The organism is Methylosinus sp. RM1 (genome assembly GCF_011378635.1).
Classification (GTDB): Bacteria; Pseudomonadota; Alphaproteobacteria; order Rhizobiales; family Beijerinckiaceae; genus Methylosinus; species Methylosinus sporium.
The window spans coordinates 55,180-109,395 of the sequence record NZ_WOVC01000005.1 but is presented as its reverse complement, the minus strand read 5'-3'; the positions used below and the strand labels follow the sequence as shown (position 1 = coordinate 109,395).

Annotated in this window: 58 protein-coding genes and 2 pseudogenes (2 of these 60 cut by a window edge); 40 read left to right on the top strand and 20 right to left on the bottom strand. The window is 65.6% G+C overall.

The features are described from left to right. A protein-coding gene (locus FMZ75_RS04925) for a Pls/PosA family non-ribosomal peptide synthetase (protein WP_207783289.1) crosses the window boundary here: on the top strand, positions 1-3,364 show its 3' portion. The gene continues 737 nt to the left of window position 1, outside the view; only the last 3,364 of its 4,101 coding nucleotides appear in the window; its start codon lies beyond the left edge, outside the window; it ends in the stop codon at positions 3,362-3,364. A 23-nt stretch (positions 3,365-3,387) separates the two neighbouring features. Here the strand turns inward: FMZ75_RS04925 and FMZ75_RS04920 are convergent, their stop codons facing one another. From FMZ75_RS04920 to FMZ75_RS04910, 3 genes are read right to left on the bottom strand one after another with little or no spacing between them, the layout of a single operon-like run. After that, positions 3,388-3,741 carry a cupin domain-containing protein gene (locus FMZ75_RS04920; RefSeq protein ID WP_207783288.1) on the bottom strand — a complete coding sequence of 118 codons (354 nt, stop codon included), beginning with the start codon at positions 3,739-3,741 and terminating at the stop codon, positions 3,388-3,390. 14 nt (positions 3,742-3,755) lie between these two features. Beyond that, complete coding sequence (locus FMZ75_RS04915) at positions 3,756-4,253, bottom strand: DinB family protein (RefSeq protein ID WP_166141539.1); 498 nt, start codon at positions 4,251-4,253, stop codon at positions 3,756-3,758. Positions 4,254-4,264: 11 nt separating this feature from the next. Beyond that, entirely contained in the window at positions 4,265-4,957 is a 693-nt protein-coding gene (locus tag FMZ75_RS04910) for an RraA family protein (protein WP_166141538.1), read from the bottom strand. Between the two features lie 164 nt (positions 4,958-5,121). Between FMZ75_RS04910 and aroC the strand changes: the two genes are divergently transcribed. From aroC to FMZ75_RS04895, 3 genes are all read left to right on the top strand, one after another. Continuing rightward, positions 5,122-6,210, top strand: a complete 1,089-nt coding sequence (gene aroC / locus FMZ75_RS04905) for a chorismate synthase (protein WP_166141537.1) — start codon at positions 5,122-5,124, stop codon at positions 6,208-6,210. A 3-nt stretch (positions 6,211-6,213) separates the two neighbouring features. After that, complete coding sequence (locus FMZ75_RS04900; protein WP_246728769.1) at positions 6,214-7,251, top strand: histone deacetylase family protein; 1,038 nt, start codon at positions 6,214-6,216, stop codon at positions 7,249-7,251. Between the two features lie 108 nt (positions 7,252-7,359). After that, on the top strand, positions 7,360-7,671 hold the full coding sequence (locus FMZ75_RS04895; RefSeq protein WP_064032854.1) for a hypothetical protein: 312 nt from the start codon (positions 7,360-7,362) through the stop codon (positions 7,669-7,671). A 10-nt stretch (positions 7,672-7,681) separates the two neighbouring features. On the opposite strand, the gene FMZ75_RS04890 is transcribed toward FMZ75_RS04895, so the two are convergent. The 3 genes from FMZ75_RS04890 to FMZ75_RS04880 are packed head-to-tail and all read right to left on the bottom strand — an operon-like array spanning position 7,682 to position 11,396. Then, the gene (locus tag FMZ75_RS04890; protein WP_166141536.1) at positions 7,682-8,434 is read right to left on the bottom strand and encodes a phosphodiester glycosidase family protein; all 753 of its coding nucleotides are present in this window, start codon (positions 8,432-8,434) and stop codon (positions 7,682-7,684) included. A 38-nt stretch (positions 8,435-8,472) separates the two neighbouring features. Further along, positions 8,473-9,042: a GNAT family N-acetyltransferase gene (locus tag FMZ75_RS04885; protein ID WP_161912867.1), complete on the bottom strand. Its 570-nt coding sequence runs from the start codon at positions 9,040-9,042 to the stop codon at positions 8,473-8,475. After that, the gene (locus tag FMZ75_RS04880) at positions 9,039-11,396 is read right to left on the bottom strand and encodes an Orn/Lys/Arg decarboxylase N-terminal domain-containing protein (RefSeq protein ID WP_166141535.1); all 2,358 of its coding nucleotides are present in this window, start codon (positions 11,394-11,396) and stop codon (positions 9,039-9,041) included. The genes FMZ75_RS04885 and FMZ75_RS04880 overlap by 4 nt, the downstream gene beginning before the upstream one ends. 185 nt (positions 11,397-11,581) lie before the next feature. Between FMZ75_RS04880 and FMZ75_RS04875 the strand changes: the two genes are divergently transcribed. Beyond that, on the top strand, positions 11,582-12,562 hold the full coding sequence (locus FMZ75_RS04875; RefSeq protein WP_166141534.1) for an LLM class flavin-dependent oxidoreductase: 981 nt from the start codon (positions 11,582-11,584) through the stop codon (positions 12,560-12,562). A gap of 6 nt (positions 12,563-12,568) precedes the next feature. On the opposite strand, the gene FMZ75_RS04870 is transcribed toward FMZ75_RS04875, so the two are convergent. Genes FMZ75_RS04870 through FMZ75_RS04860 form a run of 3 tightly spaced genes read right to left on the bottom strand, consistent with a single transcriptional unit; the run spans position 12,569 to position 18,392 of the window. Beyond that, a complete protein-coding gene (locus tag FMZ75_RS04870) occupies positions 12,569-14,155 on the bottom strand; it encodes a hybrid sensor histidine kinase/response regulator (protein WP_166141533.1) in 1,587 nt (528 codons plus the stop codon). After that, on the bottom strand, positions 14,152-14,982 hold the full coding sequence (locus FMZ75_RS04865; protein WP_166141532.1) for a protein-glutamate O-methyltransferase CheR: 831 nt from the start codon (positions 14,980-14,982) through the stop codon (positions 14,152-14,154). Before FMZ75_RS04865 ends, FMZ75_RS04870 begins: the two co-directional genes overlap by 4 nt. Then, the gene (locus FMZ75_RS04860; RefSeq protein ID WP_166141531.1) at positions 14,979-18,392 is read right to left on the bottom strand and encodes a response regulator; all 3,414 of its coding nucleotides are present in this window, start codon (positions 18,390-18,392) and stop codon (positions 14,979-14,981) included. The genes FMZ75_RS04865 and FMZ75_RS04860 overlap by 4 nt, the downstream gene beginning before the upstream one ends. A gap of 364 nt (positions 18,393-18,756) precedes the next feature. Here FMZ75_RS04860 and FMZ75_RS04855 point away from each other — a divergent pair, with 364 nt between their 5' ends. From FMZ75_RS04855 to FMZ75_RS04825, 7 genes are read left to right on the top strand one after another with little or no spacing between them, the layout of a single operon-like run. After that, entirely contained in the window at positions 18,757-19,749 is a 993-nt protein-coding gene (locus tag FMZ75_RS04855; protein WP_166141598.1) for a MoxR family ATPase, read from the top strand. Beyond that, complete coding sequence (locus tag FMZ75_RS04850; RefSeq protein ID WP_166141530.1) at positions 19,746-20,663, top strand: DUF58 domain-containing protein; 918 nt, start codon at positions 19,746-19,748, stop codon at positions 20,661-20,663. The genes FMZ75_RS04855 and FMZ75_RS04850 overlap by 4 nt, the downstream gene beginning before the upstream one ends. Further along, positions 20,647-21,096, top strand: coding sequence for a DUF4381 domain-containing protein (locus FMZ75_RS04845; protein ID WP_166141529.1), 450 nt, complete (start codon positions 20,647-20,649; stop codon positions 21,094-21,096). The genes FMZ75_RS04850 and FMZ75_RS04845 overlap by 17 nt, the downstream gene beginning before the upstream one ends. Next, the gene (locus tag FMZ75_RS04840) at positions 21,093-22,058 is read left to right on the top strand and encodes a VWA domain-containing protein (RefSeq protein ID WP_166141528.1); all 966 of its coding nucleotides are present in this window, start codon (positions 21,093-21,095) and stop codon (positions 22,056-22,058) included. The genes FMZ75_RS04845 and FMZ75_RS04840 overlap by 4 nt, the downstream gene beginning before the upstream one ends. Continuing rightward, the gene (locus FMZ75_RS04835) at positions 22,055-22,966 is read left to right on the top strand and encodes a VWA domain-containing protein (protein ID WP_166141527.1); all 912 of its coding nucleotides are present in this window, start codon (positions 22,055-22,057) and stop codon (positions 22,964-22,966) included. The genes FMZ75_RS04840 and FMZ75_RS04835 overlap by 4 nt, the downstream gene beginning before the upstream one ends. Then, positions 22,963-23,817, top strand: coding sequence for a tetratricopeptide repeat protein (locus tag FMZ75_RS04830; protein WP_166141526.1), 855 nt, complete (start codon positions 22,963-22,965; stop codon positions 23,815-23,817). The genes FMZ75_RS04835 and FMZ75_RS04830 overlap by 4 nt, the downstream gene beginning before the upstream one ends. Then, positions 23,817-25,118, top strand: coding sequence for a BatD family protein (locus FMZ75_RS04825; protein ID WP_166141525.1), 1,302 nt, complete (start codon positions 23,817-23,819; stop codon positions 25,116-25,118). The genes FMZ75_RS04830 and FMZ75_RS04825 overlap by 1 nt, the downstream gene beginning before the upstream one ends. Here the strand turns inward: FMZ75_RS04825 and FMZ75_RS04820 are convergent. The 4 genes from FMZ75_RS04820 to FMZ75_RS04805 all read right to left on the bottom strand — a co-directional run bounded on the left by FMZ75_RS04820 (position 25,072) and on the right by FMZ75_RS04805 (position 27,224). Continuing rightward, positions 25,072-25,554, bottom strand: coding sequence for a GNAT family N-acetyltransferase (locus FMZ75_RS04820; RefSeq protein ID WP_166141524.1), 483 nt, complete (start codon positions 25,552-25,554; stop codon positions 25,072-25,074). The two genes, FMZ75_RS04825 and FMZ75_RS04820, sit on opposite strands and share 47 nt — an antisense overlap. Positions 25,555-25,561: 7 nt before the next feature. Then, positions 25,562-26,365 carry a hypothetical protein gene (locus FMZ75_RS04815; RefSeq protein ID WP_166141523.1) on the bottom strand — a complete coding sequence of 268 codons (804 nt, stop codon included), beginning with the start codon at positions 26,363-26,365 and terminating at the stop codon, positions 25,562-25,564. 161 nt (positions 26,366-26,526) lie between these two features. Further along, on the bottom strand, positions 26,527-26,964 hold the full coding sequence (locus FMZ75_RS04810) for a hypothetical protein (RefSeq protein ID WP_166141522.1): 438 nt from the start codon (positions 26,962-26,964) through the stop codon (positions 26,527-26,529). Continuing rightward, complete coding sequence (locus FMZ75_RS04805) at positions 26,961-27,224, bottom strand: type II toxin-antitoxin system prevent-host-death family antitoxin (protein ID WP_142863499.1); 264 nt, start codon at positions 27,222-27,224, stop codon at positions 26,961-26,963. Before FMZ75_RS04805 ends, FMZ75_RS04810 begins: the two co-directional genes overlap by 4 nt. 303 nt (positions 27,225-27,527) lie before the next feature. Between FMZ75_RS04805 and FMZ75_RS04800 the strand changes: the two genes are divergently transcribed. The 6 genes from FMZ75_RS04800 (at position 27,528) to FMZ75_RS04775 (ending at position 34,545) form a co-directional block, all read left to right on the top strand. Beyond that, on the top strand, positions 27,528-27,917 hold the full coding sequence (locus FMZ75_RS04800) for a hypothetical protein (RefSeq protein ID WP_166141521.1): 390 nt from the start codon (positions 27,528-27,530) through the stop codon (positions 27,915-27,917). A 118-nt stretch (positions 27,918-28,035) separates the two neighbouring features. After that, the gene (locus FMZ75_RS04795; protein ID WP_166141520.1) at positions 28,036-28,536 is read left to right on the top strand and encodes an RNA polymerase sigma factor; all 501 of its coding nucleotides are present in this window, start codon (positions 28,036-28,038) and stop codon (positions 28,534-28,536) included. A 104-nt stretch (positions 28,537-28,640) separates the two neighbouring features. After that, positions 28,641-29,561 carry a FecR family protein gene (locus FMZ75_RS04790; protein WP_370464670.1) on the top strand — a complete coding sequence of 307 codons (921 nt, stop codon included), beginning with the start codon at positions 28,641-28,643 and terminating at the stop codon, positions 29,559-29,561. 381 nt (positions 29,562-29,942) lie between these two features. After that, positions 29,943-32,225, top strand: a complete 2,283-nt coding sequence (locus tag FMZ75_RS04785; protein ID WP_370464669.1) for a TonB-dependent siderophore receptor — start codon at positions 29,943-29,945, stop codon at positions 32,223-32,225. A gap of 158 nt (positions 32,226-32,383) precedes the next feature. Continuing rightward, a complete protein-coding gene (locus tag FMZ75_RS04780; protein ID WP_166141519.1) occupies positions 32,384-33,361 on the top strand; it encodes an MbnP family copper-binding protein in 978 nt (325 codons plus the stop codon). Next, on the top strand, positions 33,358-34,545 hold the full coding sequence (locus FMZ75_RS04775) for a methanobactin export MATE transporter MbnM (RefSeq protein ID WP_166141518.1): 1,188 nt from the start codon (positions 33,358-33,360) through the stop codon (positions 34,543-34,545). Before FMZ75_RS04780 ends, FMZ75_RS04775 begins: the two co-directional genes overlap by 4 nt. Positions 34,546-34,608: 63 nt before the next feature. On the opposite strand, the gene FMZ75_RS04770 is transcribed toward FMZ75_RS04775, so the two are convergent. From FMZ75_RS04770 to FMZ75_RS04760, 3 genes are read right to left on the bottom strand one after another with little or no spacing between them, the layout of a single operon-like run. After that, positions 34,609-34,860 (bottom strand): plastocyanin/azurin family copper-binding protein, encoded by a 252-nt coding sequence (locus tag FMZ75_RS04770; RefSeq protein ID WP_158271763.1) that lies wholly within the window; start codon positions 34,858-34,860, stop codon positions 34,609-34,611. A gap of 59 nt (positions 34,861-34,919) precedes the next feature. Beyond that, positions 34,920-35,630, bottom strand: a complete 711-nt coding sequence (locus FMZ75_RS04765) for a DUF1345 domain-containing protein (protein WP_166141517.1) — start codon at positions 35,628-35,630, stop codon at positions 34,920-34,922. An 8-nt stretch (positions 35,631-35,638) separates the two neighbouring features. Beyond that, entirely contained in the window at positions 35,639-36,562 is a 924-nt protein-coding gene (locus FMZ75_RS04760) for a polyprenyl synthetase family protein (RefSeq protein WP_246728768.1), read from the bottom strand. A 157-nt stretch (positions 36,563-36,719) separates the two neighbouring features. On the opposite strand from FMZ75_RS04760, the gene FMZ75_RS04755 reads away from it, so the two are divergent. Further along, positions 36,720-37,802: an alkene reductase gene (locus tag FMZ75_RS04755; RefSeq protein WP_166141515.1), complete on the top strand. Its 1,083-nt coding sequence runs from the start codon at positions 36,720-36,722 to the stop codon at positions 37,800-37,802. Positions 37,803-37,845: 43 nt separating this feature from the next. On the opposite strand, the gene FMZ75_RS21300 is transcribed toward FMZ75_RS04755, so the two are convergent. The 4 genes from FMZ75_RS21300 to FMZ75_RS04735 form a co-directional block, all read right to left on the bottom strand. After that, positions 37,846-38,160: a hypothetical protein gene (locus FMZ75_RS21300; RefSeq protein ID WP_207783287.1), complete on the bottom strand. Its 315-nt coding sequence runs from the start codon at positions 38,158-38,160 to the stop codon at positions 37,846-37,848. A gap of 132 nt (positions 38,161-38,292) precedes the next feature. Next, on the bottom strand, positions 38,293-38,886 hold the full coding sequence (locus tag FMZ75_RS04745; RefSeq protein ID WP_207783286.1) for a hypothetical protein: 594 nt from the start codon (positions 38,884-38,886) through the stop codon (positions 38,293-38,295). Beyond that, positions 38,883-39,455 (bottom strand): DUF1214 domain-containing protein, encoded by a 573-nt coding sequence (locus FMZ75_RS04740; protein WP_142863489.1) that lies wholly within the window; start codon positions 39,453-39,455, stop codon positions 38,883-38,885. Before FMZ75_RS04740 ends, FMZ75_RS04745 begins: the two co-directional genes overlap by 4 nt. A gap of 10 nt (positions 39,456-39,465) precedes the next feature. Then, a complete protein-coding gene (locus FMZ75_RS04735) occupies positions 39,466-41,658 on the bottom strand; it encodes a transglycosylase domain-containing protein (RefSeq protein WP_166141513.1) in 2,193 nt (730 codons plus the stop codon). Positions 41,659-41,810: 152 nt separating this feature from the next. On the opposite strand from FMZ75_RS04735, the gene FMZ75_RS04730 reads away from it, so the two are divergent. From FMZ75_RS04730 to FMZ75_RS04635, 21 genes and pseudogenes are all read left to right on the top strand, one after another. Continuing rightward, positions 41,811-42,308 carry a YcgN family cysteine cluster protein gene (locus tag FMZ75_RS04730; protein ID WP_142863487.1) on the top strand — a complete coding sequence of 166 codons (498 nt, stop codon included), beginning with the start codon at positions 41,811-41,813 and terminating at the stop codon, positions 42,306-42,308. 57 nt (positions 42,309-42,365) lie between these two features. Continuing rightward, positions 42,366-42,620, top strand: coding sequence for an addiction module antitoxin (locus FMZ75_RS04725; protein WP_166141512.1), 255 nt, complete (start codon positions 42,366-42,368; stop codon positions 42,618-42,620). A 4-nt stretch (positions 42,621-42,624) separates the two neighbouring features. Beyond that, positions 42,625-42,828 (top strand): type II toxin-antitoxin system RelE/ParE family toxin, encoded by a 204-nt coding sequence (locus tag FMZ75_RS21295; RefSeq protein WP_207783285.1) that lies wholly within the window; start codon positions 42,625-42,627, stop codon positions 42,826-42,828. A 342-nt stretch (positions 42,829-43,170) separates the two neighbouring features. Then, positions 43,171-43,716 carry a hypothetical protein gene (locus tag FMZ75_RS04715; protein ID WP_166141511.1) on the top strand — a complete coding sequence of 182 codons (546 nt, stop codon included), beginning with the start codon at positions 43,171-43,173 and terminating at the stop codon, positions 43,714-43,716. 1 nt (position 43,717) lies between these two features. Continuing rightward, complete coding sequence (locus FMZ75_RS04710) at positions 43,718-44,998, top strand: terminase large subunit domain-containing protein (protein ID WP_166141596.1); 1,281 nt, start codon at positions 43,718-43,720, stop codon at positions 44,996-44,998. Positions 44,999-45,167: 169 nt separating this feature from the next. After that, positions 45,168-45,395, top strand: coding sequence for a hypothetical protein (locus tag FMZ75_RS04705; protein WP_166141510.1), 228 nt, complete (start codon positions 45,168-45,170; stop codon positions 45,393-45,395). A gap of 4 nt (positions 45,396-45,399) precedes the next feature. Further along, a complete protein-coding gene (locus tag FMZ75_RS04700) occupies positions 45,400-46,611 on the top strand; it encodes a hypothetical protein (protein WP_166141509.1) in 1,212 nt (403 codons plus the stop codon). 174 nt (positions 46,612-46,785) lie between these two features. Continuing rightward, positions 46,786-47,958 (top strand): annotated as a pseudogene (locus FMZ75_RS04695) (phage portal protein); the annotation flags it as partial. After that, complete coding sequence (locus FMZ75_RS21500; protein WP_246728780.1) at positions 47,950-48,543, top strand: RNase A-like domain-containing protein; 594 nt, start codon at positions 47,950-47,952, stop codon at positions 48,541-48,543. The pseudogene FMZ75_RS04695 and the gene FMZ75_RS21500, both read left to right, overlap by 9 nt. Before the next feature lie 9 nt (positions 48,544-48,552). Further along, entirely contained in the window at positions 48,553-48,861 is a 309-nt protein-coding gene (locus FMZ75_RS04690) for a hypothetical protein (protein ID WP_142863481.1), read from the top strand. Between the two features lie 67 nt (positions 48,862-48,928). Continuing rightward, a complete protein-coding gene (locus FMZ75_RS04685) occupies positions 48,929-49,414 on the top strand; it encodes an RNase A-like domain-containing protein (protein WP_246659900.1) in 486 nt (161 codons plus the stop codon). 18 nt (positions 49,415-49,432) lie between these two features. Then, entirely contained in the window at positions 49,433-49,717 is a 285-nt protein-coding gene (locus FMZ75_RS04680; RefSeq protein ID WP_166141507.1) for a hypothetical protein, read from the top strand. 191 nt (positions 49,718-49,908) lie between these two features. After that, a pseudogene (locus FMZ75_RS04675) lies at positions 49,909-50,291 on the top strand (phage portal protein); the annotation flags it as partial. Between the two features lie 104 nt (positions 50,292-50,395). Further along, on the top strand, positions 50,396-50,581 hold the full coding sequence (locus FMZ75_RS04670) for a hypothetical protein (RefSeq protein WP_166141506.1): 186 nt from the start codon (positions 50,396-50,398) through the stop codon (positions 50,579-50,581). After that, positions 50,582-50,755, top strand: a complete 174-nt coding sequence (locus FMZ75_RS04665) for a hypothetical protein (RefSeq protein ID WP_158271766.1) — start codon at positions 50,582-50,584, stop codon at positions 50,753-50,755. Further along, positions 50,755-51,441 (top strand): HK97 family phage prohead protease, encoded by a 687-nt coding sequence (locus tag FMZ75_RS04660; RefSeq protein ID WP_246728766.1) that lies wholly within the window; start codon positions 50,755-50,757, stop codon positions 51,439-51,441. Before FMZ75_RS04665 ends, FMZ75_RS04660 begins: the two co-directional genes overlap by 1 nt. Positions 51,442-51,546: 105 nt before the next feature. After that, positions 51,547-52,776, top strand: coding sequence for a phage major capsid protein (locus FMZ75_RS04655; RefSeq protein WP_166141505.1), 1,230 nt, complete (start codon positions 51,547-51,549; stop codon positions 52,774-52,776). Positions 52,777-52,778: 2 nt separating this feature from the next. Beyond that, on the top strand, positions 52,779-53,441 hold the full coding sequence (locus FMZ75_RS04650) for a head-tail connector protein (protein WP_370464668.1): 663 nt from the start codon (positions 52,779-52,781) through the stop codon (positions 53,439-53,441). Beyond that, positions 53,438-53,764 (top strand): phage head closure protein, encoded by a 327-nt coding sequence (locus FMZ75_RS04645; RefSeq protein ID WP_166141504.1) that lies wholly within the window; start codon positions 53,438-53,440, stop codon positions 53,762-53,764. The genes FMZ75_RS04650 and FMZ75_RS04645 overlap by 4 nt, the downstream gene beginning before the upstream one ends. A 10-nt stretch (positions 53,765-53,774) precedes the next feature. Then, entirely contained in the window at positions 53,775-54,185 is a 411-nt protein-coding gene (locus FMZ75_RS04640; RefSeq protein ID WP_142863905.1) for a DUF3168 domain-containing protein, read from the top strand. 30 nt (positions 54,186-54,215) lie between these two features. Continuing rightward, on the top strand, position 54,216 holds a 1-nt sliver of the coding sequence (locus FMZ75_RS04635) for a phage major tail protein, TP901-1 family (RefSeq protein ID WP_142863904.1). 410 nt of this gene lie beyond the right edge of the window; only 1 of the gene's 411 nt is visible here; the start codon is cut by the window's right edge — 1 of its three bases falls inside, at position 54,216; its stop codon lies off the right edge, out of view.

Here is a 54,216-nt window from a genome sequence, read left to right as displayed (position 1 = left end):
GGAGATCTGGATTCCCTATCTCGCCGGCGCGTCGCTCTTCGTCGCCACGCCGCAGATCATCGGCGAGACCGAGGCGCTGCCCGATATTCTGGAGGAAGCCGGCGTCACCGTGCTCGACACTGTGCCGACGCTGCTCGCCGCCATGCCGCGCGACGTCGCGACGCTGAGGAAGATCGTGCTCGGCGGCGAGGCCTGCCCGCCTTCGGTGGCGGAACGCTGGGCGCGCGCCGGCCGCACCATTTTCAACAGCTACGGTCCCACCGAGGCGACGGTCGTCGCCACCGTCTCCGAGGTCTGGCCCAATGAGACGGTGACGATCGGCAAGCCGATCCCCAATTACAGCTGCTATGTCGTCGATGAAAATCTGGCGCTGCTGCCGCCGGGCGCGGAGGGCGAGCTGCTGATCGGCGGCCCGGGCGTCGCCCAAGGGTATCTGCGCCGCGACGAGCTGACCGCCGAGAAGTTCATTGCCAATCCTTTCCCCTCGGACGGCTCCGATCCGATCCTCTATCGCTCCGGCGACGCGGTGATTCTGGACGAGAGCGGCGATCTGCATTTTCGCGGCCGCATCGACGATCAGGTGAAGATCAGAGGCTTCCGCGTCGAGCTGGGCGAGATCGAATCCGCGCTCTCGCGCCTCGACCATATTCGTCAGGCGGCCGTGGTTCTGCGCAATGAGAATGGGCTGGACGAGCTCGTCGCCTTTCTCGTCGGCGCGACGGCCGTATCGCCGGACCCGCGCGACCTGCGCGCCAAGCTGCGCGAGTTTCTGCCCTCCTATATGGTTCCGGGCCGGTTCGAGGTGGTGACCTCGCTGCCGCGGCTCTCTTCCGGCAAGGTGGACCGCAAAGCGCTGAAACGGGCGCCGCTCACCGCCCCGCTGATCGACACGGAGGCGCAGGAGGAGCCGCGCACGAAGACGGAGGCCGCGCTGCTCGACGCCGCCAAGCGCGTGCTGCCGCCCGGCGCCATCCCCTTCGACGCCGATTTCTTCACCGATCTCGGCGGCCATTCGCTGCTCGCCGCGCGCTTTGTGTCGGTGGTGCGCGAGACGGCGCATCTTTCCTCGATCACGCTGCAGGACCTCTATTCGGAGCGCAATCTGCGCGCCCTCGCCGCCCATCTCGACGGCAAGGCGTCGCTCGCCGGGCCGCCGCGTGATCTCTCCTTCACGCCGCCGCCGCTGCTCCGGCGCTTCCTCTGCGGCCTCGCCCAGGCCGCCGCGCTGCCCTTCATCCTCGCTTTCGTCACCTCGCAGTGGCTCGGCGTTTTCGTCTCCTATCAGCTGCTCACCTCGCCCGACGCCAATATAATCGATGAAGTGGCGGCTCTGCTCGGCGTCTATATGTGCGTCAACATCGCCACTGTGGCGGTGTCGATCCTCGGCAAATGGCTGGTGATCGGCCGCACTAGGCCGGGGCGATACCCGCTGTGGGGCGTCTATTACTACCGCTGGTGGCTGGCGCAGCGCCTCATCGGCCTCACCCACGCCAAATGGTTCCAGTGCTCGCCCTTGATGCGCCTCTATCTCTCCGCGCTCGGCGCGAAGATCGGCGCGGACGCCATCATCGGCGAATTGGACGTCGGCGCGATTGATCTCGTCTGCATAGGCGATGGCGCGAGCCTCGGCTCCAAGCTGAAGCTCGCCAACGCCCGCGTCGTCGGCAATGAGCTGATCATCGGGACGATCGACATCGGCGCGGACGCCTATGTCGGGACCTCCTGTGTCATCGAGGAGAATGTCCTCATCGGCGAGGGCGCGGCGCTCGAGGATCTGACCTCGGTTCCCGCCGGCTCGCATATCGGGGCCTATGAGATCTGGGACGGCTCGCCGGCGCGCTACAAGGGCGAGGTCGACGCCCGCGCGCTCGATCCGCAATCGACCGCCTCGGCGCCGCAACGGCTCGCCATGGGCTTCATGTTCACCGCGCTGGTGCTGGCTCTGCCGCCGCTCGGCCTGCTGCCGATCTTCCCGGCCTTCTGGGTGTTCGACCGTTTCGACAATTGGCTCGGCATAACGGATGTCGATCACGCCCTCTATCTCGCCGCCATCCCGCTCTTCGCCTGGCCGACCGCCTTCGTGCTGGTGCTCGTCACCGTGGCCTTCATCGTGGCCTTCCGCTGGATCGTGCTGCCGCGCGTCTCGGAGGGGACCTATTCGGTGTGGTCGGGCTTCTATCTGCGCAAATGGGCGGTGGCGCTCGCCACCGAGGTGACGCTGGAGACGCTCTCCTCGCTGTTCGCCACGCTCTATATGCGCACCTGGTACCGGCTGATGGGCGCCAAGATCGGCAAGGATTCGGAGATTTCGACCAATCTCTCCGGCCGCTACGATCTCGTCGAGATCGGCGAGAAATGCTTCATCGCCGATGAGGTCGTGCTCGGCGACGAGGATATGCGCCGCGGCTGGATGTATTTGAAAAAGGTGAAGACCGGCGCGCGCGTCTTCGTCGGCAATGACGCCGTGGTGCCGCCGGGCTCCGAAATTCCCAATGGCGCGCTGATCGGCATCAAATCCAAGCCGCCGGCCAATAGCGAGCTCTCCGAGGGCGACACCTGGTTCGGCTCGCCGCCGATGAAGCTGCCGGTGCGCCAGACCTTCGACGGCGGCGGCGCCGCCTGGACCTATCAGCCGCCCTTCTGGAAAAAAGCGGCGCGCGCCGCCTATGAGGCGATCAACGTCTCGCTGCCGACCATGCTGTTCATCACTTTCGGCACATGGGCGGTGGAGAGCTTCGGCCAAAAGCTCATCGACGGCGATTATTTGTCGGTGTTCTGGCTGTTCGTGCTGTCATCGACGCTCATCTCGCTGGGCATGACGCTCGTCGTGGTGGCGGTGAAATGGCTGACCATGGGGCGCTACGAGCCGCAGGTGAAGCCCATGTGGTCCTTCTGGGCCATGCGCACCGAGGCCTGCGCCGTGCTCTATTGGGGCCTCGCCGGCAAAATCTTGCTCGAGCATTTGCGCGGCACGCCCTTCCTGCCCTGGATGCTGCGCCTGTTCGGCTCGAAATTCGGCAAGGGCGTGTTCATGGACATGACCGACATCACCGAATTCGACTGCGTGAGCGTCGGGGACTATGCCGCCCTCAATCAGGTGGCTGCGCTACAGACGCATCTCTATGAGGATCGCGTCATGAAAGTCGGCCGTGTCGAGATCGGCCGCGGCGTCACCGTCGGCGCCGGCTCCACCGTGCTCTACGACACCCATGTCGGCGATTTCGCGCGGCTCGGACCGCTGACCGTGGTGATGAAGGGCGAGAAGATTCCGGCGCATTCCGAATGGATCGGCGCGCCGGCCGAGCCGGCCGCGACGGCGCAAGTCGCGGTCGCGCCCGAGCGCGCGGCCAGCAAAGCGGCGTGAAGGTGGGGCGCGGCTCTCGCGCCTCAATCCTCGGCTTCGATCCTGTCGCCGCGCGTCGAGGGATGCGAGATCACCAGAAATTCCGCATCCTCGTCGCCGTCGTTGCGGACCCGATGCGCCGTTCCCGGCGCGATCTCGACGCCTTGTCCTGCCGTTATGACGCAGCAGACGCCGGCGATCTCGAAACTGAGGGCGCCGCGCAGAACAAAGAAGAATTGCCGCGCTTTTTCATGAATATGGCGCGTCTCGGCGCGGCCCGCCGGCATAAGCTCGAGAATGACGCCGAGATCGCGCCGATCGACGAAGCGCCAGCCTTCGCAATCGCCGCCCCACAGATAATGCTCGACGTCCTCCTTGCCGACGACGCTCATTTGCATTCGCCCTCCGCGCCTCACGACATGAAGATCAGATCGGTGTCCTGCGGGCGCGCGCCGGCCGCGGTCAGCATCGCATGGACCTGTCCGCGATGATGGGTCTGATGGTTGAAGAGATGAACGATGACGAGCTTGCGCGGCTTGACGATATCCATCTGCTTGGCGCCCGAATACCAGGAGAAATCGCCCTCGAGCGCCGCTTCGTCGAAGGCGTCCGCAAAGGCGATCAGCCGCGCGTCCATCGCCGCGCGCTCCGACTTCATGACCGCCCAATCGGCGCGAAAGGAGGCAGAGTCGGCGATCGATACATTCGGGTTCGGGTCGCCGGCGAGGCGGCTCATCCACATGGCGTCCGCCCAGAGCAGATGATTCAGCGTGCCGTGGATCGATTTGAAAAAGGCCCCGCGATCGGCGCGCCGCGCCTCATCCGAGAGCGTATCGGCCGCCGCAAAGAGGCTCTCGTTCTGCCAGGCGTTGTAGCGCGCCATTTTCGGCGCGAAGGCGGGGGTGATCATTTTTCGGGCTCCTATTCCTCGACAGCGCCGCCGACGGCGCGCAAATGCGCCCTGAAGCTGAAATCCGGCTCGGCCGCGCGACGGGCGAGATAACCCCGGAAGCCGACCTGCGCGCGAAAACTCTCGCCCTCCCGCATTCGAGCGGCCTGCCCGCGCTCACGATCTCTCACTTTTTCAGCGAGGAGGACAATATCCGTCATGCGATCGAGCGGAAGAAAGATGGCTCCGTCTTCGTCCGCGACGACGAGATCCATCGTCGTCGCCACGACGGAACCGATGCGCGCCGTGGTCATTGCATCGGCCGGGCGCGGGTCGAGGCGCCGCGGCCCTGCGGGGATCGCGCCGAGGGAGAAGAGCGGCAAGCCGATTTGCTCGAGATCGGCCGTGTCTCGATGCAGGCCCCAGATCAGCACGCCCGCGAAACCGGCCTGTTGCAGCTCCAATGCGACAATATCGCCGACGCAGGATTCATCGAGCCGGCCGCCATTGTCCACGACGAGCACATCGCCCGCGCAATTTTCCGAGATCGCTTCGAGAAATACATCGACGCTGCCGACATGGCGCACAGGTCGCGCGCGACCGGCGACGCGCATTCCCGAAACGAGCGGCCGCAATCCGCTCGGCGCGCAACGAACCTCGACGCCGAGGCGGATGCAGGCGTCGGCGAGATGCGCAGTGGTCAGGGTCGAAAGTCGCTCGAACATTCGGGTCGCTCTCTTTTCGAATGCAGACGGAGAGATGATAGGCGATCACGAGAGCGGCGTCATTTGACCCGGCCTGGAGAGGCGCCTACAAACTCGCTTCCGACCGGATGGAGCTGCGCGTCAGCGCCGCTTGCGCCGCCATACCCCGATCCTCGGCTGTCCCAATGTCCCACAACAGTTTCGGCCATCTCTTCCGCATCACCACTTTCGGCGAGAGCCATGGGCCGGCGCTCGGCGTCGTCGTCGACGGCTGCCCGCCGGGGCTGGAACTGACCGAGGCCGAGATTCAGTCCTTTCTCGACAAGCGCAAGCCCGGCCAGTCGCGCTTCACCACGCAGCGGCAGGAGGCCGATGCGGTGAAGATTCTCTCCGGCGTCTTCGCCGATTCCGCCGGCCGCCAAGTGACGACCGGGACGCCGATCGCGTTGCTGATCGAGAACACCGACCAGCGCTCCAAGGATTATAGCGAGATCGCCGAGAAATACCGCCCCGGCCACGCCGATTACGCCTATGACGCGAAATATGGCATTCGTGATTATCGCGGCGGCGGGCGCTCCTCGGCGCGCGAGACGGCTGCCCGCGTCGCCGCCGGCGCCGTGGCGCGCAAAGTGCTCGCCGGCGTCACCATACGCGGCGCCCTGGTGCAGATCGGCCCGCATAAAATCGACCGTGTCCGCTTCGATTGGGCGGAGGTGGAGAAGAACCAGCTGTTTTGCCCCGATGCGGAGACCGCGAAGTTCTGGGCCGATTATCTCGACGGCGTGCGCAAATCCGGCTCGTCCATCGGCGCGGTGATCGAGGTGGTGGCGGAGGGCGTTCCCGCCGGCTGGGGCGCGCCCATCTATGGCAAGCTCGACTCCGATCTCGCCAGCGCCTTCATGTCGATCAATGCGGTGAAGGGCGTCGAGATCGGCGCGGGCTTCGCCGCGGCCGAGCTCTCCGGCGAAGCCAATGCCGATGAGATGCGCGCGGGGCCGGACGGCGAGCCCCAGTTTCTCTCCAATCAGGCCGGCGGCGTGCTCGGCGGAATTTCCACGGGCCAGCCGATCGTCGCGCGTTTTGCGGTCAAGCCGACCTCATCCATTCTGACGCCGCGCCGCACCATCGACCGCAACGGCCAGGAGACGGAGATCGTCACCAAGGGCCGCCACGACCCCTGCGTCGGCATTCGCGCGGTGCCGGTGGGCGAGGCGATGATGGCCATTGTGCTGGCCGACCATTTCCTGCGGCACAGGGGGCAGGTGGGCTCGTAGCCGATGGTCGGACGAGCGCCGGCGTCATCTACTTTCACCCGCAGGCAGACGCTCGCGCTAGCGGCGGGGCTGGCGCTTTCCGCCGATTTCGTTGCGGCGGGCGGCGCCGAGCCGACGACCGTCTTCATCACCCACGCTTCTGGCCTCGCGCATGAGGTCGGCGCAGGCCGTCCCGACCAGCCCGAGCGGCTGCGCGTCATCGCCGCCGCTCTCGAGGGCGACGCCTTCGCCGCGCTGCGCCGCGCCGAGGCGCCGGCCGCCTCGCTCGAGGCGATCCTCTCCGTTCACGCGCCCTCTCTGCTCGAGCGTCTCGAGAAAGCCGCGCCGCAAAGCGGGCTCGCGACGCTCGGTCCCGATATCGTCATGAGCCCGGGCTCGTTCGAGGCCGCGCTGCGCGCCGCCGGCGGCGCGACCTTTGCCGTCGACGCGGTGATGCGCAAGGTCGCCCGCAACGCTTTCGTCGCCATGCGCCCGCCCGGCCATCATGCGATGCGCGAGAGCGCCATGGGCTTCTGCTTCTTCAACAATGCCGCAATCGCGGCGCGTCACGCCGTCGCCGCCCATGGCGCCGAGCGTGTCGCCATCGTCGATTTCGATGTGCATCACGGCAATGGATTGCAGGAGATATTCTGGTCGGACCGAAAGGTCCTCTATTGCTCCTCGCATCAATCGCCGCACTATCCCTTCACCGGCGCCGCGAGTGAGCGCGGCGCGCATGACAACATCGTCAACGTCCCGCTCGCCAAAGGCTCCGCTGGCGCGGAATTCGCGCAGGCTTGGACGCAGGCGATTCTCCCGCGCCTCGACGATTTTGCGCCGGACATCCTCCTCATTTGCGCCGGTTTCGACGGGCATTTGCACGATCCTCTCGGCGGTCTGCGCCTGCAAAGACAGGACTTCGCCGAGCTTACGCTGCGCCTCGCAGAGATCGCCGCGCGCCGCTGTGACGGGCGCGTCGTCTCGATGCTCGAGGGCGGCTATCGGCCGGACGATCTCGCCGCCTGCGTCGCCGCTCATGTCGGCGCGCTGATGGGGGCGTGAGAATTCCGTCCTCGCCCGGCGCGTGCGCGGACGCACATCAACGACGATCTCGATCATGGCATCTCTACATCAGAGACGTCGTGCAACGATTGGTGATGGGAGAAAACAATGGAACTCGGCAGGAGCGAATGGATCCAGGCTCGCGCGCAAATGATCGGCAAGCGCGCGCTCATCGGTCTCACCCGCGTGACGCCCCATGGCAAGGTGCTGCGCCAGATGTTCGGCACCATCGCCGCCATCGACGGAACCGGCGTCGATATCGAGCTCGAAGGCAAGGACGCCGGCCGCAAGGTCCGCCTGCCGCCGGACCTCGGCCGTTTTCGCATCGCCGGCCCCGGCGATTATCTGCTGTGGGAGACGGGCGAGATTCTCGCGGACCCCGATTTCGTCGGCGCCTTCACCGTCAACGAAGCGGCGTGAGCGGCGCGCGTCATCGCGCGCGCTCGACGACGCCGACGATCGGCCCCATGGGGCGGAAGCGATCGTGACGCGCGAGCGAAGGCGCATAGAGCGCCGAGATCGAGCCATCGAGGAAGAGCGCGTCGGGACATTTCAAACGCTCGCGAAAGAGAGTCGCGAAAGCGTGGAATGTCACCGGCTGATTGGCGATGGCGAAGGCGACGATATGGCCGTCGCGCACGCCGACGCCATTGCGGATCTTCATCGACGTTCCAGTGTCGTGGATGCGCGGATTGATGCGTCCGCCGATGACGAGCATCGGCCCCGATTGCGTCGCATAGGCGGGATGCAGCCGCTCTTTGAGAAAACGCGTCGTCTCGGTGACGCCGGCGCGCGCGCCCTCCACCCAGAAAATCCCATTGGGCTTCATGTGGAAATTGCCGGCGCCCGAATGGGTGTTGGCGCTCTTCTCCATGTGGCCGCCTTCGACATAGAGCCCGATCGGCCGGCGCCGCTCGTCATACATTCCGGCGTTCATCGCGAAGAGGAGCTTTTCGCCCTTTTGCGCGAGCTCGGCGTCGAGCCCCGAGAAGGAGCCATAGACCTCGTCTTTCGCATCGGCGAGGAAGAGCCGGATGGAATCATTGCGCGTGTCGAAGACGCAGATGGTGTAGCTTGCGCCCGCATCCTCTATATCCTGGCAAGGATTGCGCGGCGCGGCGGCTGCGGGCGCGGCGAAGAAGAGCATGAGGGCGAACGGCAGGAGGCGGCGAAGCGGAATCATGCGCGGATCATAGCATGACCGCCGCCCCGCCCGCAGCGTCAGCTGCGCGCATCGGGCGGCGTCGCCGCGCCGGGGCCGAGCGAGCGCTGCAAGATCACCGAATCCGTCCAGCTGCCGAACTTATATCCGACGCCGGAAAGATATCCGGCCTGCCGAAAGCCGATCGCCTCATGCAGCTTCAGCGACGCCTCATTGGCGGCGTCGACATAGCCGATCATCTGCCGAAAGCCCGCCGCCGCGCAGGAATCGACGAGCGCCTGCAGCAGCAGCCGGCCGACGCCGCGATGCAGATGGCGCGGATCGACATAGATCGAATGCTTGACGACGTAGCGATAGGCCGGCCGTTTGCGAAACGGCACGACATAGGCGTAGCCGAGGACGGCGCGCTCATGCTCGGCGACGAGATGCGGCAGTCGATGATTGCCCATATTCTTGCGCCGGCGCTTCAAATCCTCCTTCTGCGGCGGCTCGTAGAGCGGCGCATCGGCGGGATCGAGCCCTTTGCGCACATGCTGCAGATAGATCGCCAGCATGGCGTCGACATCCTCGTCGCGCGAGGGGCGCACGAGGATGGCCGCGCGTTCGGCGCTCGCGTCGATCATGCTCATTCCTGCACCACATAAGTGTAGAGCCGCATTTTCGCCTCGCCGTTCCACTGCTTGTAGAGGCCCTGTATCTCATAATCGAAGCCGGGGAAGAGATTGGCGCTGCGCTCGAACATGCGCAGATAGTCGAGCATGGGCCGCGCCTGCGCGCCCAATCGCTCGCCCGGAACGATCGTCGCAATGCCCGGCGGATAGATGACGAAGAGCGTCGTCGCTATGCGGCCCTCTATCTCGTCGATCGGCAGAAAATCCACATCATTGCGCACGAGGCGCAGATAGGCCTCGCGCGGCGTCATCGCCATTTCGGGAAGATGCTCCTGCCGGAACTGCGCCTGCTGCAGAGCGCTGGCGTTCGCCTCCTTGAAGAAGCGATGCATATCGGCGCACAAATCGCGCAGCCGCACGCCTTTGTAGCGCGCGGCGCGGCGCGTGACGAATTCGGGAATGACGTCCTGCAGCAGCGCATTGTCGTCATGCAGGCGCTTGAAGGCGACGAGCGAGGAGACCAGCGTTCCCGCCTTGCTCGATTCGACGCCCGGCGTCAGCAAAAATAGGAGGGAGTTGAGATCGTTCTTCTCCGGCACGATGCGATTCTCACGCAAATATTGCGCGACGATCGGCGCCGGGATTCCATGATCGGCATAGGCGCCGGTCTCGCGGTCGAAGCCCGGCGTCAGCAGAGTGAGCTTGGCCGGATCGGTGATGGCGAATCCCGGCGCCATATTGGAGAAGCCGTGCCAGCGCGCGTCCGGCGCCAGCGCCCAGAAGTCGGGATTGCGCGCGAGCTGATCGGTGGACACGCTCTCCCAGGGAACGCGATGCGCGCCCGATTCACGCGCGGCGTCTGGAATGGAGACCCAATCGGGCGCGAAAGGATCGAAGAACCAGCGCCGCGCCGGGTCCTGCTCCTTGGCCTCGAATTCGCGCCGCACGGCGCGCAGCTTCTTGCGCAGCTCTATGCCGAGCCGAATGGTGTCGTCCCACAAAAGCTCGCCGGAGCGGCCCTTCATCATCTGCGCGCCGACATCCAATGAGGCGAACAGCGGATAGAAGGGCGAGGTGGAGGCGTGCTGCATGAAGCCTTCGTTGAAGCGGCGATGTTCCACGCGCCGCCGCTGGCCCTTTATATGGCGATCGCGCACATGGATTTGTGAAGCCTGCGAGAAGCTGGCGAGCTGCTTATGCGTCGATTGCGTCGCGACGATTCCGGGCGACGCCTCGGTGAGATTCTTCAGTCCCATCGCATAGCGTCGCTCATAGAGCGGATGAAACTTCATGAAGCCGGCCCAGGCTTCGTCGAAGAGAATGTAATCGCACAAATGGCCGATTTTGCCGACGATCCATTCGGCGTTATGGATGGTGCCGTCATAGGTGCATTGCTCGATGACCGCGGCGCGGAACGGCCTCTCCTTGCGCCAGGCGTCCTTGTCCTTCACCAGCGGATTGGCGCGAATGCGCTCGCGCAATTTCTCCTCGTCGAAGGCCTCGTGATCGATCGGCCCGATGAGGCCATGGGCGTTGCGCGTCGTCGGCAGAAAGATCGGCACGCCGCCGCCGAGCAGCAAGGCGCCATGATGCGCGGCCTTGTGATTATTGCGGTCGAACAGCACGAGATCGCCCTCGGCGACGAGATTGGTGAGCACGACCTTATTGGAGGAGGATGTGCCGTTGAGCACAAAGTAAGTCTTCTCGGCGCCGAAGATTTCCGCCGCCGCCTTTTGCGCGGCGAGCGCCGGCCCTTCATGCGTCAAGAGATCGCCGAGCTCGACGACGGAATTGTCGAGATCGTCGCGGAACACGGCCTCGCCCAAATGCTCCATGAAGATGCGGCCGATCGGGCTGCGGCTGTAGAAAATGCCGCCATTATGGCCCGGGCAGGTCCAGAGCTGATTGCCTTCCTCTGCGTAATCGACCAGCGCGCCGAAGAAGGGCGTCTTCAGCGTCTCGGCGTATTGCTTGAGGCGCGAGACGAGATTTTTGGCGATGAATTCCGGCGTCTCCTCGGCGAGGAAGACATAGCCGTCGATGAAGTCCAGCACCTCGACCGGAATATCCTCGAAGCGCTTGCGGCGAATGAGCAGCACGATCGGCATTTCGAGGCCGCGCTTGCGCATGAGATCGATGAGCGAGGCGGTCTTGCCCTCGAGGCCTTTCTTGCCCCAATCGACGACGAGACAGCCGATGGCGGCGTCGGTCTGCACGACGATCTCGGCGTCCTCCACGCGGCGTGCGCGCACGACCTGAAAGCCCATGCTCTCGATCGCCGCGATGATCTGATTGACGCGCAGCCCCTCGAGGTCATCGGCCTCGAAATTGGGAGCGGAGAAGAGGAATGTGAAGCGACGGGAGAAGTCCATTCGAATCGGCCTGTGGCGCTGGCGGAGGAGAGGAGGCGTCGCGCACACACAGCCTTGTTAGATGACACAATCGTGACAACGCTTCCTCGCTCGAAATTTGCGCAATCGGCCGCTTGCCGAAGGCGAGACCGCGGCCTAAGCTATGTAGCTGCCCTACATAGCGTGGTGAGGAGGTCCCGATCGCCATGCGCATCGGCGTGTTCTGCACCTATGAGAACCCTGTCCGCGACTATAAGGCCTGCTTCGACGCGCAGACGAGTCTCGTGCGCCGCGCGGAGGAGGTCGGCTTCGAGGACGCCTGGGTCGCCGAGCATCATTTCGACGATGACGCCGTCAGCCCATCGATCTTGACGCTGCTCTCATATCTCGCAGGCGTCACCTCGCGCGTGCGGCTCGGCTCGGCGGCGGTGCTGCTCGCTTTCCGCAATCCGATTCAGGTGGCGGAGGATGTCGCGACCATCGACGTTCTCTCCAATGGCCGTTTCGATTTCGGCGTCGCCAGGGGCGGGCCCTTTCCGGCGCAGAACAAGCATTTTCACGCCGCCAAGGACGAGACGCGCGACATGACTCTCGAGGCGCTCGAGCTGATCGAGCGTCTGCTCTATGAGGATCGCGTCACTTTCTCGGGCGCGCATTTTCAGGTCGACGATCTCGCGCTCTGCCCCAAGCCGCTGCAAGAGCCGATTCCGACCTGGATCGCCACATCGACGCCGTCAGCGATCGAATATGCGGCGCGCAAAGGCTTTGGCATTATGGCGGCCTCGCCCGCGCCGATCGCCAAGATCGAGCAGGCGGTCGCCGCCTATCGCGCGACGGGACCGGACGCCGATCCGCGTCTCGCTCTGGCGCGCTTCTATTACGCCGCGGAGACGCGCGAGCGCGCGCTCGACGAGGCTTTGCCTTTCATCGTCCGCTTCGCGGATCGTATGCGCGGGATCTTTCTCGCGCAGAACGCTCCGGCCTCATTCGATCCGGCGGAGATCGTCGAGCGTTCGCTGATCGGCGGATATGAGGAGATCGCCGAGAAGATCGTCGACATTCATCGGCGCCTCGGCGTTCGCTCGCTGCTGCTGAAGCCGGCGACCGCGAATGAGCCGCGCGCGCTGGCGAGTCTCGACGATTTCGCCGCGAAGATTCGCCCGCGGCTCGTCGCCGCCGGCGTTTGACGGCCCTCATGATCGCTCGGCGGCCTGCGCGAGAAATTTCTGTATGGTCTCGATCAGCCGCTCGACGTCCGCGGGCTTGCCGAGATGCGCGCTGTTCTGCAGCGGGATGCGGTCGGCGTCCGCAGGCCCGCCGCTCAGCACCAGCGCGGGCAGATCGTGATTGAGCAATTCGCGCAGACGGCGCACCACATGGGGGCCGTGAACGCCGTCGGGCAGATGATAATCGATGATCACCATGTCCGGCCGCGCGCGTCCATCGACGACGATCCGCGTCGCCGCATCGCCGTCGGCCGCGGCCAGCACGTCATGGCCCTCTGTCGTCAGCAGCAGCTCGAGCGAATCGCGCACATCGGGATCATCATCGACGATGAGGATGATTCCATTGCGGCGCTGCGGCGGGCGCGCCACTGCGCGGGCGTCGTCGAGGATGTCGATGGCGGGGCGGTGCTCGCTCGTGCAGTGGCGTGGCAACAGAATGTGAAAGCGCGTGCCTTGCGCATCGTCCGATTCGAATTCGATCGCTCCGCCATGCGCCAGCACGATCTGTCGGCAGATATACAGTCCGAGCCCGAGCCCGCGCAGGCGGTCGCCGCTGGCGAATGGCTCGAACAGCGCGTCGCGAAGCGCGCTCGGCACGCCGGGTCCTTCATTGCAGACGTCGATCGCCAGCCAGCCGGCCGAGACGCCGTCGATCCGCAGCGACACCGCCGCGCCCGCCGGGCTGTGCTCGACGGCGTTGCCGACGAGATTGGACAGGAGCTGAAGAATGCGGTCGATGTCCCAGGCACCCTGCATGTCGCCGTCGAATTGGAGGCGAAACAGGCTCTCGCGTCCGGCGAATTCATCGGCGATCTGCTCGACGATGCGCCGAAAATCGGCTGGAGCGGGGCGTATGGCGAGGCCGCCGCCCATTCTGATGCGGGTGAGGTCGAGAATCTGCTCGATCATCCGCGCCATGCGGCCGCCGCTCTGGCGAATGATGTGCAGCGCCTTGCGGTGGTCGTCGTCTTCGGCCTTGGTCAGCGAACGCTCGGCGGAGGTCAGAATGCTCTGCAGCGGATTGCGCAGATCATGCCCCAGAATGCCGACGAACATGTCGCGCATCCGCTCGATCTGCAACAGCTGCTGGCGCTGGCGCTCCAGCGTGACGAAGACGTCGACCTTGCTGCGCAACACCTGCTCGTCGATCGGCTTGAACAGATAATCGACGGCGCCGACCTCATAGCCTTTGAACATGCGCGAGACGTCGGGCGAATGCGCCGTCACGAAGACGATCGGCACATAGCGCGTCTTCTCGACGCCGCGCATCAGAGTCGCCAGCTCGAATCCGTCCATCTCCGGCATATGCACGTCGATGATGGCGAGCGCGACGCTCTTTTCGAGCAGAATGTCGAGCGCGGCGCGGCCCGATTGCGCGGTGACGATCTCGAATTCGCCGCAGCGCAGCATCGCCGCCATAGCGATCAGATTCTCGGGGAAATCATCGACGATGAGCACGACTGGAAGCTTGCCTGCGCCGCCGGCGTCGAAATCGGCGGCCGCCGGGCGCCTGCGGCCGGACGGGTTCGAGGAGTTTTCGATCGCTCTCATCATTTCACCCGATAGATTTGCTCGTCGGTCGAAAGGTGTTCGAAAAAAGACGCATGACGTGAAAAGGCGAGCGACTCGTTCGACCCGAGGCCGATGAAGCCGCGCGGGCAGAGCGATTCGCGAAACAATCCGATCGCGCGATCCTGCAAGGTCCTATCGAAATAGATGAGCACGTTTCTGCAGGAGATGAGGTGCATTTCCGCAAAGGCGGCGTCGGTCGCGAGGCTGTGGTCGCAAAACAAAATGCGCTGCTCGAGGAAGGGGGCGACGCTCGCGCAGGCGCCGCGGGCGATGAAATAATCGGAGAGCGACGCGCGTCCGCCGGACCGGCGATAATTTTCGGCGAAGCCGCTCATGCGGAAGAGCTCATAGGCGCCGGCCTGCGCGATCGCCATGCTCTCTTTGTCTATGTCGGTCGCATAGATCAGCGCGCGCTCGAGCAGCCCCTCCTCATGCAGGAGAATGGCGATGGAATAGGCCTCCTCGCCGGTTCCGCAACCCGCCACCCAAATGCGCAGCGACGGATAGGTCGCGAGATGCGGCGCGACGGTCTCGCGCATATGCCGATAGTGGCCGGGATCGCGAAAGAGATCGCTCACCTGAATCGTCAGATAGCGGAGCGCCTCCGCGAAAGCGCCGGGATCGTGGACGATGCGGTCCAGAAGATCGGTGATGGTCGCGCAGCGCAGCGCGATCTGCGCCCGCGCCACGCTCCGGCGCAGCGAGGAGCGCGCATAGCCGCGAAAATCGTGCTGATAGAGCCGGTAGATGGCCTCCAGCAGGAGGTCGAGCTCGATCTCGGCTTTCTCGTCGGAATCGAGTGCGATCATTTCGGTATCCAGACGCGAATCAGCGACAAGAGCTTTTCGATATCGATCGGCTTCGAGATATAATCATTGGCGCCGGCCGAGAGACATTGCGCTCTGTCGTCGGGCATGGCCTTGGCGGTCAGAGCGATGATCGGCAGCGCGGCCTTGTCCTCGCGTTCGCGGATCGCGCGCATCGCCGCCAGCCCGTCCATCTCCGGCATCATCAGATCCATCAGCACGAGGTCGATGGCCGGATCGCGATCGATGCGCTCCAGCGCTTCTCTGCCGTTGCGGGCGATCTGCACCGCCACGCCTTCGCGCTCGAGCACGGCCGTCAGCGAGAATATATTGCGGACGTCGTCCTCGACCAGCAGAAGGCGGCGGCCGTCGAGCACGCTGTCGCGGCGGCGCGCGATCTCGAGCATATGCTGCTGCGCGGGAGACAGCTCGGATTCCGCCTGATGCAGGAACAGCGTCGTCTCTTCGATGAGGCGTTCCGGCGAGCGCGCGCCTTTGACGATGACGGATTTCGACAGTCGCCGCAGCTTCTGCTCCTCGTCGATGCTGAGCGAGCGCGCCGTATAGACGATCACCGGCGGCGCCGAGAGCGTCTCGTCGCGGCTCATGCGCTCCAGAAATTCGAAGCCGCTGACGCCCGGCAGCATCAGATCCAGAACGACGCAGTCGAAGGCGCGCGCCGCGATCTCGCGCAGAGCCTCCTCCGCCGTCGCGACGGCGACGAGCTCCACATCGGCGGAGGACAGAAGATCGATCAGCGCGGCGCGCTGAACGCCTTCGTCCTCGACGATCAAGATCGATCTCTTCTCGCGCTGCATCCGGTCTTCCAACAGGCGAAAAGCCGAGACGAGCTGTTCGCGCTTGGCCGGCTTCAATATGTAGCCGACAGCGCCCATCTCCAGCGCGACCTTCTGATAATCATGCACCGAAACCACATGGATCGGCGTATGGCGGATCGCCGAGTCGCGCTTCAAAAGCTCGAGCACGGCGAGGCCGGATTGATCTGGAAGCCCGATGTCGAGCACCACCGCCTCCGGCCGGAATTGCCGAGCCAGCAGCAGCGCATCGCCGGCCGCGCCCGCGACGATGCATTTGAAGCCGAGCTCGCGCGCGAGATCGCGGAGGATTTCCGCAAAGGCGGGATCGTCCTCGACGATCAGCGCGATGCGGCGCGAATCGGCGATGGCGTCGCGGTCGTCGGCGATCGGCGCCGGCGCGCGTTCCGCGACGGGCGGCGGCGCTTCTTCGCGCCGCGCGACGGGCCGGATCGGCCCGCCATCGGCGTGCAGCGGCAGCAGCAGAGTGAATGTGCTGCCGCGTCCCGGCGCGCTGCGCACCGCGAGCCAGCCGCCCAGCAGCTCGGTGAATTCACGCGAGATGGAGAGGCCGAGGCCGGCGCCGCCGAATTGGCGGTTGATCGCGCCATTGGCTTGGCGAAAGACCTGGAAGATCGCCTCTTGCTGATCCTCGGCTATGCCGATGCCGGTGTCTTCCACGATGAAGGCGAGGCGCTGCGAATCCTCTCGCCGCACGGTGAGGCGCACGCCGCCGCGCTCGGTGAACTTCACGGCGTTGGCGAGCAGATTGGAGAGAATCTGCTGCAGGCGTTGGCGGTCGGTGTCGAATGTCTCGGGCGCGCCGGGCTCTATCACGACGGAGAATTGCAGCCGTCGCTCCGCCGCCAGCGGCTCGAAACGGCGTTCGAGATCGGCGAGCAGCGGCGCGATCGCCGTCGGCTCTATATCGAGCTCGATCTTGCCGGCCTCGATCTTGGAGAGATCGAGAATGTCGTTGATGAGCACGAGAAGATCATTGCCGGCCGAATAGATGCTCTGCGCATATTTGATCTGCTCGGGCGCGAGATTGCCGTCGCGATTGTCGACGAGCAGCTTGGCCAGAATGAGCGAGCTGTTGAGCGGCGTGCGCAGCTCATGCGACATATTGGCGAGAAATTCCGATTTGTAGCGGCTCGTGCGCTCGAGCTCCTCGGCCTTTTGCCGCAGCGCCGCTTCGGTCGCCAGAAGATTTTCCTTCTGCAATTCGAGCGCCCGCGTATGCTCCTCCAGCGTGTCGTTGACCTGGCGCAGCTCCTCCTGCTGCGCCGTGAGCTCTTCGCCTTGCGTGCGCGATTCCTCCAGCAATTGCCCTATGCGCGCCCGCGCCTCGGCGGAGCCGATCGCCTGTCCGACGCCGGTCGAAACGAAGTCGAGAAATTCGAGACGCTTTTCGCAAAAGGGCTTGATCGCGCCGAGCTCGATGACGCCGCGCGTCTCGCCCTCGTGCAGCAGCGGAAAGATCACGAGATGGCGAGGCGGCGTTTCGCCGAGGCCCCAATGGATGGCGAAGCCGTCCTCGGGAATGTCGCTCACCATCAGACGCCGTTTCTCCAGAGCGACCTGACCCACCAGCCCCTCGCCGAGCCGCCATCGCTCGCGCATTCCAGAGGCGGCGGCGTAGGTTCCGGCGAGCCGCAGCGTCGCGCCGCCGTCCTCGACCACATATTGCGCGCCGACCTGCGCATTCAGCGCCCGGCACAGCAGCGAGAGCACGCGATGCGCCAGCTCGCGCATCGTCGGATTGCCGCTCATCGCCTGGCCGAGCGCGGTCTCGTTCTCGGCGAGCCACATCTGGCGCTCGTTGCGCTCCGCGGCCTCGCGTAGCGCCCGAGTCATCGCCTGCAGCGATTTCCCGAGCTGATCCTTCTCGCTGCGCGGCGCCGGCTGCGCGGAATAATCGCCGCCCGCGATGGCCTCCATCTCGCGAGCGACGCCGCGCAGGCTGTCGACGAGCTCATTGAGCGAAAGCCCCAGAATATCGCCGGGGCCGGCGAGCTCTATATGGCGTTCGAGATCGCCTTCCGTCACCGCCCGCATCACGCTGGCGACATGGTGCAGGCGCTCGCGGTGATCCTCGAGGTTCTGCGCCGTCAGCGCGCCGTAAGTGTCGACGACGACCGCCGAGTCGAAGGCGATCAGCTTGCTCACCGACAGAACGGCGGTCCGGTTCTCGCGCAATCGCTCGTCCATCTCGATCGCGCGGCGCAGCCAGGCCGAGACATATTCCATGGCGAGCAGATAGATGAGCAGGCCGAGCTCGATGCGGGCATGGGTGCGTCCGATGATGCGGCGGCGCTCCACATAGGCCTCGTCGACCTCTGCGGCGAGAAAATCCGTCCAATAGCTCTGCTGCTGCGCCTTTACGCGCTGCAAGACGCGCGGGTCCGAGAAAAAGCGCGCGAAATCGGAGAAGCCGCGCAGCCAAGCGTAGAAATCCTCGATCATTTCCGGCACGCGCGGAGACAGCGCCGCGCCGACGAAGCGCACATCGGCGAAGGTCGCTTCGTCGAGCCCATGAGACGCGCGGAGTGAAGTGTGGTCCACCAGAAAGGCGCCGCTCGTCTCGCCAGGGGACATTATGTTTCTCCGTGCGAAAGGGCGCCGTTTCGGGCGCGTCTGAAAGGTCCGGAATCGTCGCGCGCCATTGGGGGCGGGACGCGTTGATAAAGCATTACGGCCGCGAAAACAGTCCGAACGGACGTCGAAACGACCGTTCGTCTCGCATGGTATAAATATTGGAATTGTCGCGTCAATAGGCCGCGCTCTCGCCGCCGCGCCTGAAGGCCGGACCGGCAGAGGCTTCGACCTGGACGGAATTCTACGAATAAGCGGGAAAAATGCCCATATGATTTAGATAATTGTCCCTCGACAGCGCGCGCCGCAGAGGCGAAAGTCTTTCGCCACCGCGTCACAGAGTCCGATGGACAAACGCATGAATCCAATGGAACCGCTTCGCTTTTCCTCTCGAGGCCGGGTCGGCGAGCCCTGCGCCCGGCTCGCGGAGATCAGGACATATCTGCGATCCCGCCTCATCGGCGCGGATGCGCTGGTCGAGCGCCTACTGATCGGCCTCGTCGCCGACGGCCATGTGTTGCTCGAGGGCGCGCCGGGATTGGCCAAGACGCGCGCCGTCAAGCTGCTCGCGCGCGCTTGCGATCTTACTTTCGCGCGCATTCAATGCACGCCCGATCTGATGCCCGCCGACATCACCGGCACGTCGATCTGGCGACAGGACAGAAGCGTCTTCGAATTTTCGGCGGGGCCGATTTTTCATTCGCTGCTGCTCGTCGACGAGATCAATCGCGCGGCGCCCAAAGTGCAATCGGCGCTGCTCGAGGCCATGGCCGAGCGTCAGGCGACCATCGCCGGCGCGACGCATATGCTGCCCGATCCTTTCATGACCGTCGCGACGCAAAATCCGATAGAGCACGAGGGCACGTTTCCGCTGCCGGAGGCGCAGCTCGATCGCTTCATGCTTCATGTCGAGCTCGCTCTGCCCGATGTCGCGACGGAGCGCCGCATTCTCGATCTCGTCGAGCGCGAGGATCAGGGCGAGGCCGTCGCGCCGCCTGCGGCGTTGGAGGCGGAGGAGATCGCCGCCGCGCGCCATGCGGCGCGATCGGTTCATCTCTCCGCGGCGGTGAAGGATTATATCGTGCGCCTCGTCGCCGCGCCGCGCGATGCGGGCGTCGCGCCGGAGCTCGCGGCGAAGATCGCGCATCCGTCCTCGCCGCGCGGCACTCTGGCGCTCGCCGCCGCCGCCAAGGCGCGCGCCTTTCTGGATGGGCGCGATTATGTCGCGCCGCAGGATGTGAGCGCGCTCGCCGTCGACGTTCTCTCGCACCGCACCATTCTCGGCTGGCGCGCGCTGGCCGAGGGCGAGACGCCGCGCGACGTCATTCGCGCCTATCTCGAAATGGTTTCGCCTGCATGAGCGCGGCGGAGGAGCGCGTCGTCGGCGTCGATCTCGACGTCGAAGCCTTGATGCGTCTGCGGCTGCTCTTTGCGCGCAGCGGCGCGCGCCGCGCGGCCGCGGCGGCGCCTTTCGGCGGTCTGGCGCAGCGTCGGCGCGGTCGCGGCGCGGAGACCTATGATGTTCGGCCCTGGTCGGACGGCGACGATATTCGAAACCTCGATCGCAACGTCACCGCCCGCACCGGCGCGCCGCATGTGCGCAGCTTTCACGACGAGCGCGAGCGCTCCGTGCTTTTTCTCGTCGATTTTCGGGCGCCCATGTTGTTCGGCACGCGCCGCGCCTTTCGCTCCGTCGCGGCGGCGGAAGCCGCCGTCGCCGCGGCCTGGCGCGTGATCGAGCAGCGCGGCCGTGTCGGCCTCGGCGCGATCGGCGCCGAGGGCGCGCGCCGTTTCGGTTGGGCGGCCGGCGCGCGCGGCCTTCCGCCGCTCATCGTCGCGCTCGTCGAGGCGCATCGCGCGGCGCTCTCGGACAATGGCGAAGCGGTCGGGCCGTCGCTGGCCGCGGCGCTCGAGCAAATGGAGAGCGTCGGCGGATCATCGGCCGTCAGTCTCGCCAGCGCGCTGGATTTTCCGGGCGAGGCTTTCGACGCCATAGCCGCGCGTCTCGCGCGGCGGCGCGATCTCTCCGTGCTGCTGATCGCCGATCGTTTCGAGCTGGCGCCGGCGCCCGGCCTCTATCCGTTTCGCACGGGCGAGGAAGAGGGAACGCTGCGCATTGCGCAGGGCGCGGCGCCGGCGCCCGACCAGCGGCCGGCGCGTCTGCGCCGGCTCGGCGCACGCGCGCTCGAGGTCGACGCCGGCCTCGAGGCCGAGGCGGTCGCCCGTCTTCTCGAGCGTTTCGATATGGAGCGTTTCGATGGCCGATCCGTCTGATCTGCTCCAGCAATTGCGGCCCCTGCGCGCGCCGCCGCCGGATGGAGCGGCGGAGATTCTGCTCATGGCGCTCGTCGGCTCCCTCGCCGGCGCCATGCTGGCGCTCGCCTTGCGATTCTGGCGCGCGCATCGCCGGCCTCTGCGTCGCGCGGCGCTCGCTTCTCTCGCCGATACGCGCGCGCTGCCGGCCCCGGAGCGACTCGCGGCGCAAGCGAAAATGCTGCGCGATCTCGTCGGCGCGCTCGATGGCGGCGCCGCGCGTCTCCATGGCGACGCTTGGCTCGCGCGGCTCGATAGGTTCTTCGCGACGACCCTGTTCAGCGAAGGGGAGGGCCGCGCCTTCGGCGATGCGCTCTATCGTCCGCGCGCCGACGATCCGAGCGAGACGCTGGATCGCGCCTTGCAAAAACTCTTGTCGAGGCTCGATCGATGAGCGGGCTCGAGCTGGCGACGCCTCTCGCTCTCATTCTCTTGCCGGCGCCCTGGCTGCTGCGCCTTCTGCTCGGCGGCGACGCGGCGCCGGGCGGCGGATTGCCATTGCCGGCGACGATGCGCGAGCGGCTCGGCGCCGGCGCTTCGACGAGCCGATCGCGTCTCTCTCGGCGCGCGATCATCCGAGCGCTCGCCTGGATCGGACTCGTGCTCGCGCTGTCGGGACCACGGATCGCGGGCGCCGTCGCCGCTCTGCCGGCCGCTGGTCGCGACATCATGCTCGCGCTCGATCTCTCCGGCAGCATGACGAAAACCGATTTCGAATTGAACGGCGCCGCCGCGAGCCGACTCGCCGTGCTGAAACATTTCGGCGCGGAGCTGATACGCCGTCGCGCCGGCGATCGCATCGGCCTCGTCGTTTTCGCCGAGACCGCTTTCGCTGCGGCGCCGCTGAGCTTCGATCTTCGCGCGGTGAGCGCCGCGCTCGAGGAAATGGAGATCGGCCTCGTCGGCCGCTCCACAGCGATCGGCGAAGGGCTCGGTCTCGCGCTGAAGCGTCTTTCCGATTCGACGGCGCCGTCGCGCATCGTGATTCTCCTATCGGACGGCGCCAATAACGCCGGCTCCAGCGAGCCCGTCGCCGTTGCCGAACTGGCGCGCTCGATGGGCGTAGACATTTTCACCATCGGCCTCGGCGTGAACGACACAGCCGCCGATCCGGGCGATACGGACGCGGTCGATTTCGTCGCTCTGCAACATATCGCCGAGATCGGCGGCGGCGCCGCCTTTCGTGCGCGCACAGGCGCGGAGCTCGACGCCGCGACGCGCGCCATAGAGGCGCTGCTCGCCGGTCCCGCGCCGGCGCCGCCGACGATCATCTACCGCGAGCTGTGGATCTATCCGGGCGCGCTCGCTTTCCTCGCGGCGACGGCGCTCGCGCTCGCGACGAGGGAGCGGCGATGATCGATTTCGGCGATTACGCTCTGCTGCGCCCGCTCTGGCTGCTCGCTCTGCCGGCGCTGGCTCTGCTTCTCGTCGCGACGCGACGTCGCGATGCGCTCGGCGATTGGCGCCGCGTCATCGATCCGGCGCTCCTCGCCGTCATTTCGCGTCGTCACAAAATCGCCGGCGCGACGCGGCGCGACGGCCCGCTTTTTGTCGGCGTCGCGCTCATCGCGCTCGCGCTCTGCGGGCCCGCGATGAAAACTCCGGGCGCCGAACAATTTCGCAATCTCGACGCCACTTTGATCCTGCTCGACGTGTCGCGCGCCGAGCGCTTGCCGCAGGGTGTGGCGGCGGCGCAATATCTCATCGAGCGTTCCGGCGCGCGCCGGCTCGGCCTCGTGCTCTATGCCGGCGACGCCTATCTCGCGAGCCCGCTCACCGACGATGCGAAATCGCTCCAATCCCTGCTCTTCGCAATAGACGATCGGACCGTTCCAGACGGCGGAGCCGAGCCCGACCGCGCGCTCGCCTTCGCCCGCCATCTGCTGCGCGAGACGCAGATTTTGACGGCCGATGTCGCGCTGATCTGCGACGGCGAGGGGTTAGATGCGCGCGCCGAACGTCTCGCGGCCGCGCTCGCGCGCGAAGGACACAGAGTGCACAGCCTCTTTGTTTCCGCCCGCTCCGGCGCCGATGCGCGCGATTCCTCGCGCCGCGCCGCGATGACATCGCTCGCCGCGGCCGGAGGCGGGCGCGCCGATGACGCGGCGCATCCGCAGGAGATCGCGCGCGCGATAGAGGCGCGCGGCGTCGCCCATATCGGCAGCGGCGAATTGCGCGCGCTCGCGTGGCGGGACTATGGGCGCTTCGTCCTTCTGCTCGCGGCGGCGCCGCTGCTGCTCGCTCTGCGCGGGAGGGGCGATTGAGCGCGCATCGTCACAGGAGTGAGGCGCCGCGCCTCGGACCGAGAGCCTTCGGGCTCGCCCTGTTTTTCCTCATTCTATCGCTTCTCGTCGCTGGCTGCAGCTTCGGCCGACAGCTCGGCGGTCGCGCGCTTCTCGCCTCGGGGCTCGCCTCCGCCGCGGCGAATGTCTTCGCCGATCCGGCCTGGAAAGGCGCGGCCTTCTATTCCGCCGGGCGCTTCGAGGAGGCGGCCGCCGCCTTCGCGCGCGATGCCGACAGCGCCTATGATCTCGGCAATGCGCTGGCGCTCGCCGGACATTACAAGGAGGCCGTCGCCGCCTATGATCGCGCGCTGCGCGCCGATCCCGACGATGACGACGCCTCCTACAACAAATCGTTGCTGCTCGGCCTGATCGAGCGCGAGAGCGGCGGCGGCGACGCCAGGGCCAATTCGCCGGCCATGGGCCGGCAGCGCGCGCTCGGCAGTCTCGACGACGACAAGGGTGGAGGCGGGGAGGGCGCCGCGGGCGAGCGCGAGACGAGTTCGCGGCCAGCCGATCGCGGCGGCGCCAAAGCCTCGAAGCTCGGCAAGGGCCAGGAGGAGTCGGCGGAGAGCGGCGCCGGCGCGACGGGCGCTGTCGGAGCCTCGGAGGGCGCCGGCCGCACCGGCGGGCAGAGGATCGACGTCGCCGCTCTGCTGCACGAGCGCGACCGCCGCGTGCGCCGCCGGCTGGAGGCGCGCTCGGTGCGGCCGAGCGCCGACTGGCTGCAAAATCTCGACGACGATCCCGGCCGCTTTCTGAAGCTGCGCATCGCCGCCGAAAAGGCGCGGCGGCTGCGCGCCGGCGGCGGCCCGCTGGAGGAGGACGATTGATGGCGACGCGTCTCGTCCTGCTGTTTTGCCTGCTGCTTCTCCCCTTCTCGCGCGCCGCCGCGCAGGAGGAGCCGCCCTTCGGCCGCGTCGAGCTGCGCGTCGAGACGCAAGCCGAAATCCCCACTGAGACGCCCTATGTCGGCGAGCCGCTGCGGCTGGTGATCCGCTCCGCCATACGCGGCCATGTGCTGCTCGATCACATCATCCAGCCCTCGCTCGTCGATTTCGATTGGCAGCAATTCGGCGTCGACGCCTCCAGCGAGGAGATGATCGACGGTTTCTGGACGCCGGTGGTCGAGCGCGTGCTGATGATCTATCCGTTGCGCGCCGGACGGCTGACCATCCCGCCCTTCAAGCGCCGCATCGCCTATCGCATAGAGGAGAGCGGCAAGGTCGAGGCCGAATATGTCTCCGCGCCTCTCCAAATCGAGGTGCGCGCGCGTGACGCTCTCGTTCCGCCGAGCGAGAATTTCTTGCCGGCGAAGAGCCTGCGCATGACCGACGCCTGGGAGCCGGCGCCCGATAAAATCCCCTTCGGCGAGACGGCGCGGCGCACGCTGACTGTGGAGGCCGAGGGCGTCACCGCCGACCGGCTGCCGGCGCTGCCCAATTTCCGCGCGCCGGGACTCATCACTTTCGCCGCGCCGGTGGAGCGGCGGACCATCGTGACAGACAAAGGGCCGATCGCCCATGCCGTCTATCGCTGGAGCGTGCGCCCGGTGTCGGCGGTCCCGGCTTTCGCGCCGGCGATCCGCATCGCCTGGTTCGACGTTGCGACGCGGCGGATGCGCGAGGCGCTGGCGCCGGAGCGGCGCGTCGCCTTCGCCGAGGCGGGGCGCGAGCGGGTCGCCGCGCGGCTGCGCGAGAGCCCCGGCCTCACCGCGCCGCAGCCGCTCATCGCCGCTCTGGCGAGCTTCGTCGGCGCGGTGGCTCTCGTCCTGCTGCTCGGCTCTCTCCCGGCGCGACTTCTCGCACGCCGTCCGAGGGAGCTCGGAGCCTTGCGCCGCGCCGCCCGCGCGAAAGACGCCGCCGCCTTCCGCCATGCGGCCGCCCGCTTGGCGCAGGCCGATCCCGAACGCTGGCGCAAGATCGCCGCGCGCGCGGACATAGGTCCGGCGCTCGCGGCGCTCGATTGCGCGCTCTACGGGCGCGAGCCTCCCGAACCGGCGCCGCTCGCCCCCCTCGCGCGGGCGATCGCGGGCGCTTGGGCGGGAAAGGGCGGAGGCTTCGAGGTTCTCGAAGGCTGCGCCTCGGCTATAGGAGCCGATACATCAAGAACGCGTCGACGTAACCGCGGGTAGGATGGTGAAAAGCGAGCGGCAGCCGACCGACGATCTGAAAGCCCAGCGATCGCCACAGGCGCACGGCGCGTTCGTTCGCGCTGACGACGAAGTTGAATTGCATGGCCCTATAGCCTCGGCTTCGCGCGTGCTCCAGAGAGTGCTCGCACATTCTGCGCGCGACGCCTCGGCCGGCTGCCGAGCCGCGCGTCATAAATCCGCAATTGCAGACGTGGCGTCCAGCGCCCGCTTGGTTGGGGCGCATGTAATAGGTTCCGAGGATCGCGCCGTTCTCCTCGGCCACAAAGGTTTCTTTGTCCGCGCCGAGCCAGTAGGCGAGCGCGTCATCCTCGCTCATTTCTCGGTCGAGCGTATAGGTTTCGCCGGCCCGGATCACCGGCTCGACGATCGACCAGATCTCTGCGCGATCTTCTGCGGAAGCAGGGCGGATGAGCATCGAGCATCTATAGGCGTTCTCGTGGATCTTCTGAAGCGGTCGACTTGCACGCGGACGGCGCCGGCGGGCCGAACATCATCGACGCGATCCCTCGAGCGAGAATCGGGACGCCGGCGCCGACAGCGAATGCGGCGAGCCAGAGCTCGAAAGTGGCTCCCGTGAGCGCGACTGAAAAGTAGAAGCTCGCCAATGCGGCCGACGCCGACAATAAGACAAGAAGGCCGAGGGCGAGCGCGCGCACGATCACGAGCGCCTGTCGAAGCGGCCGGCGCTCCGTTCGCCAAAGGAGAATGGTCGATCCTGGGACGAATCCGGCGATGAGAGTGAAGACGACGCTGTACGAGAGGCGCATCGCCAGCGCGATCGTTCCGAGAAATTGCTCGAATAGATCAGCTGGCCGCGTTCGCCATCCCCATCCTTCGTCGCTGTGCGAGCCGAAGAGTTCCCAATTCTTGCTCCGCTGTTCATCGTCGACGGCGGGGACCACGGGGCCTTTTCGAAAGGTGTCCGGGTCGAGCTCGAGAACAATGTCACGCGCGAGGTCGAGCACGCGGCAGCTCGCATTTGCGCAGGAGAACGCCATGCTCGGCGAGGCGTCGCTGCGGGCGATCATCCTACCGGCGTTGTCGATGGCAATCACGCGAATGGGGGCCGCCCAGAATATTCCGTCGCCATGAAGGAGCCGCAGCTCGCCGCGCTCGCCATCTGGCAATGTGATCGTTTCCGCAGCCGAGAAATAGGGCGAATGCGCTTCGGCGGCTCGAGCGGCGCACGATAGGAAAATCGAAAGCAGCATGAACGATCGCGGCATGAGGCCGATCTTTCGCGAGCGCAGGTCTTTCGCGAGCGCAGGTCGAAGCGGAATATTCGGCGCAGAATGTTCCGCGATTGTGTCCGCTATAGGGTCCCGCTTTCCGGCTATCCGCTCCGGCCGCTGGGACAATTCGGGCCGAATTGCGCCGGGCGCGGCCGTCATTCCGTCCGCCCGACGAGCCGAACGGGTCCTGCCCGCCACCGCGCGATCAGCCGCGCGCGCAGCGCCGTCATGAATCCGGGCGGCAACATGCCGTAGGCGACGCTGGACGGATCGCCGCTGACGGCCGGGCGCAGGTCCGGCCCCGGCCAGATGAAATCATTGGCCTCCGTCAACACCACCCAAGAGCGGTCCGAATCCAGCCCGAGGCGTCGCTTGGTGGCGAGCGGAATTTCGAATCCGTCGGCCGGATCGGCCGGCGCGGCGTGGGTGATCGGTAGGACGCGCACGATCGGCGCGTCATTCTCGCGAAGCAGCGCGAGGATGATCGCGCAGGGGCGATCCTTCACCCCTTCTTCTTGACCCTCGCGGGCCTCTCTCTCCCACAGATACGAATAGCGGATCACCAGACCCGGCTGCGGAGCTGGCCAATTCACGGCCGCCAGTCTTTCAGCTCCTCATCGAGGCGCTCATGACCGGGCGGGACCTCCGCCTGGGCGATGAGGGCGATCTCTTCCGCCGTGAACTCCTCCAGCTTGACCACGCGCCGATCGCGGCGTTTGAGCCGCGAATATTCCTCGGCGGAAATCATCACCAGCCTGTCGCGGCCGTTCTTGGTGATGGTGACCGGCTCCGAGAGGGCCTTGTCCGCCAGCGTGCCGTAGTTCTTGATGAATTCGGCGGTCGAGACTTTCATTTGATGCATGACTCGAATGTTGCGTATCAGTCGTATTATGGGAGTGATCACGGAGAAGGCAAGTTTTTCCTGGCAGCGTTTCTTCGGGGCGCGACCAATCGAACCCGCCGATGAAATTGCTCCGGCCTCGCCTGGCGCAGCAGGCCGACAGACGGGTTAAACGCCTCTCCGGGCGTCGCTTCTCGCTCACCCGACCCGAACCCTCGCCCGTTGACTTGCCGTAACGCCGCGTTCTAGGAATCCCTCGCACGCGGTTTTTCGTCGGCCCTCGCCGATCGATCGCGCGGCGCCGGATCGTTCCCTATGGCGGGTTTGCGCGGCAGAGGTTTTTCGTGGCGAGCGACGATCGTTCCGATCGCCGTTCTCGCGGCCTTGCTGCAAGCGCTTCTGCTCTTCGCCGCGATCGGCCCCGCCCATGCGCATCACGCCCCGCCGGGCCTCGCGCTCGCCTCCGCCGATTGCGGCGGCGCTGCGCATTCGGGCGAGGCGCCGGGGCCGCATTGCCCGCTGCATCCGCAATGCTGCGCGCTCGGAACGGCGAGCCTCGCGCCGCTGATCGGCGCCGTCCTCTCCATGCTGCTTCCCGTCGCTCCCGGCGAGACGATGACGCTCGGCGTCGCGGCCGAGCGCGGCGCGCATGGTCCCGCGCCGGCTCGTCCCTGGTCGTCGCGAGCGCCGCCCTTTCTCGGCTGATCCGGCGCAAGGCGCCGCCCGTCTCGCCATCATCCGCGCCTTCGCCCGCGCGGCCTCGCCAATTTCTCGCCGATGCGCGACCGTTCCCGGGCGCGTCGGCCCTCGCCGGACATAGTCGATGTCGGATGAGAAATCGCGATTCTTCGATCGTTTGTTTCTGCGCAGCCGGCGCGAGCTCATCGGCTATTTCGCGCGCCGCATAGGGCGCGAGGACGCCTCCGATCTGCTGCAGGAGACTTTTGTGCGCGCATTGCGGAGCGAGCGTTTCGATCTGGCGGCCGATCCGCCCTCGCTGCTGCAGCGCATCGCCGTCAATCTGGCGCGCGATCACGCCCGCCGCCGCCGCACCGAGGCCAGATATGTCGATTTCGACGCCGACGCCGAAATGGCCGTCGCGACCGGCGCCATGCCCGACGCCCGCCTCGAGGCCGAGGAGAAATGGCGCCTGCTGCGCGAGGCCGTCGACGCCCTGCCGCCGCGCTGCCGCGACGTTTTTCTCCTCTATATGCGCGAGGGGCTCGGCCTCGGCGAGATCGCCGAGCGGCTGGGCGTTTCGCGCAATATGGCGCAAAAGCACATGCGGCTCGCCATGGCGCGCTGCTGGGCGGCGCTGGAGTAGATTTTTGCGCGCGAGACCTCCTTTTTCGCCGCATCGCGCGTGGTGTTCGGGGCAGGCCGTGGCTCGCTCGCCTCGGGCGTCGGCGCGGCTCTGCGGCGGGTGAGATGATGTCCGAAACGAAATCCGCCATTCGCGAGGCGGCGATCGACTGGTGGCTGCGGCGCAACGAGGCGACGTTCTCGCGCAAGGAGCAGGCCGCCTTCGAGGCCTGGCTCGCCGCGGACGACGCCCATCGCGCCGCCTATGAGACGCTCGCCGCGCTCGGCGATTTCATGGCTCCGCGCTGGCCGGGCGCAGGGCCCCAGCGCAAGACGAAGCGCCGGCGGCGCAAGGCGGGCGCGGCGGCGGGTCTCGCTCTTCTGGTGCTGTTCTTCGCCGATGAGATCGCGCTGCGGCTCACGGCGGATGTCCTCACCGGCGCGGGCGAGACGCGGCAGGCGACGCTCGCCGACGGCTCCCGCATGGAACTCGATTCGCTCAGCGCCGTGGCTCTTCACTTTACCCAGAGCGAGCGGCGGGTGACGCTGATCGCGGGCGAGGCCTGGTTCGATGTCGCGCCCGATCCGGCGCGGCCTTTCGTCGTCGAGGCGGCGGGCGGAACCGCGACCGCGTTGGGCACGGCTTTCGACGTCGCCATAGAGAACGGCCGCGCGCGCGTGACTGTGACCAGCCATAGCGTGCGCGTCGCCGGCGGCGGCGGCGCGGTCACGGTCGAAGAGGGGCGGCAGAGCGCCTATGGGCCGGGCGAGGCGGCCGCGGCGCCCGAGCCCGTCGATCTCGCGCGCGCCACCGCCTGGCGGCGCGGCAAGCTCATGTTCGAAAATCGGCCGCTCGGCGAGGTGGTGCGCGCGCTCGGCCGCTATCACCGCGGCTTCGTCTTTTTTGCCGATCCAGCCTTGAAGGCGCGGCGCGTGACCGGCGTGTTCAACGCCCAGGACCCGATCGCCGCGCTCGACGAGATCGAGACCTCGCTCGGCCTCCATGCGACCCATGTCACCAAATATCTGACGATCGTGCGCGAATAGCCGCGGCGCGAGAAATATTTTTTCGCGCCGACCTCCTTTTTCGCCGTCTGCCGCGTGGAGGCCCGACACAGGGGGACGAAAACCGTCCCCGGCACGGAAGAGGCGGCGAGATGGCGGGTCGGGAAAAGCGCGAGGGTTTCGGAGCGGGCGAAGCAAAGATGGGTTCGACGCTGGCGATCGCCGCAATCGGCGCTCTGACGCTGGGTTCGGGAGTTTCGGACTCGCCGGCGCAGGCGGCTATTTCGCCGCAGGAGCGCTCCGGCCTCGTGCAGAACTATCGCATCCCTTCCGGCCCGCTGCCGGGCGCGTTGAACGCCTTCGCCGATCTCAACGGCTTGCAGATTCTCTATGACGCCGACGTCACCGGGCGATTGAAGACCGGTGGGGCTCGACGGCGATTTCGCGGTGGACGAAGGGCTCGACCGTCTGCTGTCGGGAACGGGATTGTCGTGGCGCTTCGCCGCCAAGGGCAAGACCGTGTCGATCATTTTGGCGCAGAACGATCGTGGCGTGATGAATGACGCGAGCGGCGCGGAGTCGCTGCCGCCGATCGATGTGGGGGCGGAGGGCAAGCCGAAGCCCGGCGCGCGCGGCGTCGGCGGCGCGCCGCTAGGGCCGGGCGACAGATATACCGGCTACACGGCGGAGAGCGCGACGAGCGCCATGAAGATGGACCTGCCGCTGTTGAAGACGCCGGTCGCCGTGCAAGTGGTGACGCGCCAGACGATGGACGATCAGCAGGCGATCAGCGTCGCCGACGCCATCGTCGCCAATGTCAGCGGCGTGCAGACGACGCCGAATTTCTACGAATCGTTCAAGGTTCGCGGCTTCAGCAATCTCGGCAGCACCTATAAGAACGGATTGATCGAATACAGGATGCGCAATCTCGTCACCGCCAATCTTCAGTCGATCGAGGTGCTGAAGGGGCCCGCGGCGATCCTCTATGGCCGTGTCGAGCCCGGCGGCCTCATCGATCTCGTCGTCAAGCGGCCGTTGGAGACGCCCTATTATTCCATCCAGCAGCAGAACGGCTCCTACGGACTGACTCGCACGACTCTCGACGCAACTGGGCCTCTGACGACGGACAAGTCGATCCTGTACAGATTCAACGGCGAATTCTACCATTCCTATTCCTATCGCGATTTTCTCGAGGACCAGAATGTGTTCCTCGCGCCGACCGTCGGCTTTCGTCCGGTCGAGCAGTTCCGGGCCAATGTCGACTTCGAGTATCAGCATCGGACCTGGGTCGACGATTATCCGCATCTACCTGCCGTCGGCGCCTATCCGGCTTCGATCCCGATCTCCCGATATCTCTCGGCTCCCCTTTTGACGACGACCTCGCCGCATCAATACGACAAGCGGCGCATCGCCTACGACTGGACCTATGACTTCGACAAAAGTTGGAGCCTGACCAACAGGCTGAGCTATTCGACCTTCGACGACAATCAGATGAATACTTTTCCTCTGAGCTTCAATCAGGCGACCGGCGTGCTCACGCGCTCCTTGACCAACAACGCCACCAAGGGCGGCTATCACGAGCATGATTTCGCGACCAATGTCGATCTGAAAGGGAAGTTCGAAACCGGCCCCTTCTCGCATTCGGCATTGGTCGGATTCGACCATCTCGCCACGCGTATGTCTTGGTTTTTCGGCAACACCGGCTTGTTGGCCTCGATCAATATCTACGCGCCGTACTATTGGACGCTCGACAATACTATCCAGAACACGAATTATAACGCCCAGCATCAGAAATGGACGGGCGTCTACGCCCAGGACATGATCTCCTTCCTGGACGACCGCGTCCATATTCTGGTCGGCGGCCGCTATGATTGGGCGGAATACGGCAACAACAAGAGTCAAACATCCTATCTGAACGCGCTATCCACCTACACGACCAACTACGCCAAGGCCTTCAGCCCGCGCGTCGGCGTCGTCTACCAGCCACTGCCCTGGCTGTCGATCTATGGCAATTTCACGCGTTCGTTCTCGTTGAACAGCCAGGCGACGATCTTGGGGCTTCCGCTCGACCCGCAGAAGGGCGAGCAGCTCGAGGGCGGCGTCAAGGCGGAACTGCTCGACAAGCGCATCATCGCGACGCTCGCCTATTACGATATTTTCAAGACCAATGTCCCCTACACGGACCCGACCAATGCGAATAACTCGCTCCTGATCGGAAAAGCGCGCAGCCAGGGCTTCGAATTCGATCTCACCGGCCGTATCGACGACAATTGGAGCGTGATCGCCAATTACACGCATGACGACGTGCGCACGGTGGTGGGGGCGCCGTCCTACAATCCTTTGACGCTGGTCACGACCCAGCTCGCGATCTCGGGCTCCAAGCTTCCCGCGAGCCCGCGCAACTATGGGAATCTCTGGGTCAAATACGAGGCCGACGGCATGTTCCGGGGCCTCAGCCTCGGCGCCGGCGTCACCGCCGTCGAGAGCTCGCTCGGCGACAACGCCAATTCCTTCATTCTGCCGGGCTATACGCTGCTCAACGGCATGGTCTCCTATACGACGCAGATCGAGGGATTCACCGTCACCGCGCAAGTGAACGTCAAGAACATCACCGATGTGACCTATTATCCGACCTCGACGGGTCGCACGGCGATCCAGACCGGGACGCCGCGCACCGTCCTCGGATCGTTGCGGGTGGAGTTCTGATCAATGCGCCACGGGACGGGAGATTCATGCTCGCTGCAAAAAAAATCTTTCGTCCCGAGGTTCCTTTTCGCCTATTCGCACGTCTTATAAGATAGGCGGCGCCCTCGAAAATTTTTGCGGACGGCGGAACGCCCGGCCGAAGAGCGGAGGAAGTCGAGATGCGGAAATTGCGATATATCGGATTTGCGGCCGCGGCGGCCGGCTATTTTTGCGTTGTTTCCGGGTCGGCTCTCGCCGCCTCCGGCGAGGCGAAGCCGGTTTCCATCTCTTTCGCGCTGGTGAACGACGGCAAGGAGGTCGGCTGCGGCGCTCCGCTCGCCAATCTCGGGACCGGCCATCTTTCCGCCAAGCTCCACGAAGCGCGCCTTTATGTCTACGGCTTCAAGCTGATCGACGCCAAGGGCAAGCGCACGCCGGTGGCTCTGGATCAGAGCGAATGGCAATATGGCGATGTCGCTCTGCTCGACTTCAAGGACGCGCGCGGCGGCAATAGTCCCTGCACGCAGGGCAATCCGGCCAAGAATACGACCATCGTCGGCAAAGCGCCGGCGGGCTCTTATGTCGGCCTCGAATTCTCGGTCGGCGCGCCGGTGGAGACGATCGTCGACGGCAAGCCGGTCTCGATCAATCATTCCAATGTCGAGACTGCGGCGCCGCCGCTCGATGTGGTCGGCATGGCGTGGAACTGGCAGGCCGGCCGCCGCTTCGTCACTTTCGAGGTCGATCCGGCGACGCCCGTCATCAAGGCGGACGGCTCCAAGACGCGGAGCTGGATGGTGCATATCGGCTCCACCGCCTGCAAGGGCAATCCGGCGACCGGCGAAATCGTCGCTTGCGCGCATGAGAATCGCTTCACCGTCGCGCTCGATCGTTTCGATCCCAAGACGCAGCGCGTCGAATTCGATCTCTCCAAGCTCCTCGAGAATTCCGACATCGTCGCCGACAAGGGCGGCGCGGTCGGCTGCATGAGCGCGCTCGACGATCCCGAATGTCCGGCTGTTTTCTCTGCGCTCGGCCTCAATCTCGGCGACAGCGCCGCGGGCGCCGGCGACGCCGGCAAGCAGACCAAGCCCGGCGTGTCGCCGATTTTCAAAGTCGGCGCGACGGCGGCCAAAGTCGTGGGCGCGAAGCAATGAGGGGGGCGCCGTTCTTCGGACTGACGCTCGCCGTCGCGGCGGCCTTCGCCGCCTCGGCCGAGCCGGCCAAACAGGCGGCCGACAAGCGGACAGCGGCCGAGCAGACGGAATGGAAATGGGAGCTTCCCAAATATATTCCGCCGCCGCGCGTCCCCGCCGACAATCCCATGTCGGAGGAGAAGTTTCAGCTCGGACGGCGCTTGTTCTTCGACAAGCGCGTCTCCGGCAATGCGACGATCTCCTGCTCCTCCTGCCATTTGCAGGAGCGCGCCTTCACCGACGGGCGCGTCGTCAGCGTCGGCTCCACCGGCGACAAGACGCCGCGCAATGCGCCGTCCATCGTCAATTCGGGCTGGCGCGCGACGCTCACCTGGGCCAATCCGGCGCTGGTGACGCTGGAGCGCCAGATGGAGAATCCGCTCTATGGCGAGCGGCCCATCGAGATGGGCGTCAATGACGCCAATAAGGCGGAAATCGTCGCGCGCTTCCGCAATGATGCGGATTATGTGAAATGGTTCGCCGCCGCTTTTCCGGAAAAGAAGCCGGCCGAGCAAATCTCTTTCGAGACGATCATCAAGGCGATCTCGGCGTTTCAGCGCGGCGTCGTCTCCTTCGACAGCCGCTACGACCAATATCTGCAAGGCAAGATCAAGCTCACGGAGGCGGAGCAGCGCGGGCACGATCTTTATTTCGGCGAGAAGGCGGAGTGTCATCACTGCCATGGCAGCGTCGATCTCGACGATCAATTCGTGCACGCCAAGACGCGCGAGGCGGAAACGCCTTTCCACAATACGGGCCTCTACGACATAGACGGCAAAGGCGCCTATCCAGAGCCCAATCGCGGCCTCTATGACGTGACGCAGGACCCGGACGATATGGGCAAGTTCCGCGCGCCGAGCCTGCGCAACATAGCGATGACCGCGCCCTATATGCATGACGGGACGGTGGCGACGCTCGAAGAGGTCATCGATATCTACGCACGCGGCGGACGCAAGATCGAGACGGGGCCGCCCAAGGGCGACGGCGCGCTCAATCCGCTCAAGAGTCCGCTGATCGTCAAGATCGATCTTTCGCCACAGGAGAAGGCCGATCTGCTCGCCTTTTTGAAGGCGCTGACCGACGAGAGCTTGCTGACCTCTCCGCGTTTCTCCGATCCGTGGAAGGCGCAGGCGGCGAAGAAATAATTTCCGCGAGTCGCCATCGGCGACTCGCGTTTTCGTTTCGATGGCGCGCGAAGGGAACGGGTCTCAGGGAATGACGGAGATCGTTCCGCTCATATGAGAATGCAGCCCGCAGCGAAAGGATACTTCGCCGGGGCGCGGCAGCGTGACGCGGAAGCTCTCGTCCTCGTCCATTTGCTCGGGCGAATGGAAGATTTCTTCCTTGCCCATTGCGCCGATGATCGAATGGGGCGCTTGATCGCGATTGACGAAGACGATCGTATCGCCGGCTTTGACGGTGAGATGCGCGGGCGTGAATGCGAAATTTTCGATCCGCACCTCGGCCGCGACGGACGGGCCGAACGAGAGAGCCAAAGCGGCGAGAAGAGCGCGCGTTCTCACACGAAGCCCGCAGCGATATTGACGGTGAGCGCCAGAACGGCCGTATTGAAGAAAAAGGCCAATACGCCGTGAACGAGCGCCACGGCGCGCATCGTCGCGGAAGAGATCGAGACGTCCGCCGTCTGCGAGGCGACGCCGATCACATAAGCGAAATAGAGAAAATCCATATAGCCGGGCTGCTGCGCGCCCGGAAAGATCAGCCCGCCGCGCAGTTCGGACGGTCGGTCCGGCGCGCTGGCGCGCTCGAAATAATATTCATGCGCATAATGGAGCGCGAAGGTCAGATGCACGAACAGCCAGGAGAGCACGACGGTCAGCACGGCGAGGGAAATATGCGCGTGCTTTGAAAATCCCTCGAGACTTTTGACCGGGCCGAGCTCGGCGACGATCGCGCCTATGGAGGCGCAGGCGGTGGCGATGGTCATCACCAGAATGACCAGCCGGCCCTCGTCCTGCAATTGCGCGCGGCGACGCATGGAGATCGGCGTCGAGCGCGCCATCAGCTCGGCCGAGAGCAGCAGATAGAGAGTGACGAAGACGTCCCAGCCGACGAGCGCGCGGGTGACTTCCCGCCAGCTCCCCGGCAATAGGAGACCGACGGCGGTTCCCGCGAGAACGCAGAAAAAAAGCCGGGCGCGCGCTTTGGCGACGCGCCACAGCAACGGGCGGCGGCGGCGAGGACCGTTCGTCTCGCCGGAGAGGTTCATCGCGCCGCTCAATTGCTGCGCAACGCGACGAAGCGGGCGGCCTCCGCGAGCACGCCGGTCGCTGCGCCGAGCCCGGTCTCGCCGAGCGCTTCTATGGCGGCTTCCACCAGAGCGTCGCGCCGCTCGCGCGCCTTGTCGAGGCCGAGCAGGCCGATCAGCGTCGCCTTGTTGCGCTCGGCGTCCTTGCCGGCGCGCTTGCCGAGCGCGGCCTCGTCGCCCTCGGCGTCCAAAATATCGTCGGCGATCTGAAAGGCGGCGCCGAGCGCGTCGCCATAGCGGCCGAGCGCCGCGGCCACGGGCGCCGAGGCGCCGCCCAGAATGGCGCCGAAATCCACCGAGATCCGCAAGAGCGCGCCGGTCTTCATCGCTTGCAGGCGGAGCGTCTCCTCCTGCGAGAGCGGGCTCGAGGCTTTTTCGGCTTCGAGGTCCAGCGCCTGGCCGCCGACCATGCCGCCGAGCCCGGAGGCGCGCGCCAGCGCCAGGACGAGGCGGGCGCGGATTTGCGCATCGGCGTGGGTCGCCGGATCGGCGAGGACGTCGAAGGCGTAAGTCAGCAGGCCGTCGCCGGCGAGAATGGCGGTCGCCTCGTCGAAGGCCTTGTGCGCGGTCGGGCGGCCGCGGCGCAGATCGTCGTCGTCCATGGCGGGGAGATCGTCATGGGCGAGCGAATAGCAATGGATCATCTCGATCGCCGCCGCCGCGCGGCGCGCGCTCTCGCCCTCGACTCCGAAGAGCCGGGCGGATTCGAGCGCCAAAAAGGGCCGCAGCCGCTTGCCGCCGCCGAGCGCGACATAGCGCATCGCCTCGAGCAGCCGCGCCGGCCGGGCGATTTCGCCGGGAAGCGGCTCTGCGCCGAGCAGCGTGGCGAGCGTGGACTCGGTCGCGCTGGCGGCCTCGTCGAGGCGGCGGCGGAAGTCTGCGTCTTCGGTCATTGCTGCTTCGCCGATCATGGGGCCCTTTCCCGAGAAAATCATTCCATCTGGTCCCGACCTAACAAATTTGCGATCAATCCCCAAGTGGGGGAGCGCTAGGGGGAACGGCCGGGGAACGGCCGGCGCAGGGGCGAGAGACCACGAGGATACGGCAGATATGAGCGTTTCTTTATTCGAACCTTTTCGTCTCGGCGATCTTTCGCTGGCCAATCGCATCGTCATGGCGCCGCTGACGCGCCGTCGCGCCACACATGGGACCAACGCCGCCAATGCGCTGATGGCCGAGCATTACCGCCAGCGCGCCTCGGCCGGCCTCATCATCGCCGAGGCCTCGCAGATTTCCCAGCAGGGGCAGGGCTACGCCTTCACCCCGGGAATCTATTCGCCCGAGCAGATCGCCGGCTGGCGCGAGGTGACGGACGCCGTTCATGGGGCCGGCGGCCATATCGTGCTGCAATTGTGGCATGTCGGGCGCGTGTCGCATGTCTCGTTGCAGCCCGGCGGCGGCGCGCCGGTCGCGCCCTCCGCCATCGCCACGACGAAGCAGGTGGCGATCGAGACCGGCTTTGTCGATTGCTCCGCGCCGCGGGCGCTGGGGCTGGACGAAATCCCCAGGATCGTCGACGATTATCGCAAAGCCGCGCGCAATGCGAAGGAGGCGGGTTTCGACGGCGTCGAGATTCATTGCGCCAATGGCTATCTGATCGACGAATTCTTGCGCGACGGCTCCAATGAGCGGACCGACGCCTATGGCGGCGCGCCCCAAAATCGCGCCCGCTCCGGCCTCGAGGTCGCGGACGCCGTGCTGGAGGCTTGGGAGCCGTCCCGCGTCGGAGCGCGCATCTCGCCGGTGAGCCCGGTGCACGACATGGCGGACAGCGATCCGCAGACGGTCTTCGGCTATTTCGTGGGGAAGCTGGCGGAGAAGAAGCTCGGCTTCCTTCACGTTATCGAAGGCGCGACGCAAGGGCCGCGCGATGTCGCGCCTTTCGATTATCTCGCTCTGCGCAAGAGCTTTCCCGGCGCCTATATCGCCAATAACGCCTATACGCTGGAGCTCGCCGAGGAGACGCTCGCGAGCGGGCGCGCCGATCTCATCGCTTTCGGCCGGCCGTTCATCGCCAATCCCGATCTCGTCGAGCGCCTGCGCCGCCGCTCGCCGCTCGCGGAGGTCGATCGCGAGACGATCTATGCGGCGGGCGCAAGGGGATATACGGATTATCCGACGCTGACCGCGTGAGCGGCAGGGCTCGTTTCTCCTCATGGGGAAACGAGCCCTGCCGCTATTGGGCCTTCTCCTGGCCGCCGCCATGATCCGGGCCATGATCGGCGCCATGACCGTCTGCGCCATGACCGCCGTCGCCATGATCTGCGCCATGGCCCTGATGCATCCGATGCATGGATTTCATGTGGTCCATCATCATCTGCTCATGCATCTGACGCATCTCATGCATCATCTTGCAGCAGCCCTCATGGCCGCCGCCGCCCTGCTGCTCGGGAGCGACGGGCTTGGTCTCCACTGTGGTTTCGGCGAGCGCCGGCGCGATCGTCGTCGCGGTCAGCAGCGCCGCCGCCAATAGGGGAATGATCTTTCGCATGGCGTCGCCCTCGCTATCGTCGGCCTCCCTTTACGAAGTGGTCGTTCCCGCGAGAATCTCAATGCGGCGCTTCGTCCTATTCCCCTACGAGCTTTCCGCAGGCCCGCGAGCAAATCGGCTCTCACGAGCGAGTCAGCTCTCCGGCGCGGCGACGGTTTCACAGGAAACGGAACGCAGACGCTGCTCGGCGCGATCACGATCGCTCGCGCGCTTGGCCAGCGAGCGCATGAGCACGAAGCCGCGCATCGAAGGCGCCGTCACATGCACTTGGCTCGGCGGCGCTTCCTCGTCTTCTCCTTCCACCGCTTCGATCTGGCGCGCGTCGCCGACCAGCACGTCGATCTTGCCTTTGATCGCGGAGCGATCGGTCGCGGAATGAAAAACGCGGCCGGTGCGCGCATGAAAGGAGAGAGCGATCAATTCCTCGGGATCGGCGTCGGCGCGCACGCGCATCATCCCTTTGGAGAGATCGAAGAGACAGACGCCGTCGACGAAAGCGGAATCTTCGAAAGGCATGACTTCCGCGCCCGGCGCGGCGCGCGGCAACAGAGCGACGCCATTGGGCGTCGTCTCGGCGCTCTGCGCCGCCGCGGCGAGGCGCGCATAGGCGTTGCGCGGCGCGAGCTCCGGCATCAGCAGCACGGAGACGATGTGAACGGAGCCCGCGACGCAGACGGTCGCGAGCGCCCAGGGCAGCCAGTCGAGATAGGTGCGAGATATTTTCATGCGCAATGCAGCTTCACGATCTTCGGAAATGTCGCAGGGTCGGGCGCCGCTTCGATGTCGAGCGGCGTGTCATAGAGGCGCAGCACCAGCGTGAAAGGTTCTTTCGCTACGGGCAGCCAATTGCCCGGACGCGCCTGCGGGCCGATCTCGATCGCGAAGGCGCCGCCCTCGCGACGCAAAATTTCGCTCGAGGTGAAGGCGTGGCGACCGGCGGGATTGTCGATGAGCCGCCCCGCGGCGCTGGTCGCGCCGAGCGTCCAGAAGCGCGCCGTCGGCGTCGAGTCGGAGAGGCGGTAATCGCAACGTCCATCGAGCGGCGCGCCGTTCGAATCCGTATCGGCGAAAAAGGCGAGGCCTTGACCATGGCCGAGCGGCGCCTCGCCCGAGCGCGCCAGCACGGCGCGCGCATAAGGATCGATATCGGAGCCGCCGTGGCGTGGCCAAGCGGTCCAGGGCCCGACATGCACCGCGCCGAAGCCGCGGCCGAGCCCGAGCGAAACGGCGGTGATCGCAAAGCCGAGCAGAAGACCCGCGATCATCACGGCGAAGGCCCGCACATAATTGATCATGCGAAATCCGTCAGCGCCGATCGGCGCGCTTGTCGGTGGGGGACGTCTGCGACGACGAGCCGGGGACGGAACGCTTCGGATCGTCGAGTTTCATCTTGGACTCGATCTGGCCGAGCGCCTCCAGCGCGCCGCGCGACAGCGCCGCGGGACGCGCCGGCGCGCCGAGCTCCACCGTCTTGGGCTGAGCGGCCGCCGCCGCCGCGAGCGTCGCCGGCGAAGCGAGGCCGCGGATCGGCTTGATGGCTATGCCTTGATGCGCATAGGCCATGATGTCGCGCCATGTCTTCGCCGGCAATGTGCCGCCGGTCATATTCGCCATACCCTCATTGTCGTCGTTTCCATACCACACGCAGCCGCCCAAATTGCCGGTAAAGCCGCAGAACCAGGCGTCTTTATAGCCGTTGGTGGTGCCGGTCTTGCCGATCACGTCGACGCCCGGGCCGAGATTGGCGCGCCCGCCCGTGCCTTCGTCGATCACGCGCTTCATCATCGTGTCGAGCTCGGCGACTTTCTCGAAAGGCACGACCTGCTCCTGCGGCGGCGCGTCGCGATCATGCTGATAGAGAATCTCGCCGCGACTGTTGCGCGCCTCCACGGTGGCGTAGGGCGTCGTCTTCTTGCCGCCATTGGCGAAAGCGGCGTAGCCGGCGGCATGTTCGAGCAGGATCACATCGCTCTGCCCGACGGGCAGAGAGGGCGTATCCTCGAGCGGCGTGGTGATGCCGAGCTTGCGGCATGTGTCGATGATCTTGGCGCGGCCGGCGCGCGAATCGCCATTGCCGATCGCGATCGACAATTGAATGGCGATGGTGTTGAGCGATTTGGCGAGCGCCAATGACAGCGGCAGCGAGCCGGCGTAACCGCCGCTGTAATTGTGGACGCAATAATTGCCGATGCAGGTCGGGCGGTCGGTGACGACCGTCGTCGGCTTGAATTTATTGCTCATCAGCGCGGTGAGATAGACATAGGGCTTGAAGGAGGAGCCGGGCTGGCGCGCCGCCTCCGTCGCGCGATTGAACTGGCTCGCGCCATAGTCGCGCCCGCCGACGATGGCGCGCACGGCGCCGTCGAGCTCCATGAAGGCGGAGGCGCTCTGCTTGGCGCGATAGGCGCGGCCGCTCTCGCGCAGATTCTCCTCCACCACTTCGTCGGCGCGCTTCTGCACATTGGGATCGAGCGCGGTGCGGATCGTCAGCACGCGATCATCGCCGAACTTGCCGGCCTCGGCGAGGCGCTGCGCCTCCTTGAAGGCGAAGTCGAGATACCAATCCGGGCTCTGGTCGCGCTTGCGCTCGATGGGCGTCGCCGGATTGCGCTGCGCGGCGACGATCTGGCTCTGCGTCATGAAGCCGGCGTCGACGAGATTGTCGAGCACGTCATTGGCGCGCGCGCGCGCCGCGGGAAGATTTACGTGCGGCGCGTATTTGGTCGGCGCCTTGAAGAGGCCCGCGAGCATGGCGGCCTCCGACAGCGACACGTCGCGCACCGATTTGCCGAAATAGAATTCCGCCGCCGCCTGAATGCCGAAGGCGCCGCCGCCCATATAGACGCGGTCGAGATAGAGCTTCAAAATCTCCTGCTTGGCGAGGCGCTGCTCGAGCCAGAGCGCGAGAAAGGCCTCGTTGATCTTGCGGGTGATGGTGCGCTCATTGGAGAGGAACACGTTTTTGGCGAGCTGCTGCGTGATGGAGGAGCCGCCCTGCACCACGCCCGAGGAGCGCGCATTCACGGTGAGCGCGCGTCCCGTGCCGATGATGTCTATGCCGAAATGCTCATAGAAGCGGCGATCTTCGGTCGCCAGCACCGCCTTGATCACATAGTCTGGATATTGATCGAGCGGCACGGCGTCGTCATGCTTGATGCCGCGCTGTCCGGCGACCGCGCCATAGCGATCGAGAAAAGTGATCGAGAGGTCCTGCTTCTTGAGCCAATCGTCGCTGGTCATGCGCATGGCGGAGATCGACAGCGCCAGCGCGACAATGCCGCCGCCGAGCGCGAGCGTCAGCGACTCGCAGCCCAATTCCACCGCCGCCCGGCGCAGGCCGCGCACCTGGAAGCGGTTCATGAAGGCGGAAAAATTCTCATAGGCCTCGCGCGCGCCGCGGCTCGAATCGAAGAGGCTCGAGTCGATATAGGCGTCGAGCGCCAGCAGCAGCCTTGCGGCCCGCTTGTATAAGCGCGAGGATCGAATAGTCTCGAGCAATTGCGCCGCTCCTTTGGGCCCTCCGGGCGTCATGCGAACCGGGGGCGGATGATAGCACTCCTCGAGCCGCCTTGACGATGGCCGGCCCGCAGGATCGCCGGCAGGATGAATAGAGCGCGCGCTGCGCCGCAGACGAGGGTCGAAGACAGAGTATGGCGACGAAGACCGAAAAAGAGGCGGGCGAACCGTTCTGGATGAGGCCCTTGGACGAATTGACGCGGCCGCAATGGGAGAAGCTCTGCGACGGGTGCGGGCGCTGCTGCCTGGTCAAGCTCGAGGATGAAGATAGTGGGGAAATCTATCATACGAGCGTCGGCTGCGACCTGTTGGACGGCGACACCGGACGTTGCCGCGACTACGCCGGCCGCCAGACCAAAGTGCCCGATTGCGTGCGCCTCACCCTGAAGGCGCTCGCCGGGATCGCCTGGCTGCCGCCGACCTGCGCCTATCGCCTGCGCGCCGAAGGCAAGCCGCTCCCCGAATGGCACCCGCTCTTGACCGGCGATCCGGCCAGCGTCCACGCTGCCGGCGTCTCCGTGCGCGGCCGCGTGGCGGCCCGCGAGCAGGAGGTGGAGACCGACGATCTTCCCAATTTCATCGTGCTGTGGCCCAAGCGCTGGCCGCGGCGCAAGAAGGGGCGGGCGGCGTGATGCGCTTGCGACGTCTTCGATATTGATTATATTGCAGACATTCGAGAGGGCGGCCACATGTCGAAACCCACGACGATGACCGTTCGCGTGAGCGGCGCATTGAGCGATTTCGTCGCCGCGAATGTGGGCGAGAACGGCGCCTATGAGAATGTCAGCGAATATATTCGCGATCTGATCCGCCGCGACAAGGAGCGCGCGGAGACAGCGGCCTTCGAGCGATTGAAAGCCGAGCTCGCTCACGCCTTCGCCGCGCCGGAGGCGACCTACGCGCCGCTGACCGCGGCCGATGTGATCGCACGAAACCGGAGCTGACTGATTGGTCGTCGTCCGCGTTCAGGAAGCCGCCTCTTTCCGTCTCGACGAGATTTATCGCTACACGCGGGATCGCTGGGGAAGCGAGCAGGCCGATCGCTATATGCGCGGTCTGTTCGAGGCCTTCGACCGGATCGAGACGCATCGAGAGATGTCGCGGCCCGTTCCGGCGGAGTTCGGCGTGGACGGGTTTTTTCCTTCGATATGAGCGGCATGTCGTCTATTGGCGAAGGCTGTCGAACGGCGACGTCGGCATTGTGACGATCCTGCATGAACGTATGCACCAGATCGACAGATTTCGGGCCGACTTCCGCGCCTGAGACGGTGTTATGAATTTATTCCTTGACAGCGGGACGGTGGTCCTATAGACAAGTCCCATGCTCCAGAATTGCGCTCGGGGCGAGGGGCTTCGCCCGAGACTGGACCGCGCGCCTTCAGGATCGCTCTTTCCGAGATATAGCGCGCGGCTTCCGCCCGATCTCTACGTAAACAGCCGAAAGCGAGCCTGAAGGCTCGCGGTCCGGGACTTTCGTCTCATGGAGGCCGATGCATGGCGCAAAAGTCGGAGGCGCGCTCGTGTGACATCGTCACGCAGGCGAAGCTGCTCTATGACGCGGGCGTGACGCCGATCGCCGAGGTGCGAGCGATGCTCGGCATGAGCGAGAGCGCGTTCCGCAGCTTTCGTGAAAGAGAGGGATGGCCGCTGCGGCCGTCGCCGATCAAGCGCAAGAGCGCCGAAGCGCCCGCCACACCGGAGCAGCAGAGCATCGCGCCGCCGCTGAGAGAGTCGCGCAGCCTCATCGCGCGGCTGGAGGAAGCGGTGGAGCGCGAATTTCTCCGCGCCGAAACGGCGCTCGCGACATGCGGCGCCAAAGCGGCGCCCAAGACCATGGAGACGAGCGCGCGCGTGCTCGCAAGTCTCGTGCGCAGCTTGGCGGAATTGAAGCGGATGAATCGCGACGCCGGCGCGGCGCGAGCGGAGGACGGGCGTGATCGAGACGCTTTCGACGACGAGCCTCCCCGCCAATTGGCCGAACTCCGCGAGGAGCTTGCTCGCCGGCTCGAGCGCATGTGCGGCGAAGGGCCGGCTCGATGAGCTGATCGACGGATTTTCCGCGCGCGAGCTCGAAACGCTGCTCGCCGATTGGGAGTTCTGCGCGCGCGAGGATCAATGGCCGCCCTTGCTGGCGCCGGGCGGCGAGCCTTGGCGGGTCTGGCTGATATTGGGCGGACGCGGCGCCGGCAAGACGCGCGCCGGCGCCGAATGGGTGCGCGCCATCGCGCGCGGCCGGCCCCAATTTGCGACGCGGCCCTTGTCGCCGATCGCGCTCGTCGGCGAGAGCGCCGCGCATGTGCGCGATGTGATGATCGAAGGCGTCTCTGGAATACTCGCCGCGCATCCACGCAGCGAGCGGCCCTTGTGGGAGCCATCGCGCAAGCGGCTCACTTTCGACAATGGCGTCGTCGCGCAGGCTTTCTCGGCCGAAGATCCCGAGAGTCTGCGCGGCCCGCAATTTTCCGCCGCCTGGTGCGACGAGCTGGCGAAATGGCGCTATGCCGAGGAGAGCTGGGACATGCTGCAATTCGGGCTGAGATTGGGCGAATGGCCGCGCCAGCTCGTCACCACCACGCCGCGTCCCATTCCTTTGCTGAAGCGCCTGCTGAGCGAAGGCGGCGTCGTGACCACGCGCGCGACGACGCGGCAGAACGCCGCCAATCTCGCGCCATCCTTTCTCGAGAGCGTCGTCGCGCAATATGCCGGCACGCGATTGGGACGTCAGGAGCTCGACGGCGACATTGTCGAAGAGCGCGCCGACGCTCTGTGGTCGCGCGACATGTTGGAGAGCGTCCGCGTCACCGAGGCGCCTCGGTTCGAGCGCATCGTCGTCGCGGTCGACCCGCCCGCCTCCTCGACCAGGCGCGCCGATCGCTGCGGCATTGTCGCGGCGGGGACGGCGAACGGCATCGTGTTCGTGCTCGAGGATGCGACGCTCGAGGCGGCGCGTCCGGCGCAATGGGCGCGCGTCGCGACGTCGCTCTATCACAGGCTCGAAGCCGACGCGCTGATCGCCGAAGTCAATCAGGGCGGCGAGATGGTCCGCGCCGTCATTCACGAAGCCGATCCGTCCGTTCCTGTGAAAGAGGCGCGCGCGACGCGCGGCAAATATTTGCGCGCGGCGCCGGTCGCGCAGCTCTATGAGCAGGGCCGCGTGCGCCATGTCGGAGCCTTTCCGGCGCTGGAAGACGAAATGTGCGATTTCGGAACGAACGGACTATCGTCGGGACGCAGTCCCGATCGGCTGGATGCGCTGGTGTGGGCGGTGACCGTGCTGGCCTTGACGCCGCGCGCGGCCGCGCCGCGTATGCGGCGAGTATAAGTCCGAATTCGCTTCATCGAACGCGTAAGTCGCATTCCTTCCCCCGCTCGCCGAGCGGAGGAGGCCTCTTCCTCGAATGTCGAAGCCCTTTCGTTTTGCGTCGCGGCGAGGCGGCATAGCCCGCTTCGCTCGACCATTGATTTCGCCCTCTCGTTCATGGAGAAAAATCATGACTGACGCTGTCAAGAAACTCAAAGATCTGGGAGACGGGAGCTATGCCGATGTCGTCTCCACCGTCGATTGGCCCGGCCAATGGGATTATCTGGAAAACACCTATTCTGGAACGAATCTGACGCAGACGGTCTATAAGATCGGCGGCTCGGGCGGAACGATCATCGGCACGCTGACGATGACCTATGACGCTTCCAGCAATCTCCTCACCGTGACGCGGAGCTGACGACATGGCTTGGCGACTGAATCCCTTTTCGGGAAAGATCGATTTCGCCGCGGAGGACCGCATCGTCGTGGCGGCGAGCAACCCCCAGAAGCTGATGGACATCGGCTTGGACAATGTCGAAGCCGGCGCGCCCCCTTATCGCCTGCACTATTACGCCGGGCAGGTGGACGACGGCCCCGGCTCCGTCGACCCGCGCACATATTGGATTCACGATCTGATCTGGGGTTGGAACACCAATCCCGGCGGAGCGCGAATTCTTTCGGGCGAGCCTGCGTGGTATCTGCATCTCGAGTCGAAGTTCCGGCTCGGCCCTGGGCAAAATCCGTTCCAGAGCGAATTTCATCTCGCGATGACGACGCTCGGCGATCAGGTCCTCCGGCCGATCACGGTCGGCTGCGCGCATGACGGGTCGTATATCGCCCATGGCTTTCTGACCGACAGGATGCGATGGAGCCGGCACGACGACAGCATGATCATGCTGCTCGATGCGGGGCCGGGCGGAAAGGCGAACTGGCACTGGACCGATGTGTTCGTGACGGTCGGCTACAATGATGCGCCGTTCATGTATCAGATCAAGAACGGCGGCGGCGTCCGCGCTCTTCCCTATTACGACGGCGACAACGTCTATCAGATCGAAGGCCCGATCAAAATATCGGCGCTGTCGTCGCCTGCGACGGGCGCTGTCCTGTACAGCTTCGTCGCGCAGCAGCCGATGACCGCCGCATGGCTGCTGAACGGCTACCCTATCACCGGCAAAGTGTGGGGATTGAAGCATCAGTTCAACTCGACGCTCGAGGCCTGCGAGCTGCTCGAGCAACAGAATGCGACCGCGACCGCTCATGCGGTGAAGCAGTTGCAGACGGCAGGAGCCGGCTCCGGCGACCCGTTCACGCGCTATACGGTCGCCGGCGTCGTCGACTGGTCGACGGGAATCGACAATTCTGACGGCGATAAATTCAAAATCTCGCGCTCCAGCACGCTCGGCTCCGCCGACGTCGTCCAGAGCGATGGGACGACATTCGACTTCCTCGCGCCGCCGAAGCTGCCGAGCTTTGCAGTCGCGGCGTTGCCGTCCGCGGCGACGATCGGCGCCGGCGCCTGCGCATTCGCGACCGATCTCGACGGCGCGGCCTTCGCCTATGGCGCGGCGGCGGTCGGCGGCGGCTCGCGCGGCGGCAAGGTGTTCTCCGACGGCTCGATCTGGCGCGAGGGCTGACGCGAGGAGCGCGACGCCCCTCTCGCATCTCGATCGCGACGTCCAGACCCGTTTTTTCGCCAGGGCGGGTGCGAGCGCGTCGCGAGGGGGTTCGCCTCGCGACGCGCTCGAATTGCGCCGCCGGCGCGCTCTCGTCGCGTCGAAATTTCCCGAGCCGATCGATCGGACATCGTCATGGCCAATTTCCTCTCACGCCTGTTCGGCGCGAGCGCCTCCACTCGCGCGCGCGAAGAAAAGGCCTCGCGCGCCGCCGCTACGCTCACATTGCATTCCCTCGGCGCGCCGCAATGGACCGCACGCAATAATGTCGCGCTCACTCGCGCGGGCTATGAGCGCAACGCCGTCTGCTATCGCGCCGTGCGCATGGTGGCGGAAGGCTGCGCCTCCATTCCCTGGCTCGCCTATGAAGGGCGCGTCGAAAGTCCCGAGCATCCGCTGCTGCGGCTGATCGAGCGGCCGAACCCGAGCGACACGAGCGTCTCCTTCATCGAGGCGCTCGTCTCTAATCTTCTGCTCTATGGAAACGCCTATGTGGAAGGCGCTTTCGTCGACGGTCTGCTGCGCGAGGCCTATTGCCTGCGCCCGGACCGCATGAGCGTCGTCGCCGGACGCAATGGCTGGCCCGCGGCCTATGTCTATTCCGCCGGCGGCGAGGGCGTGCGCTATGAGACGCAGGGGCGCGGCATAGAGCCGATCCTGCATATTCGTCTGTTCAATCCGCTCGACGACATTTATGGCTTCGCGCCGCTCGCCGCCGCGCAGACGGCGCTCGACACGCACAACGCCGCGAGCTTCTGGAACAAGGCGCTGCTCGACAATAGCGCGCGGCCCTCCGGCGCGCTGGTCTATGCGGGACCGGACGGCGCGCATTTGACCGACGAGCAATTCGAGCGCTTGAAGCAGGAACTCGAGGAGAATTTCTCCGGCGCCGTCAACGCCGGCCGCCCGCTGCTGCTGGAAGGCGGGCTCGATTGGAAGGCGCTGTCGCTCTCGCCCAAAGACATGGATTTTTCCGAGACGAAAGCCTCCGCCGCGCGGGAGATCGCGCTCGCCTTCGGCGTGCCGCCGCTGCTGATCGGCCTGCCGGGCGACAACACATTCCGCAATTACGAGGAAGCCAATCGCGCCTTCTGGCGCCAGACGATCATTCCGCTCGTGCGGCGCCTGCAGAAGGCGTTCCACGCCTGGGCGCAGCCGGGCTTTGCGCCCTTCCGCCTCGATTACGACGCCGACCGCATCGATGCGCTAGCGAAAGAGCGCGCGCTGGAGTGGAGCCGCATCGGCGGCGCCGCCTTCCTCACAGTCGACGAGCAGCGCGAGGCGGCGGGCTACGGCCCGATGGGCGGCCACGCGAAATATTCGCCGGATCAGCCGCGCGTTTCCACAGGCTCGCCCGAGGGCGGGCAATGGACGAGCGGCGACGGGAGCGGCGGCGACCTCGCGCAGGTCGCGCTGAACACGATCGCCGGCGTCGTGAGTGATGCGGGTGGTCTCGTTACGCAGATCGCCGATTCCATCGATCTGCGGGACGAGGAGGCGAATGGCGGACACGCCATCAGCGAACATGTCGGCAAGAGCGATGAGTATTTGATACGGCGTCTCCAAAGCATGCGCTTTCAATTGGGTTTGATCGACCTCGCGCCGCGTGTCGGTTCGTTCCCTTCGCTCGACGCAGCGCAAAAACTCGTTAATTCGACGATCGCGCAAAATCAGGAAATTGTCGACCTCGTCGCGAGCGGCGAACTCGGCGTGACCGAAGCCAAACGGATCAATGGCTGGTTCAATTCGCCCACAGGCAAGGAAGCCTATGTCCCAAGCGTTCGGGGGCGGCCCGAAATTCGCGACACATGGGGCGTTGCCGTGGCCTTGAGGCACGATGTAACATCGCCGCGCGGATATAGAGTGCAATCCGCTTTCCCTGCCAACCGATAGAGCGCGCACATGACGGTCCCCGACGCCTTCAACGCTATCGCCAACTCCTTTCACCAAGACACATTTCTGTTTCATAACTCGTTGGACAGCGCGATACGTGGGAGCATCTCCGAGTTGACGCCCGAGCAGATGCGGATCGCGAAGGATTATCTCGACGAATTGTTGAGCGGAAAATATAGCCGCGAGCAGCTCATCGACATTTGGTCGAAGAGCCCCGCCGGATCCGGCGGCTTCGGCATGCCGAGCCCGGCAGATGGCTTTTTGAACCGGATACGCGCCGCACTCGAAGCGAAGCTCGAGGCGCTCGAGTCGGAATAGCTTTCGGCGAACGCTGGCTGATGAGTGCAAAGGGAGAGCTTCGCTGATCATTCCGCGCGCCGGCGTCGTGAGCGATGTGGGCGCCCTCTTGGTTGGGGACAGCAATGACGCTCGGTACTCCGTCGACCTGCTGGCGGAAGAAGGCTATGGTCACGCTATACGCAACCATGCCGGAAAAGAAGATGTAGACCTGATCGCTGCTTTGGAGAGCAAGCGAATTAGAATTGGTCTACCATTCATAGGCGTGATCGCCTATGAGCCGGCGGTGGGCTCGTTCGACTCTCGGGAAACCGCAAATGACCTCGTGAACCGAGTGATAGAGACGAACAAGGATCGCGTCGATTCTGTCGCCGAAGGACGACGCGATGAGTTGACGCTGCAGAGAATATTCGGATTTCGAACCGGAAAAGAGGCATTCTTGGAGAGCGGAACGTCGAAGCCGGTCGTTCGATGGACGTTCGGTGTCCGAGTCGTTCTTCATGCCGATCCGACCAGCGATCGAGGTTATCGGGTGCGGACCGCCTTTCCTGTCGACAGCAGATCAGGCCGATGAGCGCGAAAGGGGACGTGGATGAACATTCCTGAAGCATTCTCGGACCTGGCTGAGTGGTTCATGTTCGAAGTCGAAGAAGATATCCCGGAAGGACAGGACTATGTGGCCTATGCCATCGGTCATCTCGACGATCGCCAGAAGAAGGACGCCGAGCGATTTATCGACGGGCTGCTATGTCAGGAGCTTTCCGATCGAGAGTTGATCGACATTTGGTTTCGTGCGGGCGCCAGAATGGGCTTCGCCAAAGACGCCGATTACCGCGTTGTGTTGATAGAAGTCCGGCGCCGACTGCGGGGTGATTGAACGGCCCGGTGTGGAGTGCTCGGACGGCGCGCCGCGCGGCGCCCTCACCGGGGACGAGCGGCGCGAGGCCGCGGGGCAAGCGCGCGAAATATTCGCCGGATCAGCCGCGCGTTTCCGCCGGTTCGCCCGAGGGCGGGCAGTGGACGAGCGGCGACGGGAGCGGCGGCGGCGGCCTCGTGCAGGTCAGACATCTCACCGACGAGAAATTCGAGCGCTTGCAGCAGGAACTCGAGGAGAATTTCTCCGGCGCCGTCAACGCCGGGCGTCCGCTGCTGCTGGAAGGCGGGCTCGATTGGAAGGCGCTGTCGCTCTCGCCAAAGGACATGGATGTTTCCGAGACGAAAGCCTCCGCCGCGCGGGAGATCGCGCTCGCCTTCGGCGTGCCGCCGCCGCTGATCGGCCTGCCAGGCGACGACACCTTCCGCAATTACGAGGAAGCCAATCGCGCCTTCTGGCGCCAGACGAGCATTTCGCTCGCGCAGCGCTTGCAAAAGACGTTTCAAGCCTGGGCTTTTCGCCCTTACGTCTCGATTACGACGCCGACCGCGATGCGCTCGCGAAGGAGCGCACCGCGTTCAGCGTCGCTGCATCGACAAAGAGCTCGAGCTTTGAACGTATCCCGGCGTAACGACCGCTCGCGCGAGTGGCCGGCGCGTCTTCGCGTCTGAAAGGCGCCCCATGTCCGAGATCGTCACCTCGATCATCGAGCGCGGCGATCTCGCCCATCTCGCGCTCTTCCTCTGGGCGAGCGCCGCCACTCTGTTCGCGCTGCGCGCCTTGCGCGAGCTCGGACGATCCACGGGGCGGCTCGACGCCTTCGTGCGCGAGCTCGCGCGCTTCAACCGCCGTTATGGGAGCGACTGAATGAGTGTGTCCGTCTTGCCTCTCCGCTTCGCGAAACGTCGCGCGCCGCGCAAGCCGCCGCGCCTCGAGCCCGAAATCGTGTTCAAGACTTTTGTGCGCGCATTGCAGCGCCTGCGTGAGCCGCCTCATGGCGGCGGCCCTGCCGCAATCGGCGCGGCGCGGGAGAAAGCCTGATGGACCGAGCACTGAAGCGCGACATGCACATAGCGAGCCCTCGGCTCGAGACGAAGCGCGCGCCGCTTCCCGCAGTGATCCGCGCCGATGGCGTATTCGAAGGCTATGCGAGTCTTTTCGGCCTGCGCGACACTTGCGGCGATATCGTCGAGCGCGGCGCCTTCGCCGCGAGCTTGCGGCGAAGCGGCGCGGCGGGGGTGAAGCTGCTCTGGCAGCACCGCGCCGAGGAGCCGATCGGCGTTTGGACGGAGATCGTCGAAGACGCGCGCGGCCTCAAAGTGCGCGGTCGACTCGATCTTTCCGTCGCGCGGGCGCGCGAGGCGCTATCGCTGATCGGCGCCGGCGCGCTCGACGGACTTTCGATCGGCTTTCGCACGCTGCGTGCGGCGAATGACCCCAAGAGCGGCGCACGTCGATTGCTCGAGCTCGATCTCATCGAGATATCGATCGTCACCTTTCCTGCGTTGCCGCAGGCGCGTATCGGCGCGGCGGCGGCGCCTTCCGCCGCAGAGCCACGCGATGCTGCTGCGGCGTTCGCCCAAAAGCTCGCGCGGCTGCGCATGTCGAGCGCCGCGCAGAGCTTCGAGACGAAGCTGCGCCGCGCCGCGCTCGCGCTAGAGCGCCGCTCCGTGCGAGCCGGCGCTCATCCCCGAGCGACAGCCGACGCCTCGTCACTGCCCGTCTGAACGCCATCGCCGCGCGCTAATCGCCTCGCTCGGCGCCGGACCGCCCGCGCATTCCGTGCGGCGCGTCCCCGCGTCTTCCTGCCCGAAAGAAAGAGGTTCCCTTCAATGTCGTCTCTCGAAACCAAGACGCTCTCCGGCGAGGAGGCGCTCGCCGATCTCCATCGCGCCTTCACCGCTTTCAAGGATACGAATGAGGAGCGCCTCGCGCAGATCGAGACGCGAATGGGCGTCGATGCGCTCACGGAAGAAAAATTGCAGCGAATCGATCGCGCGATCGACGAGACCAAGCGGCGCATCGATCGCGTGGCGCTCGATCTCTCGCGTCCGCGCCTCGGCGCTTCGGCGAGTGACGACGCGCCGGCGCGCGAGCACAAATCCGCATTCGCGCTCTATATGCGCAGCGGCGAAGCGGTCGGCCTGAAGGCGCTCGAATCGAAGGCGCTTTCGGCGGGCTCCGGCCCCGATGGCGGCTATCTCGTGCCGACGCCGGCGGAGCAGGAGATTTTGCGTCGCCTCACGCGCCTCTCGCCCATTCGCGCCATCGCCAGCGTGCGCGAGATTTCGACGCATTCGCTGCGCAAGGCCTATTCGACGCAGGGGCCGGCCTCCGGCTGGGTGGCGGAGGCCGATCCGCGACCGCAGACCAGCAGCCAGCAGATCGTCGATCTCACTTTTCCGGCGATGGAGCTCTACGCTATGCCGGCGGCGACGCAGACATTGCTCGACGATTCCGCCATCGATGTGGAGCAATGGATCGCCGAGGAGGTGCAGACGGTTTTCGCCGAGCAGGAAGGCGCGGCTTTCGTGAGCGGCAATGGAACCGATAAGCCGAAAGGCTTTCTCGCCTATACGATGGTGGCGGACGCCAGCTGGACGTCGGGCAATATCGGCTATGTGGCGACAGGCGTCTCCGGCGGTTTCGCGGCGAGCAATCCGTCGGACGCTCTGTTCAATCTCGTCTATGCGCTGCGCGCCGGATATCGGCAGAACGGCAAATTCGTGCTCAATCGTCAGACGCAATCGACGATTCGCAAATTCAAGTTGTCGACCGGCGAATATCTCTGGGCGCCGCCCGCAACGCTCGATCAGCCGGCGTCGCTGCTGAATTTCCCGGTGGTCGAGGCCGAGGACATGCCCAATGTCGGCGCCGATAGTCTCTCCGTCGCTTTCGGCGATTTCGCGCGCGGCTATCTCGTCGTCGATCGGCTCGGCGTGCGCGTGCTGCGCGATCCTTATTCCGCCAAGCCCTATGTGCTCTTTTATACGACGAAGCGCGTCGGCGGCGGCGTGCAGGATTTCGAGGCCATCAAGCTCTTGAAATTCGGCGCCGCCTGAATGTGACTGGCGCAATAGCGGGCGGCGAGCCGATCTCGCCGCTCATATCTCGCCTCGTCGCCAATCAGGCATGGGACAAAGACATGATTCCCGATCTTCTCACAGGGCCGGGGTCGGAGCCCGTTTCGCTCGACGAGGTCAAAGCTTGGCTTCGGCTCGATTCCAGCGACGAAGACCAGCTGTTGTCGACGCTGATCGTCTCGGCGCGCATGACGCTAGAAGCCTATACGCGGCGCTTCTTCGTGACGCAGCGTTGGCGAATGCGGCTCGACGCCTGGCCGGCGCAGACGCTGCGCCGTCGGACCTTGGCCATTCCATTCGCGCCTCTCTCGGCCGTGTCGGATATTCGCGTCTATGATTCATCCGATGTCGCGCGGACCGTCTCCCGCGAATCCTATCGTGCGGCGCCGACGCGAGAGGCCGGGCGGCTGGTGTTCCTCGAGCCGCCAGCGAAGCCGGGGCGCGCCTATGACGGAATCGAGATCGACATCGATGTGGGATATGGCGAAAGCGCCACGGATACGCCCGAGTCCTTGCGTCGCGCCATTCTGGCGCTCGTCGCGCATTGGCACGAAAATCGTGGAGACGCGGCGGAGACGGGCGCGCCTCTGCCGACGATCGTCCTGGCCTTGGCCAAGCCGTTTCGACGCGAGCGGCTGACATGAGCGCGCCGAAGATCGGCGAGATGCGCCTGCGCATGGGCCTCGAAGCGCCGGTCGACACGCCGGACGACAGCGGCGCGATGACGCGCAGCTATGTGACGATCGCCGGCGTCTGGACGAAATTGACGCCGCTCTCCGGCGAAGCGCGCTTCGTCGAGGAGAGGCAGGAGCAAGCGCTCGAATGGCTCGCGCAGCTCCGGTGGCGCGCCGATGTGACGAGCGAGATGCGGCTCGTCGCCGGCGCGCGCAGGCTGCGCGTCCTAGCTGTCTATGACCCGGACGGACGACGCCGCTTTCTGTGGTGCCGCTGCGAGGAGATCGCATGAGGGGACCCGAATGAGCCGATCGCCGATCATCGTTCTGCGCCGCGCGATTCGTGCCTGCCTGGCGAGCGACGCCACTCTCGTCGCAGCGCTCGGCGGAGCGAAAATCTACGACGAGGCGCCGCGTGGCGCCGAAGCGCCCTATCTGCTGTTCGCCGAGGCGTCATTGCGCGACTGGTCGACCACCGGCAGTCGTGGAGCCGAGCAAATCTTTACTGTCTCGGTCGTCTCGATCGAGCGTGGCGTGGCGCAGGCGCTCACGATCGGCGAGCAGATCGTCGCGCTGCTCGACGAGGCGCCGCTCATTCTCGATGGGCATCATCTCGTCGATCTGCGTCATCAGGCGAGCGAGACGCGGCGTGAGCGCAATGGTCGCTTCGCGCGGGTCGATCTGCGCTTTCGTGCGACCACCGAATCCCTCTAGCCTCGACGATAGATATTCTGGAGCCATCGCA

What these genes read in the sequence shown, in the direction of transcription:
- FMZ75_RS04640 (WP_142863905.1), top strand. Translation starts at nt 53,775, where the DNA reads ATGAGCCGATCGCCGATCATCGTTCTGCGCCGCGCGATTCGTGCCTGC.
- FMZ75_RS04875 (WP_166141534.1), top strand. Translation starts at nt 11,582, where the DNA reads ATGCGCATCGGCGTGTTCTGCACCTATGAGAACCCTGTCCGCGACTAT.
- FMZ75_RS04660 (WP_246728766.1), top strand. Translation starts at nt 50,755, where the DNA reads ATGGACCGAGCACTGAAGCGCGACATGCACATAGCGAGCCCTCGGCTC.
- FMZ75_RS04845 (WP_166141529.1), top strand. Translation starts at nt 20,647, where the DNA reads ATGGCCGATCCGTCTGATCTGCTCCAGCAATTGCGGCCCCTGCGCGCG.
- FMZ75_RS04920 (WP_207783288.1), bottom strand. Translation starts at nt 3,741, where the DNA reads ATGCAAATGAGCGTCGTCGGCAAGGAGGACGTCGAGCATTATCTGTGG.
- FMZ75_RS04740 (WP_142863489.1), bottom strand. Translation starts at nt 39,455, where the DNA reads ATGATCAATTATGTGCGGGCCTTCGCCGTGATGATCGCGGGTCTTCTG.
- FMZ75_RS04885 (WP_161912867.1), bottom strand. Translation starts at nt 9,042, where the DNA reads ATGAGCATGATCGACGCGAGCGCCGAACGCGCGGCCATCCTCGTGCGC.
- FMZ75_RS04865 (WP_166141532.1), bottom strand. Translation starts at nt 14,982, where the DNA reads ATGATCGCACTCGATTCCGACGAGAAAGCCGAGATCGAGCTCGACCTC.
- FMZ75_RS04840 (WP_166141528.1), top strand. Translation starts at nt 21,093, where the DNA reads ATGAGCGGGCTCGAGCTGGCGACGCCTCTCGCTCTCATTCTCTTGCCG.
- FMZ75_RS04705 (WP_166141510.1), top strand. Translation starts at nt 45,168, where the DNA reads ATGACTGACGCTGTCAAGAAACTCAAAGATCTGGGAGACGGGAGCTAT.
- FMZ75_RS04825 (WP_166141525.1), top strand. Translation starts at nt 23,817, where the DNA reads ATGGCGACGCGTCTCGTCCTGCTGTTTTGCCTGCTGCTTCTCCCCTTC.
- FMZ75_RS04820 (WP_166141524.1), bottom strand. Translation starts at nt 25,554, where the DNA reads ATGCTCATCCGCCCTGCTTCCGCAGAAGATCGCGCAGAGATCTGGTCG.
- FMZ75_RS04805 (WP_142863499.1), bottom strand. Translation starts at nt 27,224, where the DNA reads ATGAAAGTCTCGACCGCCGAATTCATCAAGAACTACGGCACGCTGGCG.
- FMZ75_RS04870 (WP_166141533.1), bottom strand. Translation starts at nt 14,155, where the DNA reads ATGATGAGAGCGATCGAAAACTCCTCGAACCCGTCCGGCCGCAGGCGC.
- aroC (WP_166141537.1), top strand. Translation starts at nt 5,122, where the DNA reads ATGTCCCACAACAGTTTCGGCCATCTCTTCCGCATCACCACTTTCGGC.
- FMZ75_RS04665 (WP_158271766.1), top strand. Translation starts at nt 50,582, where the DNA reads ATGAGTGTGTCCGTCTTGCCTCTCCGCTTCGCGAAACGTCGCGCGCCG.
- FMZ75_RS04800 (WP_166141521.1), top strand. Translation starts at nt 27,528, where the DNA reads ATGGCGGGTTTGCGCGGCAGAGGTTTTTCGTGGCGAGCGACGATCGTT.
- FMZ75_RS04855 (WP_166141598.1), top strand. Translation starts at nt 18,757, where the DNA reads ATGGAACCGCTTCGCTTTTCCTCTCGAGGCCGGGTCGGCGAGCCCTGC.
- FMZ75_RS04725 (WP_166141512.1), top strand. Translation starts at nt 42,366, where the DNA reads ATGTCGAAACCCACGACGATGACCGTTCGCGTGAGCGGCGCATTGAGC.
- FMZ75_RS04895 (WP_064032854.1), top strand. Translation starts at nt 7,360, where the DNA reads ATGGAACTCGGCAGGAGCGAATGGATCCAGGCTCGCGCGCAAATGATC.
- FMZ75_RS04890 (WP_166141536.1), bottom strand. Translation starts at nt 8,434, where the DNA reads ATGATTCCGCTTCGCCGCCTCCTGCCGTTCGCCCTCATGCTCTTCTTC.
- FMZ75_RS04910 (WP_166141538.1), bottom strand. Translation starts at nt 4,957, where the DNA reads ATGTTCGAGCGACTTTCGACCCTGACCACTGCGCATCTCGCCGACGCC.
- FMZ75_RS21500 (WP_246728780.1), top strand. Translation starts at nt 47,950, where the DNA reads ATGGGCGGCCACGCGAAATATTCGCCGGATCAGCCGCGCGTTTCCACA.
- FMZ75_RS04835 (WP_166141527.1), top strand. Translation starts at nt 22,055, where the DNA reads ATGATCGATTTCGGCGATTACGCTCTGCTGCGCCCGCTCTGGCTGCTC.
- FMZ75_RS04730 (WP_142863487.1), top strand. Translation starts at nt 41,811, where the DNA reads ATGGCGACGAAGACCGAAAAAGAGGCGGGCGAACCGTTCTGGATGAGG.
- FMZ75_RS04765 (WP_166141517.1), bottom strand. Translation starts at nt 35,630, where the DNA reads ATGAACCTCTCCGGCGAGACGAACGGTCCTCGCCGCCGCCGCCCGTTG.
- FMZ75_RS04690 (WP_142863481.1), top strand. Translation starts at nt 48,553, where the DNA reads ATGACGGTCCCCGACGCCTTCAACGCTATCGCCAACTCCTTTCACCAA.
- FMZ75_RS04815 (WP_166141523.1), bottom strand. Translation starts at nt 26,365, where the DNA reads ATGCCGCGATCGTTCATGCTGCTTTCGATTTTCCTATCGTGCGCCGCT.
- FMZ75_RS04755 (WP_166141515.1), top strand. Translation starts at nt 36,720, where the DNA reads ATGAGCGTTTCTTTATTCGAACCTTTTCGTCTCGGCGATCTTTCGCTG.
- FMZ75_RS04715 (WP_166141511.1), top strand. Translation starts at nt 43,171, where the DNA reads ATGGCGCAAAAGTCGGAGGCGCGCTCGTGTGACATCGTCACGCAGGCG.
- FMZ75_RS04645 (WP_166141504.1), top strand. Translation starts at nt 53,438, where the DNA reads ATGAGCGCGCCGAAGATCGGCGAGATGCGCCTGCGCATGGGCCTCGAA.
- FMZ75_RS04775 (WP_166141518.1), top strand. Translation starts at nt 33,358, where the DNA reads ATGAGGGGGGCGCCGTTCTTCGGACTGACGCTCGCCGTCGCGGCGGCC.
- FMZ75_RS04670 (WP_166141506.1), top strand. Translation starts at nt 50,396, where the DNA reads ATGTCCGAGATCGTCACCTCGATCATCGAGCGCGGCGATCTCGCCCAT.
- FMZ75_RS04850 (WP_166141530.1), top strand. Translation starts at nt 19,746, where the DNA reads ATGAGCGCGGCGGAGGAGCGCGTCGTCGGCGTCGATCTCGACGTCGAA.
- FMZ75_RS21300 (WP_207783287.1), bottom strand. Translation starts at nt 38,160, where the DNA reads ATGCGAAAGATCATTCCCCTATTGGCGGCGGCGCTGCTGACCGCGACG.
- FMZ75_RS04655 (WP_166141505.1), top strand. Translation starts at nt 51,547, where the DNA reads ATGTCGTCTCTCGAAACCAAGACGCTCTCCGGCGAGGAGGCGCTCGCC.
- FMZ75_RS04760 (WP_246728768.1), bottom strand. Translation starts at nt 36,562, where the DNA reads ATGACCGAAGACGCAGACTTCCGCCGCCGCCTCGACGAGGCCGCCAGC.
- FMZ75_RS04745 (WP_207783286.1), bottom strand. Translation starts at nt 38,886, where the DNA reads ATGAAAATATCTCGCACCTATCTCGACTGGCTGCCCTGGGCGCTCGCG.
- FMZ75_RS04900 (WP_246728769.1), top strand. Translation starts at nt 6,214, where the DNA reads ATGGTCGGACGAGCGCCGGCGTCATCTACTTTCACCCGCAGGCAGACG.
- FMZ75_RS04880 (WP_166141535.1), bottom strand. Translation starts at nt 11,396, where the DNA reads ATGGACTTCTCCCGTCGCTTCACATTCCTCTTCTCCGCTCCCAATTTC.
- FMZ75_RS04795 (WP_166141520.1), top strand. Translation starts at nt 28,036, where the DNA reads ATGTCGGATGAGAAATCGCGATTCTTCGATCGTTTGTTTCTGCGCAGC.
- FMZ75_RS04790 (WP_370464670.1), top strand. Translation starts at nt 28,641, where the DNA reads ATGATGTCCGAAACGAAATCCGCCATTCGCGAGGCGGCGATCGACTGG.
- FMZ75_RS04700 (WP_166141509.1), top strand. Translation starts at nt 45,400, where the DNA reads ATGGCTTGGCGACTGAATCCCTTTTCGGGAAAGATCGATTTCGCCGCG.
- FMZ75_RS04680 (WP_166141507.1), top strand. Translation starts at nt 49,433, where the DNA reads ATGAACATTCCTGAAGCATTCTCGGACCTGGCTGAGTGGTTCATGTTC.
- FMZ75_RS04860 (WP_166141531.1), bottom strand. Translation starts at nt 18,392, where the DNA reads ATGTCCCCTGGCGAGACGAGCGGCGCCTTTCTGGTGGACCACACTTCA.
- FMZ75_RS04780 (WP_166141519.1), top strand. Translation starts at nt 32,384, where the DNA reads ATGCGGAAATTGCGATATATCGGATTTGCGGCCGCGGCGGCCGGCTAT.
- FMZ75_RS04915 (WP_166141539.1), bottom strand. Translation starts at nt 4,253, where the DNA reads ATGATCACCCCCGCCTTCGCGCCGAAAATGGCGCGCTACAACGCCTGG.